Origin of the sequence: Lactobacillus kullabergensis, from assembly GCF_003151025.1 — a bacterium.
Lineage (GTDB): Bacteria > Bacillota > Bacilli > Lactobacillales > Lactobacillaceae > Lactobacillus > Lactobacillus kullabergensis.
Genome location: NZ_CP029477.1, coordinates 1422672 through 1478347, shown reverse-complemented (window position 1 = coordinate 1478347; position 55676 = coordinate 1422672). Strand labels below are relative to the sequence as shown.

75 protein-coding genes (2 of these 75 cut by a window edge) are annotated in these 55676 nt (G+C 36.1%); 66 read left to right on the top strand and 9 right to left on the bottom strand.

From position 1 onward, the window contains the following. Window positions 1–1630, top strand: the 3' end of a protein-coding gene (gene rpoC, locus DKL58_RS07140) for a DNA-directed RNA polymerase subunit beta' (RefSeq protein WP_109586597.1). The gene continues 2030 nt to the left of window position 1, outside the view; 1630 of the gene's 3660 nt are visible here — the last part of the coding sequence; its start codon lies off the left edge, out of view; its stop codon occupies window positions 1628–1630. A gap of 144 nt (window positions 1631–1774) precedes the next feature. Next, the gene (locus DKL58_RS07135; protein WP_109586596.1) at window positions 1775–2287 is read left to right on the top strand and encodes an ECF transporter S component; all 513 of its coding nucleotides are present in this window, start codon (window positions 1775–1777) and stop codon (window positions 2285–2287) included. Window positions 2288–2358: 71 nt separating this feature from the next. On the opposite strand, the gene DKL58_RS07130 is transcribed toward DKL58_RS07135, so the two are convergent. After that, window positions 2359–3048: a prepilin peptidase gene (locus DKL58_RS07130; protein ID WP_109586595.1), complete on the bottom strand. Its 690-nt coding sequence runs from the start codon at window positions 3046–3048 to the stop codon at window positions 2359–2361. Between the two features lie 187 nt (window positions 3049–3235). On the opposite strand from DKL58_RS07130, the gene rpsL reads away from it, so the two are divergent. The 43 genes from rpsL to DKL58_RS06925 all read left to right on the top strand — a co-directional run bounded on the left by rpsL (window position 3236) and on the right by DKL58_RS06925 (window position 27392). Continuing rightward, window positions 3236–3643: a 30S ribosomal protein S12 gene (gene rpsL / locus DKL58_RS07125; protein WP_034980479.1), complete on the top strand. Its 408-nt coding sequence runs from the start codon at window positions 3236–3238 to the stop codon at window positions 3641–3643. Between the two features lie 14 nt (window positions 3644–3657). Continuing rightward, a complete protein-coding gene (gene rpsG / locus DKL58_RS07120; RefSeq protein ID WP_034980476.1) occupies window positions 3658–4128 on the top strand; it encodes a 30S ribosomal protein S7 in 471 nt (156 codons plus the stop codon). 24 nt (window positions 4129–4152) lie between these two features. Next, window positions 4153–6246, top strand: coding sequence for an elongation factor G (gene fusA, locus DKL58_RS07115; protein WP_034980473.1), 2094 nt, complete (start codon window positions 4153–4155; stop codon window positions 6244–6246). A gap of 416 nt (window positions 6247–6662) precedes the next feature. Beyond that, complete coding sequence (rpsJ, locus tag DKL58_RS07110; RefSeq protein ID WP_034980470.1) at window positions 6663–6971, top strand: 30S ribosomal protein S10; 309 nt, start codon at window positions 6663–6665, stop codon at window positions 6969–6971. Between the two features lie 24 nt (window positions 6972–6995). Then, on the top strand, window positions 6996–7625 hold the full coding sequence (gene rplC, locus DKL58_RS07105; RefSeq protein WP_109586594.1) for a 50S ribosomal protein L3: 630 nt from the start codon (window positions 6996–6998) through the stop codon (window positions 7623–7625). 14 nt (window positions 7626–7639) lie between these two features. Continuing rightward, the gene (rplD, locus tag DKL58_RS07100) at window positions 7640–8272 is read left to right on the top strand and encodes a 50S ribosomal protein L4 (protein ID WP_034980465.1); all 633 of its coding nucleotides are present in this window, start codon (window positions 7640–7642) and stop codon (window positions 8270–8272) included. Then, window positions 8269–8580, top strand: a complete 312-nt coding sequence (gene rplW / locus DKL58_RS07095; protein WP_034980462.1) for a 50S ribosomal protein L23 — start codon at window positions 8269–8271, stop codon at window positions 8578–8580. Before rplD ends, rplW begins: the two co-directional genes overlap by 4 nt. Window positions 8581–8595: 15 nt before the next feature. Then, window positions 8596–9432 (top strand): 50S ribosomal protein L2, encoded by an 837-nt coding sequence (rplB, locus tag DKL58_RS07090; protein WP_045928454.1) that lies wholly within the window; start codon window positions 8596–8598, stop codon window positions 9430–9432. Between the two features lie 18 nt (window positions 9433–9450). Further along, window positions 9451–9732 carry a 30S ribosomal protein S19 gene (gene rpsS, locus DKL58_RS07085; RefSeq protein WP_034980456.1) on the top strand — a complete coding sequence of 94 codons (282 nt, stop codon included), beginning with the start codon at window positions 9451–9453 and terminating at the stop codon, window positions 9730–9732. 19 nt (window positions 9733–9751) lie between these two features. Beyond that, the gene (gene rplV / locus DKL58_RS07080) at window positions 9752–10105 is read left to right on the top strand and encodes a 50S ribosomal protein L22 (protein ID WP_034980453.1); all 354 of its coding nucleotides are present in this window, start codon (window positions 9752–9754) and stop codon (window positions 10103–10105) included. A gap of 13 nt (window positions 10106–10118) precedes the next feature. Continuing rightward, window positions 10119–10790, top strand: a complete 672-nt coding sequence (gene rpsC, locus DKL58_RS07075) for a 30S ribosomal protein S3 (RefSeq protein ID WP_034980450.1) — start codon at window positions 10119–10121, stop codon at window positions 10788–10790. Further along, window positions 10790–11230: a 50S ribosomal protein L16 gene (gene rplP / locus DKL58_RS07070; protein WP_045928453.1), complete on the top strand. Its 441-nt coding sequence runs from the start codon at window positions 10790–10792 to the stop codon at window positions 11228–11230. The genes rpsC and rplP overlap by 1 nt, the downstream gene beginning before the upstream one ends. Next, window positions 11220–11417, top strand: a complete 198-nt coding sequence (gene rpmC, locus DKL58_RS07065) for a 50S ribosomal protein L29 (protein ID WP_034980443.1) — start codon at window positions 11220–11222, stop codon at window positions 11415–11417. The genes rplP and rpmC overlap by 11 nt, the downstream gene beginning before the upstream one ends. A gap of 18 nt (window positions 11418–11435) precedes the next feature. After that, window positions 11436–11702, top strand: coding sequence for a 30S ribosomal protein S17 (rpsQ, locus tag DKL58_RS07060; protein ID WP_034980439.1), 267 nt, complete (start codon window positions 11436–11438; stop codon window positions 11700–11702). Window positions 11703–11734: 32 nt separating this feature from the next. Next, window positions 11735–12103: a 50S ribosomal protein L14 gene (gene rplN, locus DKL58_RS07055; RefSeq protein WP_109586593.1), complete on the top strand. Its 369-nt coding sequence runs from the start codon at window positions 11735–11737 to the stop codon at window positions 12101–12103. A gap of 16 nt (window positions 12104–12119) precedes the next feature. Continuing rightward, entirely contained in the window at window positions 12120–12383 is a 264-nt protein-coding gene (gene rplX / locus DKL58_RS07050; RefSeq protein ID WP_045928451.1) for a 50S ribosomal protein L24, read from the top strand. Between the two features lie 14 nt (window positions 12384–12397). After that, window positions 12398–12940: a 50S ribosomal protein L5 gene (gene rplE, locus DKL58_RS07045; protein WP_034980431.1), complete on the top strand. Its 543-nt coding sequence runs from the start codon at window positions 12398–12400 to the stop codon at window positions 12938–12940. A gap of 12 nt (window positions 12941–12952) precedes the next feature. Continuing rightward, the gene (locus DKL58_RS07040) at window positions 12953–13138 is read left to right on the top strand and encodes a type Z 30S ribosomal protein S14 (RefSeq protein WP_034980430.1); all 186 of its coding nucleotides are present in this window, start codon (window positions 12953–12955) and stop codon (window positions 13136–13138) included. A 22-nt stretch (window positions 13139–13160) separates the two neighbouring features. Further along, window positions 13161–13559 carry a 30S ribosomal protein S8 gene (gene rpsH, locus DKL58_RS07035; RefSeq protein WP_034980428.1) on the top strand — a complete coding sequence of 133 codons (399 nt, stop codon included), beginning with the start codon at window positions 13161–13163 and terminating at the stop codon, window positions 13557–13559. 24 nt (window positions 13560–13583) lie between these two features. Continuing rightward, on the top strand, window positions 13584–14114 hold the full coding sequence (gene rplF / locus DKL58_RS07030) for a 50S ribosomal protein L6 (RefSeq protein ID WP_045928449.1): 531 nt from the start codon (window positions 13584–13586) through the stop codon (window positions 14112–14114). 24 nt (window positions 14115–14138) lie between these two features. After that, window positions 14139–14498, top strand: a complete 360-nt coding sequence (rplR, locus tag DKL58_RS07025) for a 50S ribosomal protein L18 (RefSeq protein WP_034980422.1) — start codon at window positions 14139–14141, stop codon at window positions 14496–14498. 16 nt (window positions 14499–14514) lie between these two features. After that, window positions 14515–15021, top strand: a complete 507-nt coding sequence (gene rpsE / locus DKL58_RS07020) for a 30S ribosomal protein S5 (RefSeq protein ID WP_034980420.1) — start codon at window positions 14515–14517, stop codon at window positions 15019–15021. A gap of 13 nt (window positions 15022–15034) precedes the next feature. Beyond that, window positions 15035–15220 (top strand): 50S ribosomal protein L30, encoded by a 186-nt coding sequence (gene rpmD / locus DKL58_RS07015; protein WP_034980417.1) that lies wholly within the window; start codon window positions 15035–15037, stop codon window positions 15218–15220. A gap of 23 nt (window positions 15221–15243) precedes the next feature. Then, window positions 15244–15684, top strand: coding sequence for a 50S ribosomal protein L15 (rplO, locus tag DKL58_RS07010; protein WP_034980414.1), 441 nt, complete (start codon window positions 15244–15246; stop codon window positions 15682–15684). Then, window positions 15684–16979 carry a preprotein translocase subunit SecY gene (gene secY, locus DKL58_RS07005; RefSeq protein ID WP_034980412.1) on the top strand — a complete coding sequence of 432 codons (1296 nt, stop codon included), beginning with the start codon at window positions 15684–15686 and terminating at the stop codon, window positions 16977–16979. The genes rplO and secY overlap by 1 nt, the downstream gene beginning before the upstream one ends. A gap of 10 nt (window positions 16980–16989) precedes the next feature. Continuing rightward, window positions 16990–17646: an adenylate kinase gene (locus DKL58_RS07000; RefSeq protein WP_109586592.1), complete on the top strand. Its 657-nt coding sequence runs from the start codon at window positions 16990–16992 to the stop codon at window positions 17644–17646. Between the two features lie 65 nt (window positions 17647–17711). Further along, entirely contained in the window at window positions 17712–17933 is a 222-nt protein-coding gene (gene infA, locus DKL58_RS06995) for a translation initiation factor IF-1 (protein WP_034980408.1), read from the top strand. Window positions 17934–17947: 14 nt separating this feature from the next. Further along, entirely contained in the window at window positions 17948–18064 is a 117-nt protein-coding gene (rpmJ, locus tag DKL58_RS06990; RefSeq protein ID WP_006729432.1) for a 50S ribosomal protein L36, read from the top strand. Between the two features lie 20 nt (window positions 18065–18084). Then, the gene (rpsM, locus tag DKL58_RS06985; protein ID WP_034980405.1) at window positions 18085–18435 is read left to right on the top strand and encodes a 30S ribosomal protein S13; all 351 of its coding nucleotides are present in this window, start codon (window positions 18085–18087) and stop codon (window positions 18433–18435) included. Between the two features lie 22 nt (window positions 18436–18457). After that, the gene (gene rpsK, locus DKL58_RS06980) at window positions 18458–18841 is read left to right on the top strand and encodes a 30S ribosomal protein S11 (RefSeq protein ID WP_034980403.1); all 384 of its coding nucleotides are present in this window, start codon (window positions 18458–18460) and stop codon (window positions 18839–18841) included. A gap of 45 nt (window positions 18842–18886) precedes the next feature. Then, complete coding sequence (locus DKL58_RS06975; protein WP_109586591.1) at window positions 18887–19825, top strand: DNA-directed RNA polymerase subunit alpha; 939 nt, start codon at window positions 18887–18889, stop codon at window positions 19823–19825. A gap of 25 nt (window positions 19826–19850) precedes the next feature. Next, window positions 19851–20234, top strand: a complete 384-nt coding sequence (gene rplQ, locus DKL58_RS06970; protein WP_034980401.1) for a 50S ribosomal protein L17 — start codon at window positions 19851–19853, stop codon at window positions 20232–20234. Window positions 20235–20540: 306 nt separating this feature from the next. Next, window positions 20541–21392, top strand: coding sequence for an energy-coupling factor ABC transporter ATP-binding protein (locus DKL58_RS06965; protein WP_045928446.1), 852 nt, complete (start codon window positions 20541–20543; stop codon window positions 21390–21392). Next, window positions 21368–22213 (top strand): energy-coupling factor transporter ATPase, encoded by an 846-nt coding sequence (locus DKL58_RS06960; protein ID WP_109586590.1) that lies wholly within the window; start codon window positions 21368–21370, stop codon window positions 22211–22213. Before DKL58_RS06965 ends, DKL58_RS06960 begins: the two co-directional genes overlap by 25 nt. Window positions 22214–22217: 4 nt before the next feature. Next, a complete protein-coding gene (locus tag DKL58_RS06955; RefSeq protein ID WP_045928444.1) occupies window positions 22218–23015 on the top strand; it encodes an energy-coupling factor transporter transmembrane component T family protein in 798 nt (265 codons plus the stop codon). Then, window positions 23015–23800 (top strand): tRNA pseudouridine(38-40) synthase TruA, encoded by a 786-nt coding sequence (truA, locus tag DKL58_RS06950; protein WP_109586589.1) that lies wholly within the window; start codon window positions 23015–23017, stop codon window positions 23798–23800. The genes DKL58_RS06955 and truA overlap by 1 nt, the downstream gene beginning before the upstream one ends. A gap of 106 nt (window positions 23801–23906) precedes the next feature. Continuing rightward, complete coding sequence (rplM, locus tag DKL58_RS06945) at window positions 23907–24350, top strand: 50S ribosomal protein L13 (protein WP_045928442.1); 444 nt, start codon at window positions 23907–23909, stop codon at window positions 24348–24350. 11 nt (window positions 24351–24361) lie between these two features. Continuing rightward, complete coding sequence (gene rpsI / locus DKL58_RS06940; RefSeq protein WP_034980394.1) at window positions 24362–24757, top strand: 30S ribosomal protein S9; 396 nt, start codon at window positions 24362–24364, stop codon at window positions 24755–24757. 188 nt (window positions 24758–24945) lie between these two features. Then, window positions 24946–25404, top strand: coding sequence for an ATP-binding cassette domain-containing protein (locus DKL58_RS09630; RefSeq protein WP_239386366.1), 459 nt, complete (start codon window positions 24946–24948; stop codon window positions 25402–25404). Between the two features lie 57 nt (window positions 25405–25461). Then, the gene (locus DKL58_RS09625) at window positions 25462–25803 is read left to right on the top strand and encodes an ATP-binding cassette domain-containing protein (protein WP_239386364.1); all 342 of its coding nucleotides are present in this window, start codon (window positions 25462–25464) and stop codon (window positions 25801–25803) included. Beyond that, window positions 25784–26080 carry an ABC-2 transporter permease gene (locus DKL58_RS09620; RefSeq protein WP_239386362.1) on the top strand — a complete coding sequence of 99 codons (297 nt, stop codon included), beginning with the start codon at window positions 25784–25786 and terminating at the stop codon, window positions 26078–26080. Before DKL58_RS09625 ends, DKL58_RS09620 begins: the two co-directional genes overlap by 20 nt. A gap of 371 nt (window positions 26081–26451) precedes the next feature. Beyond that, window positions 26452–26616, top strand: a complete 165-nt coding sequence (locus DKL58_RS09535) for a hypothetical protein (RefSeq protein WP_162542344.1) — start codon at window positions 26452–26454, stop codon at window positions 26614–26616. A gap of 419 nt (window positions 26617–27035) precedes the next feature. Next, window positions 27036–27392 carry a DUF6176 family protein gene (locus DKL58_RS06925; protein ID WP_109586588.1) on the top strand — a complete coding sequence of 119 codons (357 nt, stop codon included), beginning with the start codon at window positions 27036–27038 and terminating at the stop codon, window positions 27390–27392. Window positions 27393–27470: 78 nt separating this feature from the next. Here the strand turns inward: DKL58_RS06925 and DKL58_RS06920 are convergent, their stop codons facing one another. The 3 genes from DKL58_RS06920 to DKL58_RS06910 all read right to left on the bottom strand — a co-directional run bounded on the left by DKL58_RS06920 (window position 27471) and on the right by DKL58_RS06910 (window position 30578). Then, window positions 27471–28736: an ABC transporter permease gene (locus DKL58_RS06920; protein WP_109586587.1), complete on the bottom strand. Its 1266-nt coding sequence runs from the start codon at window positions 28734–28736 to the stop codon at window positions 27471–27473. After that, window positions 28733–29416 (bottom strand): ABC transporter ATP-binding protein, encoded by a 684-nt coding sequence (locus DKL58_RS06915; protein ID WP_109586586.1) that lies wholly within the window; start codon window positions 29414–29416, stop codon window positions 28733–28735. Before DKL58_RS06915 ends, DKL58_RS06920 begins: the two co-directional genes overlap by 4 nt. A gap of 88 nt (window positions 29417–29504) precedes the next feature. Then, window positions 29505–30578, bottom strand: a complete 1074-nt coding sequence (locus DKL58_RS06910) for a S66 family peptidase (protein WP_109586585.1) — start codon at window positions 30576–30578, stop codon at window positions 29505–29507. 452 nt (window positions 30579–31030) lie between these two features. On the opposite strand from DKL58_RS06910, the gene DKL58_RS09530 reads away from it, so the two are divergent. The 5 genes from DKL58_RS09530 to DKL58_RS06885 all read left to right on the top strand — a co-directional run bounded on the left by DKL58_RS09530 (window position 31031) and on the right by DKL58_RS06885 (window position 36982). Then, on the top strand, window positions 31031–31168 hold the full coding sequence (locus DKL58_RS09530; protein ID WP_162542343.1) for a hypothetical protein: 138 nt from the start codon (window positions 31031–31033) through the stop codon (window positions 31166–31168). 238 nt (window positions 31169–31406) lie between these two features. Then, complete coding sequence (locus DKL58_RS06900; RefSeq protein WP_034980382.1) at window positions 31407–31667, top strand: SemiSWEET family transporter; 261 nt, start codon at window positions 31407–31409, stop codon at window positions 31665–31667. 27 nt (window positions 31668–31694) lie between these two features. Further along, on the top strand, window positions 31695–33044 hold the full coding sequence (locus DKL58_RS06895) for a hypothetical protein (protein ID WP_109586583.1): 1350 nt from the start codon (window positions 31695–31697) through the stop codon (window positions 33042–33044). 513 nt (window positions 33045–33557) lie between these two features. After that, entirely contained in the window at window positions 33558–36161 is a 2604-nt protein-coding gene (locus tag DKL58_RS06890; protein ID WP_109586582.1) for a cation-translocating P-type ATPase, read from the top strand. A 173-nt stretch (window positions 36162–36334) separates the two neighbouring features. Then, window positions 36335–36982, top strand: coding sequence for a hypothetical protein (locus tag DKL58_RS06885; RefSeq protein ID WP_109586581.1), 648 nt, complete (start codon window positions 36335–36337; stop codon window positions 36980–36982). Window positions 36983–37087: 105 nt separating this feature from the next. Here the strand turns inward: DKL58_RS06885 and DKL58_RS06880 are convergent, their stop codons facing one another. From DKL58_RS06880 to DKL58_RS06870, 3 genes are all read right to left on the bottom strand, one after another. Then, window positions 37088–38122: a linear amide C-N hydrolase gene (locus tag DKL58_RS06880; protein ID WP_109586580.1), complete on the bottom strand. Its 1035-nt coding sequence runs from the start codon at window positions 38120–38122 to the stop codon at window positions 37088–37090. 428 nt (window positions 38123–38550) lie between these two features. Beyond that, window positions 38551–39135: a DJ-1 family glyoxalase III gene (locus tag DKL58_RS06875; protein WP_109586579.1), complete on the bottom strand. Its 585-nt coding sequence runs from the start codon at window positions 39133–39135 to the stop codon at window positions 38551–38553. A gap of 36 nt (window positions 39136–39171) precedes the next feature. Then, window positions 39172–39828: an HAD family hydrolase gene (locus DKL58_RS06870; RefSeq protein ID WP_109587021.1), complete on the bottom strand. Its 657-nt coding sequence runs from the start codon at window positions 39826–39828 to the stop codon at window positions 39172–39174. A gap of 262 nt (window positions 39829–40090) precedes the next feature. On the opposite strand from DKL58_RS06870, the gene DKL58_RS06865 reads away from it, so the two are divergent. The 13 genes from DKL58_RS06865 (at window position 40091) to DKL58_RS06805 (ending at window position 50538) form a co-directional block, all read left to right on the top strand. Further along, window positions 40091–40369 carry an autorepressor SdpR family transcription factor gene (locus tag DKL58_RS06865; RefSeq protein WP_034980372.1) on the top strand — a complete coding sequence of 93 codons (279 nt, stop codon included), beginning with the start codon at window positions 40091–40093 and terminating at the stop codon, window positions 40367–40369. After that, a complete protein-coding gene (locus DKL58_RS06860; protein WP_162542342.1) occupies window positions 40356–40991 on the top strand; it encodes an SdpI family protein in 636 nt (211 codons plus the stop codon). The genes DKL58_RS06865 and DKL58_RS06860 overlap by 14 nt, the downstream gene beginning before the upstream one ends. 253 nt (window positions 40992–41244) lie before the next feature. Continuing rightward, window positions 41245–42006, top strand: coding sequence for a sulfite exporter TauE/SafE family protein (locus DKL58_RS06855; RefSeq protein ID WP_109586577.1), 762 nt, complete (start codon window positions 41245–41247; stop codon window positions 42004–42006). A gap of 33 nt (window positions 42007–42039) precedes the next feature. After that, the gene (locus tag DKL58_RS06850) at window positions 42040–42720 is read left to right on the top strand and encodes a histidine phosphatase family protein (RefSeq protein WP_109586576.1); all 681 of its coding nucleotides are present in this window, start codon (window positions 42040–42042) and stop codon (window positions 42718–42720) included. Between the two features lie 54 nt (window positions 42721–42774). Next, a complete protein-coding gene (locus DKL58_RS06845; RefSeq protein ID WP_045928424.1) occupies window positions 42775–43662 on the top strand; it encodes a cation diffusion facilitator family transporter in 888 nt (295 codons plus the stop codon). A gap of 8 nt (window positions 43663–43670) precedes the next feature. After that, entirely contained in the window at window positions 43671–43856 is a 186-nt protein-coding gene (locus tag DKL58_RS06840; RefSeq protein WP_109586575.1) for a hypothetical protein, read from the top strand. A gap of 1 nt (window position 43857) precedes the next feature. Next, window positions 43858–44538, top strand: a complete 681-nt coding sequence (locus tag DKL58_RS06835; RefSeq protein WP_109586574.1) for a 2,3-bisphosphoglycerate-dependent phosphoglycerate mutase — start codon at window positions 43858–43860, stop codon at window positions 44536–44538. Window positions 44539–44622: 84 nt separating this feature from the next. After that, a complete protein-coding gene (locus DKL58_RS06830) occupies window positions 44623–45558 on the top strand; it encodes an AAA family ATPase (RefSeq protein ID WP_045928421.1) in 936 nt (311 codons plus the stop codon). 141 nt (window positions 45559–45699) lie between these two features. Continuing rightward, the gene (locus DKL58_RS06825) at window positions 45700–46863 is read left to right on the top strand and encodes a galactokinase (protein ID WP_109586573.1); all 1164 of its coding nucleotides are present in this window, start codon (window positions 45700–45702) and stop codon (window positions 46861–46863) included. A 15-nt stretch (window positions 46864–46878) separates the two neighbouring features. Further along, a complete protein-coding gene (gene galT, locus DKL58_RS06820) occupies window positions 46879–48357 on the top strand; it encodes a UDP-glucose--hexose-1-phosphate uridylyltransferase (RefSeq protein WP_109586572.1) in 1479 nt (492 codons plus the stop codon). 160 nt (window positions 48358–48517) lie between these two features. Then, a complete protein-coding gene (locus tag DKL58_RS06815; RefSeq protein ID WP_109586571.1) occupies window positions 48518–49342 on the top strand; it encodes a hypothetical protein in 825 nt (274 codons plus the stop codon). A gap of 2 nt (window positions 49343–49344) precedes the next feature. Continuing rightward, a complete protein-coding gene (locus DKL58_RS06810; RefSeq protein WP_109586570.1) occupies window positions 49345–49929 on the top strand; it encodes a hypothetical protein in 585 nt (194 codons plus the stop codon). 9 nt (window positions 49930–49938) lie between these two features. After that, window positions 49939–50538, top strand: coding sequence for an ATP-binding cassette domain-containing protein (locus tag DKL58_RS06805; protein WP_109586569.1), 600 nt, complete (start codon window positions 49939–49941; stop codon window positions 50536–50538). A 99-nt stretch (window positions 50539–50637) separates the two neighbouring features. Here the strand turns inward: DKL58_RS06805 and pepC are convergent, their stop codons facing one another. After that, window positions 50638–51984 carry an aminopeptidase C gene (pepC, locus tag DKL58_RS06800; RefSeq protein WP_109586568.1) on the bottom strand — a complete coding sequence of 449 codons (1347 nt, stop codon included), beginning with the start codon at window positions 51982–51984 and terminating at the stop codon, window positions 50638–50640. A 128-nt stretch (window positions 51985–52112) separates the two neighbouring features. Then, a complete protein-coding gene (locus DKL58_RS06795) occupies window positions 52113–52427 on the bottom strand; it encodes a hypothetical protein (protein ID WP_109586567.1) in 315 nt (104 codons plus the stop codon). A 108-nt stretch (window positions 52428–52535) separates the two neighbouring features. Here DKL58_RS06795 and DKL58_RS06790 point away from each other — a divergent pair, with 108 nt between their 5' ends. From DKL58_RS06790 to gltX, 3 genes are all read left to right on the top strand, one after another. Continuing rightward, window positions 52536–53087 carry a dCTP deaminase/dUTPase family protein gene (locus DKL58_RS06790; RefSeq protein WP_109586566.1) on the top strand — a complete coding sequence of 184 codons (552 nt, stop codon included), beginning with the start codon at window positions 52536–52538 and terminating at the stop codon, window positions 53085–53087. Then, window positions 53088–54464 (top strand): DNA repair protein RadA, encoded by a 1377-nt coding sequence (gene radA / locus DKL58_RS06785; RefSeq protein ID WP_109586565.1) that lies wholly within the window; start codon window positions 53088–53090, stop codon window positions 54462–54464. Between the two features lie 74 nt (window positions 54465–54538). Further along, on the top strand, window positions 54539–55676 hold the 5' portion of the coding sequence (gltX, locus tag DKL58_RS06780) for a glutamate--tRNA ligase (RefSeq protein WP_109586564.1). Its footprint extends 362 nt past the window's final position; the window shows 1138 of its 1500 coding nt (coding positions 1–1138); its start codon is at window positions 54539–54541; its stop codon lies off the right edge, out of view.

Below are 55676 nucleotides of genomic sequence, written 5' to 3'. Positions count from 1 at the left end.
TAAAGCCCATAAACAAGTAGATATTGTGTCTAAACAGTTTAGACGTGGTTTAATCACTGAAGATGAGAGACACGACCGGGTAATTAGCATTTGGAATGATTGTAAAGATCAAGTTCAAGATGAAATTGCCCAGATTTATGACCCACGTAATCCTATTACTATCATGGCCGATTCAGGAGCTCGTGGTAACATTTCCAACTTTACACAGCTTGCCGGTATGCGTGGATTGATGGCTACACCAAACGGTGGGTTGTTCGAAATTCCAGTTACTTCTAACTTTAAGGAAGGTTTGTCAGTTCTAGAATTATTCATGTCTACTCATGGTGCTCGTAAGGGAATGACCGATACCGCCTTGAAGACTGCTCAGTCTGGCTACTTGACTCGTCGTCTAGTAGATGTTGCACAGGATGTTATTATTCGTGATGATGACTGTGGGACTGACCGTGGCATTAATGTTCATGCAATTATGGAGGGTGACGAATTAATTGAACCGCTCTATGATCGTTTACTTGGCCGCTTTACTGCCGAAACAGTGAAGGATCCAAAGACTGGTGCGACAATTGTTGGTCGCAATGTCATGATGGATGAAAACTTAGCACATCAGATTTGTGATGCTGGTGTAACTAACGTGAAGATCCGTTCGATCCTAACTTGTGATACACCACATGGTGTTTGTCGCAAGTGTTACGGTATGAACCTTGCCACTGGAGAAGAAGTCGAAGTTGGTGAAGCAGTTGGTACAGTTGCTGCTCAATCTATCGGTGAACCTGGTACTCAGCTTACTTTACGTACTTTCCACAATGGTGGTGTTGCAGGTGCTGAAGATATTACGCAAGGTCTTCCTCGTGTGCAGGAATTGTTTGAAGCTCGTAATCCTAAGGGTCGTGCGATAATTTCTGAAGTAGATGGAGTAATTGATTCAATTCAGGAAAATCCTGCTGAACATACTCGTGAAATTACTGTTAAGGGTAGGATCGATACTAGAAGTTACAGCGTGCCTTATACTGCTTCGGTAGCTGTTGCTGAGGGTGACGAAGTTCATCGCGGTGACAAGTTGACTCTTGGATCTATTGATCCGAAAGAATTAATTCAGGTTACTGATACATTAACTACTGAAGAGTATATTTTGGTCGAAGTCCAAAAAGCATACAGGATGCAAGGTGTTGATATTTCAGATAAGCACGTTGAAGTATTAACTAGACAAATGTTGCAAAAAGTTCGTGTGCTCGATCCTGGAGAAACTGATCTTTTACCTGGTGAGGTAATGGATATCAATCAGTTTAAGGAACGTAACAAGGCTGTAATTATTTCTGGTGGTATTCCTGCAACCGCACAAAGTGTAATTTTGGGTATTACTAAAGCCGCTCTTGAAACCAACAGTTTCTTGTCAGCCGCTTCCTTCCAGGAAACAACTCGTGTTCTAACTGATGCTTCTATCAGAGGAAAGAATGATCCGCTACTTGGATTAAAAGAAAATGTTATTATTGGTAAGATAATTCCAGCTGGTACTGGTCTTCCGATTTATCGTGATATGGAACCTGAGTCAGATGTAAAGAAACCTAAATCTGTTTATTCAATTGCTGATATTGAAAAAAAGATGAAGGAAGCAGACCAAGCTAAGGAATCATAATCTAATCTAATTTAATTAAAAAACTGTTCTGTTAGAAATTACTAGCGGGACAGTTTTTTGTTTGTTTGGAATTTTATGAACTATTGGTGATATTTTAATTAAAAAATGTTATAATCAGACAAAATCAAGAGGGGGATGTAGAAGTTGAGAGCAAATGATTTTTCTTTAAAAAGACTTGTATTATTGGCATTACTAACAGCGATTAATGTCGTGGTTAGTCGAATTTTTATTATTCCTATGCCCCTGACTCATGGAAATATTAATTTATGCGATGCGATTATTTATATAGTGGCGCTTTTATTCGGTCCAGTGGCCGGGGGTATAGTTGGAGGACTTTCTGGATTTTTACTTGATCTTCTTGGTGGATATGGGCAGTTTATGTTATTTTCTCTTGTTGTCCATGGTTTAGAAGGTTTTTTTGTTGGTTTAGTCTTTAAATACTGGAATTTTAAAAACCAATTAGTCAAAGGTGCTATCGCCGGAGCTATAGGAGTATTCTTTATGGTAGGTGGCTATTTTATCACTAATACAATTCTTTATACTTGGGCTGCAGGACTTGCCAGTCTTTTTACTAATACAATTCAAGGAGTAGTCGGAGTTGTTATAGCCATAGTACTGCTGCCTAGTTTTCAAAACCTGATGGCAAGATATAACTAATACTTACGTGAAAAAATTATTTTTACTAGTTTATTAAAGCTGCTATCTCATTTTATATGGATCCCAGCTTTTTATTTGCACAAAAGTTGAATGATTAATCCAATATAAATAAAAGGAATAAATGCAACAGGCTCCTTTTTGCTCATTTTACTGCCCAAAAAAACAATAAGCAGAGCTATTGAAGCAGTTAAAAAAGTTAAATTGGCGAATTTGGAGTTAAAGTAGAAAGATAAGATTAGATAGACTATTAAGTCTCCACTACCACATTTTTTTCTAACTGTCTCAAAAAGAAAAAACAAAAAAATAGGTAAAAATTCTATGAGATCAGTAGTGCTAATTCTATAAAAATTATTCATTATATGTTGAAGCGAAATAACAAGTGCAGGCAGTACCAGTGTAATATCGAATTCCTGAACCTGATAATCGCTGATAGCAGCTAGTAGAAGACTAAACAAAACAATCGCCGTACAAATATCATGTATGCTGCTAAAATCAATTTTATAAAAAGCGAAACCGCCTAAAAATTCTGTTAAAAAATATTCACAGGGGATGTGAATTTTACAATAACGGCAACGACCTTTAAGTATTAAATAGGAAATTAAAGGTATTTCATCTAACAAGCACAGCTGTTGATTACAATTAGTGCATTTTGAGCGACTGAAGATAAAGTCTTCTTTGCCGAGTCTTTCGATAATTACACATGCATGAGAAGCTAGACATGTACCAATCAAAAAATTGCTGATTCCAAAAATCCATTTCATATTGTTTACCTCGCTTAAATCAAATACGCAAAAAATATCATCTGCTTTTCAATTAATAAAAATAATTTGCTTTTTTGCGACAAGCGAGTACAATAGTCAATGTGTATTTTGATGATTATCTGGGACTTAAAAAAGAAACTCCTGGATGTGTGAACAAAATAATGAATTTTTTTAGGAGGAAAATTTAATGCCAACCATTAACCAATTGGTAAGAAAAGGCCGTCATACTAAGACGACTAAATCAAAGTCACCAGCTTTAAGCTATGGCTACAACAGTATGAAGAAAGAATTAGTAGCTAACCCAGCGCCCCAAATGCGTGGAGTCGCAACTCGTGTCGGCACTATGACACCAAAGAAGCCAAACTCAGCTTTGCGGAAGTATGCTCGTGTTCGTCTTTCTAACCTGATTGAAGTAACTGCTTATATTCCAGGTGAAGGTCATAATTTACAGGAACACTCTGTTGTGTTAATTCGTGGTGGTCGTGTAAAGGACCTTCCTGGTGTTCGTTACCATATTATTCGTGGTGCTCTTGATACTGCTGGTGTTGAAGGCAGAAAGCAAGGACGTTCCAAATACGGTGCCAAGAAAGATTAAGGAGGAGTTAAATAATGCCTAGAAAAGGACATGTAGCTAAAAGAGATATTTTAGCGGATCCAGTATATAATTCAAAGCTTGTAACTAAGTTGATCAACCACTTAATGATCGATGGTAAAAGAGCTAAGGCTTCATCCATTCTTTATGATGCTTTTGACATTGTTAAAGAAAAGACCGGCAAAGAGCCACTTGATGTTTTTGAAGAAGCTATGAATAATATTATGCCTGTTTTGGAAGTTAGAGCTCGCCGTATTGGTGGTTCAAACTATCAGATTCCAGTTGAAGTTCGTCCTGAAAGAAGAACTACTTTAGGTTTAAGATGGTTAGTTTCTTACGCTCGTTTACGTAATGAACATACTATGGATGAACGCTTGGCTAACGAAATTATTGATGCTTCAAACAATACTGGCTCAGCTGTTAAAAAGCGTGAAGATGTTCACCGTATGGCTGAAGCTAACCGTGCATTTGCACACTATCGTTTCTAATTTTTTAGGGAAAGGAAAAAATCTATGGCTAATAAGCGTGAATTTCCATTAGAAAAAACACGTAACATTGGTATTATGGCCCACATTGATGCGGGTAAGACTACCACAACAGAGCGTATTCTTTATTACACTGGTAAGATCCATAAAATTGGTGAAACCCATGAGGGTGATTCACAAATGGACTGGATGGATGAAGAAAAAGAACGTGGTATCACTATTACTTCTGCAGCTACTACTGCACAATGGAAAGATTACAGAATTAACATTATCGATACCCCTGGACACGTTGACTTCACTATCGAAGTTGAACGTTCCTTGCGTGTTCTTGATGGTGCCGTAACTGTTCTTGACGCTCAAGCTGGTGTGGAACCTCAAACTGAAAATGTTTGGCGCCAGGCTGAAACTTACGGTGTTCCTCGAATTGTTTTTGTAAACAAAATGGATAAGATTGGAGCAGACTTTGACAAATCTGTTAAGTCTTTGCACGAACGTTTAAATGCCAATGCTCTAGCTGTGCAAATGCCAATTGGTTCTGCCGAAAGCTTTGAAGGTGTTATTGACTTACTTGACATGGTAGCTGATGTTTATGATGAAGATAAGCTTGGCTCCAAATGGGATACTATTCCTGTTCCTGATGAATACAAAGAAGAAGCTGAAAAACGTCGCTCCGAATTAATTGAACAAGTAGCTGATGTTGATGATGATATCATGGAAAAATACCTTAATGGTGATGAGATTTCCGTTGATGAATTAAAAGCTGCTATTCGTAAAGCTACATTGGACTTGAAGATTTTCCCTGTATTTGCAGGCTCAGCTTTTAAGAACAAGGGTGTACAGATGATGCTTGATGGTGTTGTTGATTACTTACCATCTCCGTTAGATGTTAAGCCTTATGTTGCTCATGATCCAAAAACTGGTGAAGAAGTTGAATTAGTTGCTGGAGATGAAAAGCCATTTTCCGCTTTGGCGTTTAAGATTGCTACTGATCCATTTGTTGGTCGTTTGACATATATTCGTGTTTACACTGGTTCACTTGAATCAGGTTCATATGTTTTGAATGCTTCTAAGAATAGTCGTGAACGTGTTGGTCGTTTGTTGCAAATGCATGCTAACTCACGAAGTGAAATTTCTGAAGTATTCTCCGGTGATATTGCTGGTGCTATCGGTTTAAAGAATACTACTACCGGTGATTCATTAACTGATCCTGATCACCCATTAATTTTGGAAAGTTTGGAAGTTCCAGATCCGGTTATTCAAGTTTCAATTGAGCCAGAATCAAAAGCTGACCGTGACAAACTTGATGTTGCTTTGCAAAAATTAACTGAAGAGGATCCAACCTTTAGAGCAGAAACAAACGCTGAAACAGGTCAAACTTTGATTTCCGGAATGGGTGAATTACACCTGCAAATCATGGTTGAACGTATGAAGCGTGAATTCCACGTTGAAGCTAAGATTGGTGAACCACAAGTTGCTTACCGTGAAACCTTCACTAAGCCTGCTAAAGCACAAGGTAAATTTGTGCGTCAATCAGGTGGTAAAGGTCAATATGGTGACGTTTGGATTGAATTTACACCAAATGAAAGAGGAAAAGGTTACGAATTTGAAGACGCCATTGTTGGTGGTGTTGTTCCTCGTGAATTTATCCCTGCTGTTGATGCTGGTTTGCAAGAATCTATGAAGAACGGCATCTTGGCAGGTTACCCACTGATTGATGTAAAAGCTAAACTTTATGACGGTAGTTACCACGAAGTCGACTCTTCTGAAGCTGCCTTCAAAGTTGCTGCATCATTGGCATTGAGAAATGCTGCACCTAAGGCTGGTGCAGTTATCCTTGAACCTATTATGAAGGTTCAAGTTATCACACCTGAAGATTACTTAGGTGACGTAATGGGTTCAATTACTGCTCGTCGTGGTACAATGGATAACATGCAAGATCGTGCCGGCGCTAAAGTGTTGAATTCAATGGTTCCTCTGGCAGAAATGTTTGGTTATGCTACCACCTTACGTTCTTCAACTCAAGGCCGTGGTACATTTACGATGGTCTTTGATCATTACTCACCAACTCCTAAGTCTATTCAAGAGGATATCATCAAAAAACGTGGCGGTAACGCTGAATAATTTTCAATAATTAATAATATAAAAACAAGTTATTAACTATAAAAATCGAGCTATTGGTAAAGCCAGTGGCTCTTTTTTTATCAAAAATTTCGTTTCTGAATAAATTATTTGAGAATTTTTCTGTTTGTAGTAGACTTCTTAAACATAAAATTAAGGATTTTATTTAAAAAAGTATAAAAATTGTATTTTTCTATTCTAAAAGATGAAAAAAGTTCCTTTAATCCTTGATAATTAAGCTTAAAACGGTTATACTATTTTTTGTGTGTCTAGGGCATAGTCTGCCTTAAAGCACATTTTGTTGTAAAGCATTGATACAAAAGGTTGCGGCACACCAGGCTGCATTGCCACAGAGGTTGTGTCGGTAATTTTTGTGGAAGCTAGTCATCTTTTAAAGAAGACGTTGAGGAGGTAATTTAATGGCAAGTCAATCAATTCGTATCAGACTTAAGTCATACGAACATGGTATTCTCGATGAATCAGCTGCTAAAATTGTAGCTACTGCAAAGAGAACTGGAGCTGAAATTTCAGGTCCAGTTCCATTGCCAACAGAAAGGGTATTGTTCACTGTTTTGCGTTCACCACACATGAACAAGGACTCACGTGAACAATTTGAAATTCGTACGCATAAGCGTTTAATCGATATTTTAAATCCAACACCTAAAACTGTTGACTCTTTAATGAAGCTTGATTTACCAAGTGGTGTTGACATCGAAATTAAACTTTAATTTTAAAAAGAAAGAGGTGTAATCATGACCAAAGGAATCTTAGGAAGAAAAGTTGGTATGACCCAAATCTTCACTAAAGATGGTATCCTCGTGCCTGTAACAGTTGTTGAAGCAACGCCTAACGTAGTTATGCAAGTTAAGACAGTTGAATCAGACGGCTACGAAGCAGTTCAATTAGGATATCAAGATAAGCGTGAAGTTTTGAGCAACAAACCAGAAAAAGGTCATGCTGCAAAAGCAAAGACTTCGCCTAAGCGCTTCATACGTGAAATCCGCGGAGTTGAGCTTAAGGACTATGAAGTCGGCTCAGAAGTTACTGTGGACACATTTAAGGAAGGTGACGTAGTTGACGTCACTGGTACTACAAGAGGTCATGGATACCAAGGTAACATTAAACGTTGGGGCCAATCACGTGGACCAGAAACTCACGGTTCAAGGTACCATAGAATTCCTGGTTCAATGGGTTCAATCATTAACCGTGTGCCTAAAGGCAAACGTCTGCCAGGTCACATGGGAATGAAGAAAGTTACCATTGAAAACTTAGTAATTGAAAAAGTTGTAACAGATAAGAATGTTTTGTTAATTAAAGGCAACGTTCCTGGCGCTAAGAATTCATTGCTTACTGTTAGATCTGCTGTAAAAAATAATAAATAGGAAGGAGGACTAGAATGGCTAATTTAAAAGTTATTGATCAAAAAGGCAAAGATGCTGGTGAAGTTACTTTAAATGATGAAGTATTTGGTATTAAACCAAATGAAAGCGTAGTTTTTGACGCAATTATCAGACAAAGAGCTGGCAGACGTCAAGGAACCTCGAAGGTTAAAAATAGATCTGCTGTTCGCGGTGGTGGTAAGAAGCCTTGGAAACAAAAGGGTACTGGACGTGCTCGTCAAGGGTCTATCCGTTCACCACAATGGCGCGGCGGTGGTGTTGTTTTTGGACCAACTCCACGTTCTTATGCATACTCAATGCCAAGAAAGCAACGGCGCTTGGCTATCAAGTCTGTTCTTTCCCAAAAATTGATTGATAAAGATTTGATTGTTTTAGATCAATTGACTATGTCAGCTCCTAAAACAAAAGAGTTTAAGTCAATCTTGGACGACTTAAAGGTTGAAGGTAAAGTTTTAGTTGTTTCTGAAGATAAAAATATTCAATACTCAGCTAGGAATTTGCCAAACGTTAAGGTTATCACTGCAAATGGCTTGAATGTAGAAGATGTTGTCAACTATGACAAATTAATCTTGACAAAAGAAGCTATTGAAAAGATAGAAAAGAATGTTGAGGGGGCTTCGACGAAATGAGTGCACACGATATCATTTTAAGACCTGTCATTACTGAAAAGTCAACGAACTTAATGGATGATAAGAAATACACTTTCAACGTGCTTTTAACTGCAACCAAGACTCAAGTTCGTGATGCTGTTGAAGAAATTTTTGATGTTAAGGTCAAAAAAGTTAATATCATGAATGTTCGTGGTAAGGATAAGCGTGTTGGTCGTTATTCAGGTAAAACTGCTCGGACACGTAAAGCAATCGTCACCTTAACTGAAGATTCAAATGACATCAAAATTTTCAAAGACGATAACGATAATAAAGAAGAAAATAAGTAATAGGAGGTCAGTCAATTGGCTATTAAAATTTATAAGCCAACCACAAATGGTCGCCGTAATATGACTACTTCTGACTTTGCTGAAATTACTAAGAGCAAGCCAGAGCGTACTTTACTTGAGTCACAATCACACACTGCAGGTCGTAACTCTTATGGTCATATTACTAGCAGACACCGTGGTGGTGGACATAAGCAAAAGTACCGTATCATCGATTTTAAACGCAATAAAGATAACGCTAAAGCTGTAGTTAAAGCAATCGAATACGATCCAAACAGAACTGCTAACATTGCGCTTCTTCACTATACTGATGGTATTAAGGCTTATATCTTAGCACCTAAAGGTTTAACAGTTGGTGATGTGGTTGAATCTGGCGCTAATGCAGATATTAAGCCAGGAAACGCTTTGCCATTAAAGAATATTCCAACTGGTACATCAATTCACAATATTGAATTAAGTCCTGGTAAAGGTGGTCAGCTTGTTAGAAGTGCTGGAGCCAGTGCTCAAGTTTTGGGTAATGATGGTAAGTACACTTTAGTTAAATTACAGAGTGGTGAAGTTCGTAAAATTTTATCAGTTTGTCGTGCAACTATTGGTGTTGTTGGTAATGAACAACATTCGTTAATTCAATTAGGTAAAGCTGGCCGTAGTCGCTGGTTAGGCAGACGTCCGCAATCTCGTGGTTCTGTAATGAACCCTAACGATCACCCACATGGTGGTGGTGAAGGTAAAGCTCCTGTAGGTCGTCCACAACCAATGACTCCATGGGGCAAGAAAGCTCGTGGTATCAAGACTAGAAATAGTAAGAGAGCCAGTGAGAAGCTAATTGTTCGTCACCGTAAAGGTAGCAAATAATAGAAGGAGGGTAATTTAATGAGCCGTAGTATTAAAAAAGGGCCTTTTGCTGATGCATCCTTATTAAAGAAAGTTGATGCACAAGCAGATACAGATAAAAAACAGGTTATTAAAACTTGGTCACGTCGTTCAACTATTTTTCCTTCTTTTGTTGGTTTGACTATAGCTGTTTACGATGGTAGAAAGCATGTTCCAGTATATATTACTGAGGATATGGTTGGTCATAAGTTAGGTGAATTTGTTCCAACGAGAACTTTTCGTGGACATAAGACATCTGACGACAAGGCTACTGCAAAATAAAGAAAGGAGAAACACTTAAATGGCAGAACAAGTTAGTTCAGCTAGGGCGGAAGCAAGAACAGTTCGTATTGCTCCAAGAAAAGCACGTTTAGTTGTTGATTTGATTCGTGGCAAAGACGTTGCTGAAGCATTGGCAATCTTGCAATTCACACCTAGAGCTGCTTCCCCAATCGTTGAAAAAGTTTTACGCTCAGCAATTGCAAATGCAGAACACAATTACGATCTTGAAAGTGCCAATCTTTATGTATCTGAAGCATACGTAAATGAAGGAGCAACTTTAAAGAGATTTAGACCACGTGCCAAAGGTATGGCTTCTCCTATTAATAAGAGAACTAGTCATGTAGTTGTAGTAGTGTCAGAAAAGAACGATTAAGGGAGGTATATTAATGGGTCAGAAAATTAACCCAAATGGTTTTCGTCTCGGCGTAATTCGTGACTGGGAATCTAAATGGTATGCTGACAGAGGATATAAAGAAACCTTAAATGAAGACCTTCGCATCAGAAAATTCATTGATAAGAAGTTAAAGAATGCCTCTGTTTCTACTGTTGAAATTGAACGTGCAGCTAATAGGATCAACGTATCAATCAATACTTCTAAACCAGGTATGGTAATTGGTAAAGGTGGTTCTGAAGTTGAAGCATTGAGAAAAGAATTAAATGCTTTGACTAAGAAACAAGTCCACGTTAATATTGTTGAAATCAAGAAACCTGATCTTGATGCCAAATTAGTAGCTGAAAGTATCGCTAGTCAACTTGAAGCTCGTATCGCTTTTAGACGTGCTACTCGTCAAGCTACTCAAAGAACTATGCGTGCCGGTGCCAAGGGAATCAGAGTACAAACATCTGGTCGTTTGAACGGCGCTGACATGGCAAGAAGAGAATGGCACACAGAAGGTCGTGTTCCATTACAAACTTTAAGAGCAGATATTGATTATGCTTGGGTAAATGCCTACACTACATATGGTGAAATTGGTGTTCAAGTATGGATTAACCGGGGTGAAATCTTACCTTCTAAAAGTAAGAAGCCCGAAAAAGCTGCGAAGGGAGGAAACAAATAATGCCTCTAGTACCAAAAAGGGTAAAACACCGTCGTGAGTTTCGTGGTAAGATGCGGGGTGCTGCTAAGGGTGGTAAAACCATTGCTTTTGGTGAATATGGTTTACAAGCCCTTGAATCGCACTGGATTACTACACAACAAATCGAAGCTGCTCGTGTTGCGATGACTCGTTACATGAAACGTGGTGGTAAGGTTTGGATTAGAATTTTCCCTCAAAAGTCATACACTGCTAAAGGTGTTGGTGTACGTATGGGTTCTGGTAAAGGTGCACCTGCAGGCTGGGTAGCTGTAGTCAAGAGAGAAAAGATTATGTTTGAAATCGGTGGCGTTAATGAAGCAACAGCTCGTGAAGCACTAAGACTTGCTGCAACGAAGCTACCAATTAAATGTAAATTTGTGACTAAAAGTTCGGAAGTAGGTGGCAATTCTAATGAAGGCTAAAGATATCAGAGCATTAACCACTGATCAAATGTTAGATAAGGAAAAGCAATATAAAGAAGAACTCTTTAATTTGCGTTTTCAACAAGCAACGGGTCAATTAGAAAATACCGCTCGCCTAGGCAAAGTTCGTAAAAATATTGCTAGAATTAAAACAATTCTTAGCGAAAAAGCATTGGAAAAAGATTAGTGGAAGGGAGTTATTAACTTGAGCGAATCAATCGAAAGAAATCATCGTCACGTATATCAAGGCCAAGTAATTTCTGATAAGAATGACAAGACTATCACAGTAGTTGTTGATACTTATAAGAACCACCCTGTTTACAAAAAGCGTATTAGATATTCAAAGAAATATTACGCACAAGATGATAAAAATGAAGCTAAAGTTGGCGATACTGTTCGTATCATGGAAACTCGTCCATTATCTCGTACAAAGCGCTTTCGTTTAGTTAAAATTGTTAAAAAATCTGTTTAATTTTGCGGATTTAGTGAGGGGAGGATTATATAGTGATTCAAAATGAATCCCGTTTGAAGGTTGCTGATAACTCAGGTGCCAGAGAACTTTTAGTTATTAGAGTCTTAGGTGGATCAAGACGTAAGACTGGTAACATTGGTGATATTGTTGTTGCAACTGTTAAACAAGCAACACCAGGTGGCGTTGTCAAAAAAGGTGACGTTGTCAAGGCTGTCATTGTTAGAACAAAATCAGGCGCACGTCGTGAAGATGGATCATACATCAAATTTGATGAAAATGCTGGTGTAGTTATCAATACAGATAAGAGTCCACGCGGTACTCGTATCTTTGGGCCTGTTGCACGTGAGCTACGTGAGCACGACTTTATGAAAATCGTCTCTCTTGCTCCTGAAGTCATATAATAAGTGAGGTGCACTGATGTTTGTTAAAACTGGTGACAAAGTAAAAGTTATTACCGGAAAAGACAAAGGTAAAGAAGGTATTGTTTTATCTGTTAACGTTAAGAAAAACCGTGTAGTTGTTAAAGGCGTTAATAAGATCAAGAAGCATCAAAAACCTTCTCAGACTAATGCTAATGGTGGTGTAGTTGAATCTGAGGGTTCAATCCATGCATCAAATGTTAAGGTCATTGCTAAGTCAGAAGGCAAAACCAATGACAAAAAAGAAGAAACTAAGAAGTAGAAGGGAGGACACAAATGGCAAATTATTTAGCTCAAGAATATAAAGAAAAAATTGTTCCTGCATTGCAAGAAAAGTTTGATTACAGCTCAGTTATGCAAGTGCCAAAGATTGAAAAAATAGTTTTGAACATGGGTGTTGGAGACGCTGTTTCTAATGCTAAAAACTTAGACGAAGCTGTAGAGGAATTGACTTTGATCTCAGGGCAAAAACCACTGGTTACCAAAGCCAAAAAGTCAATTGCTAATTTCCGCTTGCGTGAGGGTATGTCTATCGGAGCTAAGGTAACACTTAGAGGAGATAGAATGTACGATTTCTTATATAAGTTAATCAGTGTTTCACTTCCTCGTGTTCGCGACTTCCGTGGTGTATCCAGCCGTTCATTTGATGGTCGTGGTAACTACACTTTAGGTATTAAGGAACAATTGATTTTCCCAGAAATTGACTTTGATAAAGTTAATAGAACTAGGGGTTTAGATGTTGTTATCGTTACTACTGCCAATACAGATGAAGAAGCTCGCGAGCTTCTAGGTCAATTTGGTATGCCGTTTGCAAAATAATGGAGGACATTAATGGCTAAGACATCACAAAAAATTAGAAATCATCGTCCTGCTAAATTTTCTTCACGTGAATATACGCGTTGCGAAAGATGTGGTCGTCCACGCTCCGTCTATCGTAAGTTTGGCTTATGCCGTATTTGCTTGAAAGATTTAGCTCACAAAGGTCAAATCCCAGGCCTGAAAAAGGCTAGTTGGTAATACGGATTGGAGGATAGCATAAATGGTCATGACAGATCCGATCGCAGACTACTTGACTAGAATTAGAAATGCCAACATGGCAAAACATAATTCTGTTGAAGTTCCTGCATCAAACATTAAAAAATCTATTTCAGAAATTTTGAAACGCGAAGGCTTCATCCGTGATTACGAAGTTACCGATGACAATAAACAGGGTATGATTAAGATTTTCTTGAAATATGGTCCTGATGGAGAACGTGTCATTTCGGGTTTAAAGAGAATTTCTAAGCCAGGTCTTAGAAATTATGTTAGCGCTGAAAACCTACCTAAAGTACTTAATGGTTTAGGTATCGCCATCGTCTCTACTTCTGCAGGTGTGATAACTGACAAAGAAGCAAGACAAAAAGATGTTGGTGGCGAAGTTATCGCCTATGTATGGTAATTCTGACAGAAAGGAGAGCAATCAATGAGCCGTATCGGTTTAAAAACAATTGAAGTCCCTGATAGTGTCACTGTTACTAAGAAAGGTGACAATATCACTGTTAAAGGACCTAAGGGTGAACTAACCAGATATTTTGATCCAAAAATCACATTTAAACAAGAAAATGGCAAAATCAACTTTTCTCGTTCAAGTGAAAGTGATAAAGCACTTCATGGAACTGAAAGAGCCAATCTTGCTTCAATGGTTGAAGGTGTAGTTGATGGTTACAAGAAAACTTTAAAATTAATTGGTGTTGGTTATCGTGCTACAGCACAAGGTAACAAATTGACTTTGAATGTCGGTTATTCTCACCCAGTTGTAATGACTGCACCAGAAGGTGTGTCAGTAAAAGCTACTTCAGCAACTGATATTGAAGTAGAAGGAATTTCTAAGCAAAATGTTGGACAATTTGCTGCTGAAATTCGCGATGTACGTCCACCAGAGCCTTATAAAGGTAAGGGTATTCGTTATACTGATGAATATGTACGTCGTAAGGAAGGTAAAACTGGTAAATAGTAAATAAATTTTTGAGGTGAAATTGTGATTTCAAAACCAGATAAGAACAAATTGCGCTTAAAGCGTCATAAACGTATTCGTAGCAAAATTTCTGGTACTGCTGAGCGCCCACGCTTAAGCGTTTTCCGTTCAAACAAAAACATCTACGCTCAATTAATTGATGACGTAGCGGGTGTAACGCTAGCAAGTGCCTCAACTTTAGACGATTCTGTATCAAAGGATCAAACTAAAGTAGAACAAGCTCAAGCTGTTGGTAAAGGTATTGCCGAAGCAGCCAAAGCTAAAAACATTACTAGCGTAGTGTTTGATAGAAGTGGTTATTTATACCACGGCCGTATTTCAGCATTGGCAGACGCCGCTCGTGAAAACGGATTAGAGTTCTAGGAAAGGAGATAAATACATGGCAAACCGCAACGATTCTCGCAATAATCGCAGAAATAAAGACGACATTGAAGATCAGTTAGTAGCAATTAATCGTGTCACCAAGGTTGTCAAAGGTGGTCAACGAATGAGATTTGCTGCTCTGGTAATTGTTGGCGACAAAAAAGGTCGTGTAGGCTTTGGTACTGGTAAAGCTCAAGAAGTTCCAGAAGCAATCCGTAAGGCCGTTGAAGCTGGTAAAAAGAATATGATCAAGGTTCCTAAGGTTGGTACTACTATTCCTCATGAAGTAATCGGTCATTATGGCTCAGGCAGTATTATGATCAAACCTGCTCCAGCTGGTTCAGGTGTTGCTGCTGGTGGTGCCGTTCGTATCGTTATGGATATGGCCGGTATTGCGGATGTTACTTCTAAATCACTTGGTTCTAATACTCCTATTAATGTTGTTCGTGCGACAATAGATGGATTGAAGAAACTTAGAACAAGTGAAGATGTTGAAAAGCTTCGTCACGCTGAACTAGATTAGGGAGACTGGATAAATGACTGAATTAAAAGTTACTTTAATTAGAAGTGCTGCACACCGTCTGCCTGACCAAAGAAAAGTTGTGAAAGCTCTTGGTTTAGGTAGGATTAATAGTACAGCTACTTTACCAGACAATGCTGCAACTCGTGGGGCATTAATGAAAATCGCCCACCTGATTTCAGTTGAAGAAATTAATAAATAGTTAATTGAGGAGGTGCCAAATTAATGAAGCTTCATGAATTACATGCTGCTGAGGGGTCACGCAATACAAGAAAACGTGTTGGTCGTGGTACTTCAAGTGGTTTTGGAAAAACTTCTGGACGTGGCCAAAAGGGACAATTGTCTCGTCAAGGCGGTCATACCCGTCTAGGTTTTGAAGGTGGTCAAATGCCATTATTCAGAACCATGCCAAAACGTGGATTTAAGAACGTTAACCGCAAAGAGTATGCAATCATTAACTTAGATGACTTGAACAAGTATGAGGAGGGCAGCGAAGTTACTGTTGCCAATCTCAAGGAAAAAGGTTTGGTAAAGAAAGAATTATCAGGCGTTAAATTGCTTGCTGAAGGTGAGTTAAAAGTTAAGTTAAACGTAAAGATTAACAAAGTTTCCGCCGCTGCTAAAAAAGCAGTAGAGGCTGCTGGCGGATCTGTTGAGGTGATCTAATGTTTTCGACCTTGAAGAACGCCTTTAAGGATAAAGAAATAAGAAATAAAATTTATTTTACACTCTTTATTCTTTTGATATACCGAATTGGAGCGAATATTACTGTTCCAGGTGTCAACGCAAAAGCGATTACTCAAGTTGCACAAACTGGTTTAGTTCCAATGCTGGATACAGTTTCTGGTGGTGGACTAGATAATTATTCAATTTTCTCATTAGGTGTTTCCCCTTATATAACCGCACAAATTGTTATTCAATTGTTGCAGATGGATATTGTACCTACGTTGGTAGAGTGGGGTAAACAAGGTGAGGTTGGACGTCGCAAAACTAATCAAGTAACCAGATGGCTTGCTTTATTTGTTGCTTTTATTCAAAGTTTGGGAATTACACTTGGTTTTAACGCATTAACTCAAATGGGTTTAGTTAAAAATCAGACTCCTCAAACATACATTGAAATTGCAATAATTATGACAGCAGGAACGATGCTTTTGACTTGGCTTGGTGATGAAATTACTGATAAAGGTTTAGGCAACGGAGTTTCAGTAATTATTTTTGCTGGTATTATAGCTCGGTTACCCCGTGGCTTGTGGCAACTTTATAAAGATGGAGTTATCAATAATAATGCTAGTGATCGTTGGCAAGGGATTTTGTTCTTCATCGCGATTATCATTGCAATACTTATCGTAACCCAATTAGTTACATGGGTAGAACAGGCAGATCGCCGGATTCCAATACAATACACAAGACGGGCAACTATTAGTGGCTCTGAAAGTTTTTTGCCATTAAAGGTTAACGTTTCTGGCGTTATTCCAGTCATTTTTGCTAGTTCATTTATTATTACACCGGCAACAATTTTGATGGCCTTTCAGAAATCTCAGGGTGACCAACAATGGTATAAAATAATGACCAACATATTTAGTATGCAAACTACACCGGGAGTCATAATCTATACAGTTTTAATCATCTTGTTTACGTTCTTCTATGCTTTTGTTCAGGTTAATCCTGAGAAGCTGGCTAAGAATTTGCAAAAACAAGGTGCGTACATTCCGAGTGTTTGGCCCGGCAAAGATACACAAGATTACGTATCAAAGGTCTTAATTAGATTATCAACTGTAGGTTCTGTATTTTTAGGACTTGTAGCATTACTGCCACAACTTGCTACTAATTTTTGGGATTTACCAAGTTCAATTGGATTAGGCGGTACCAGTCTTTTAATCGTTATTGGTGTCGTCTTGGAACTATCTCGTCAAATTAACGGATTGTTAATGAAGAGAGAATACGTTGGATTCATCAGATAGGAACGGATAAATGATTAATATATTTCTTTTAGGTTTGCCTGGTGCTGGCAAAGGTACGGTATCAGAACAAATTGTCGACAAATACCATCTAACTCATATTTCAACTGGGGATATGTTTAGAGAAGCAATGGCTAATGAGACTAAAGTTGGTCTTGAAGCCAAAAGTTACATTGATAAAGGTAATTTGGTACCAGATGAAGTTACTGCCAAGTTAGTTGAAGAACGTTTAGGCCAGCCCGATATTAATGAAGGGTATATTTTAGATGGTTTTCCTCGGACAATTGTTCAAGCGGAACTTTTCGAAGATATTGCTAAGCGCATGAATAAGCAATTAACAAATGTAATTTCACTCGAAGTTAAAGAAGAAACTTTGATAAAACGTTTATCAGCACGTTTTATGTGTAAAAACTGTGGTGCAACATATAATAAAATTACAAAGATGCCTAAAGTTAAGGATACTTGTGATCGTTGTGGTGGGCATGAATTTTACCAACGTGAAGATGACAAACCTGAAGTAGTAAAAAATCGTTTAGAAGTAAACGAAAAGATGAACACACCGCTGAAAGACTTTTACGAGAAAAAAGGTTTGTTAGCTGTTGTAAATGGTGAACAGACGCCTGAAGAAGTTTTTAAGAAAGTTGATGCGGTTTTAAGTAAAAAGCAATAATTTGTATATTTACTTTTCCGTGTTATAATTTCAAAGTATGACTGTTTAAATGCGGAGGAACGGCTTTGGCAAAAGATGATGTCATAGAAGTGAAGGGTAAGGTTGTTGATACCCTGCCTAATGCTATGTTTAAAGTTGAATTGGAAAATGGAGCTGTGATTTTAGCACATGTTTCCGGTAAGATTAGGATGCATTATATTCGAATTTTGCCTGGAGACCGTGTTACTGTTGAACTTTCTCCTTATGATTTAACTAAAGGTAGAATAACTTATCGATTTATAAAGTAATAACGGAGGGAAACATGAAGGTTAGACCATCTGTTAAACCAATGTGTGAACATTGTAAGATAATTAAAAGAAATGGTCGTGTAATGGTTATTTGCTCTGCAAATCCAAAGCACAAGCAACGTCAAGGTTAAGATAATAGGAGGTGCAATTTATGGCACGTATTGCTGGTGTTGACTTACCAAGAGATAAAAGAATAGTTGTTGCATTAACATATATTTATGGAATTGGTGAACCAACAGCACAAAAGATTTGTGCGGATGCTGGTGTTTCTGAAGACATACGTTCAAAAGATTTGACTCCAGATGACCAAGAGAAGCTTCGTGCAGAAGTTGATAAATACCGTGTTGAAGGTGACTTACGTAGAGAAGTAAGCATGAACATCAAGCGGTTAATTGATATTGGTTCTTACCGTGGTATTCGTCACCGTAGAGGACTTCCGGTTCGCGGTCAAAATACCAAGAATAATGCCCGTACACGCAAGGGTAGCAAGAAAAATAAATAAAAATTTTTAAGGAGGTTTATTGATGCCTAAAACAGCACGTAAACGCCGTGTGAAGAAGCACGTTGAAAAAGGCGTTGCTCATATTCATTCTACGTTTAACAATACTTTAGTCATGATTACTGACGTTCAAGGCAATGCAATTGCTTGGTCTTCAGCTGGTGCATTAGGCTTTAAAGGTAGTCGTAAGTCTACACCATTTGCAGCACAAATGGCAGCCGAAGCAGCAGCCAAGAGTGCAATGGATCAAGGCATGAAACATGTAGAAGTTTCTGTTAAAGGTCCTGGTGCTGGCCGTGAATCTGCTATTAGATCGCTACAAGCGACTGGACTTGAAATCACCGCTATTCGCGATGTTACTCCAGTTCCTCACAATGGTTCTAGACCACCAAAACGTCGTCGTGTTTAATTTTGTTCTTATTGAAGGACATTGCGTTTTGAAAGGGGCCTAGTAATGATTGAATTTGAAAAACCAAATATTACCGTTGTGGACCAAGAAAAGTCTTATGGTAAATTTGTTATTGAACCACTTGAACGAGGCTTTGGTACTACTTTAGGTAACTCATTACGTAGAGTTTTACTGACATCTATCCCAGGTACAGGACTTGTTTACGTTCAAATAGATGATGTCTTACACGAATTCTCAACCGTTCCGGGCGTAAGAGAAGATGTCGCTAAGATAATCCTGAACCTTAAGAAACTTGAATTAAAGTCTTTTTCAGATGAACAAAAGATTATTGAAATTGACGTAGAGGGTCCGGCTACTGTAACCGCCGATGATCTTAAAGCTGACGCAGATATTCAAATTCTGAATCCTGATCAATATATTTGTACTATTGCTGATGGTGGCCACTTGCATATGCAAATTGCTGTTAAAAATGGTCGCGGCTATGTTGCAGCAAGTGACAACAAGAGCGAGGATATGCCAATTGGTGTTATTCCTGTTGATTCCTTATTTTCTCCAATAAAGAAGGTCAATTACCAGGTTGAATCAACTCGTGTTGGTAAAAGAGACGATTTTGACAGGCTCACTTTAGAGATTTGGACAGATGGTTCAATCAAGCCTAACGATGCCCTCAGTTTCGCAGCAAAAATATTAGTTGCACACTTTAAAGTGTTTGAAACTGCTGATGCAAATACTAAATTCAATGATGTAATGGTTGAAAAAGAGGACGATACAGCTGAAAAGAAGCTTGAAATGACAATTGAAGAGCTTGATCTTTCTGTTCGTTCATACAATTGTCTTAAACGTGCCGGTATTAATACACTGCAAGAACTAACTGACAAAACAGAAGCAGATATGATGCGTGTACGTAACTTAGGACGTAAATCGTTGGAAGAAGTTAAAAATAAATTAGCTGACTTGGGACTATCATTGCGTCAAGAAGATTAATTTAAAAAATAAAGGAGGTAAACTGATGGCATACCGTAAATTGGGTCGCGACAGTGCACATAGAAAAGCAATGCTGAGAGAAATGACTACTCAATTAATCATGAAGGAACGCATTACTACTACTGAAGCTCGTGCTAAAGAAGTTCGCAAAACCGCCGAAAAGATGATTACTTTAGGCAAACGTGGAGATTTGGCTGCAAGAAGAAGAGCAGCTGCCTTTGTTCGTGATGAGGTTGCAGATATTCATGAAGAAAAAGATGCAGTTGTTGTTAAATCAGCTTTGCAAAAGCTTTTTAGCGATATTGCACCGCGTTACAAAGATAGAAATGGTGGATACACCAGAATTATGAAGCTTGCTACAGCTCGTAAGGGTGATGCAGCTCCAATGGTTATTTTAGAATTAGTTTAATTCAAATAATCCAAACTTAATAGCTATTAAGAATTATCCGTGAGAGTGAGAATAAGCGTTAAGATGATGACGAAAGTTTAGTCTAGCTTAGATAATTATATTATCCCTCCTCATGGGTGATTTTTTTTGCTCTTTTAATTTTGTTTAAGCACAAAACAGGAAGATATTTTTAAAATTGAATTCAGAACGGGTTAAAGCATATTAAATAGTGAAACTGATAATTTTGATGTGCAAAGGTGCCAATCAGTATTCAGAATTGTTGATATTTTTGGTACAATTGAATCAGACTTTTAGGACGGTGAGAGTATGGCAAACGATAATATTATTAAAATAAAAAATGTAAGTTTTTTCTATCCAGAGTCAGACGCTCCCGCTATAGATAACATTAGTTTCAACGTGAAACGGGGTTCATGGACTTCAATTATTGGTCATAATGGTAGTGGTAAATCAACAATTATCCGCCTAATTAATGGCTTGCTGGTACCTGATGAAAGCGGAAGCCCTTTAATCGAAGTAGATGGAATAAAACTAACGGACGATACAGTTTGGGAAGTTCGCAATAGAGTAGGCATTGTCTTTCAAAATCCTGATAATCAGTTCGTGGGAGCAACGGTGGCTGATGATGTTGCATTTGGTTTAGAAAATCGTGGCATTCCTCATTCAGAAATGGTTAAAATAGTTCCGGAAGCAATTAAAGCCGTCGGAATGAGTGAATATGCCAACTCTGAGCCTGCAAATTTATCCGGTGGTCAAAAGCAAAGAGTGGCTATTGCTGGTATATTAGCTATTAAACCCAAAATAATTGTGTTAGACGAAGCTACTTCAATGCTTGATCCTGAAGGAAGAAATCAAATATTATCAATTGTTCAAGATATGAAGGATAAGTATGACTTGACTGTAATTTCTATTACTCATGATATTGATGAAGCTAATATGGCTGATCAAGTTTTAGTAATGAATGATGGTAAATTAATTACACAAGGAAGTACTAAAACAGTTTTTAGTCAGGTTAGTCTTCTTAAAAGTATAGGGTTAGATGTGCCCTTCTTTGAGCAAATTAAAGAAAAATTGCAGCAAGATGCAATAAAATTACCTGATAACTTAGATTCAGAAAAAGAGTTGATTAATTATCTATGTCAATTAAATTCAAAAATGTAAGCTACATTTATTCTCCCGAAACTCCAATGGCAAAAAAGGGTTTAGATAATGTTTCATTTGAGTTAAAAGATGGTTCTTTTAATGCAATAATTGGACATACTGGGAGTGGAAAATCGACTCTTATGCAGCATTTTAATGCTCTTATTAAACCTGCAACAGGAAAAATAGAAATAGCTGGCACAACTATAACACCAGAAACTACAAATAAAAATTTAAAAGATTTAAGAAGACATGTAAGTTTGGTTTTTCAGTTTCCTGAAACGCAATTGTTTGAAAATACAGTTTTAGATGACATTGCCTTTGGTCCTAAAAATTTTGGTTATGACAATGAAAAAGCTCTTGAAAGTGCAAGATATTGGCTAAAAAAAGTTGGCTTATCTGAAGAAATTGGCAAAAGGTCACCATTTGAACTTTCTGGTGGACAAATGAGGAGAGTGGCAATAGCTGGAGTAATGGCATATGAACCAGATATTCTTTGTTTGGATGAGCCAGCAGCTGGTCTTGATCCAGAAGCGCGTAAACAAATGATGGCACTTTTTTCTGATTACCAAAAAGACGGGCATACGGTAATTTTAGTTACCCATAATATGGATGATGTGGCTAAATATGCTGACAATGTTTTAGTTATGGAACAAGGTAAACTTATTAAGCAAGACACACCTACAGAAATTTTTAAAAATCGTAAGTGGTTGCAAGAGCATCACCTTGAAGAACCTAAAGCTTCTTTGTTTGCAGCTAAATTAACTAATTATAAATTTACAAAAATGCCATTAAATATAAATAGTTTAGTAAAAGAAATAGAAGATAATTTGAAGGGGTGATTGCGTGAGTAAAATCTTAATTGGTCGTTATGTAGCTGGTGATTCGATAGTCTATAGAATGGACCCTCGAGGGAAATTACTCGCAACTATTCTCTTTATTTTGTTTGTCTTTTTGGCTAATAATCCAATTTCATATATTATAGTGACTATTTTTAGTTTAGCCGCAGTTGCTGCTACAAAGCTAAAGCCCAAAATCTTCTGGGATGGAGTAAAGCCATTAATTTGGTTGATTTTGTTTACCTCTTTTTTACAATTATTTTTTACTGTAGGAGGAACTGTATACTGGCGTTGGACGATCTTTGCCTTGTCAAGTTATGGGATCACTAACGCAATTTTTATATTTATTCGTTTCACTGTAATTATTTTAATCTCTACAGTAATGACGGTTACAACTAAGCCGCTTGAAATTGCTGATGCGATCGAATGGCTATTAAAACCGCTTAAATTGATTCGTATTCCAGTAGATAAGATAGCACTTGTAATGTCAATAGCACTTCGCTTTGTGCCCACTCTATTTGATGAAACTTTTAAAATAATGAATGCTCAGCGCTCACGTGGTGCAGATTTTAATAACGGCGGATTAGTTACTAGAGCAAAGGCAATCACACCACTTTTAGTGCCACTGTTTATTAATTCTTTGGAAACAGCAATTGATTTATCAACTGCGATGGAGTCTCGCGGATATCGCGGTGATAAGGGAAGAACAAAATTTAGAGTATTAAAATGGTCTAATGTAGACTTTATAAATTTGTTTTATTTTGTTTTATTATTAGGACTTCTATTAGTATTTAGGACACATTGATGACAACAAGATATAAAATGACAGTCGCTTATGACGGCCATCTATTTCACGGATTTCAATATCAGCCACACCAAAGAACTGTGCAAGGTACAATTGAAACAGCATTATATAAAATGACAAAAGGCAAAACCGTGATTGTCGAAGGTTCAGGCCGTACAGATGCTGGTGTTCATGCACTAGGTCAAGTAATTCATTTTGATTATCCAGGTAAACAAATTCCACCTGAAAGAATGATTTGTGCATTGAATTCAATGATGCCACTAGATATTATATTTAAAAATTGCGCAGTAGTCGATGAAAAATTTCATGTTAGATATAGTGCAAAAGGTAAGTGGTACCGGTACTGTGTTAGTCTGGATAGGTTTGTTGACCCTTTTAAACGTTTCTATACAGGACACTATCCTTATCCAGTTGATATAGAAAAAATGAAAAAAGCAGCTGCTGATTTGCTGGGTACTCATGATTTCACTAGTTTTGCTGCTAGTGGTGGCCAAATAAAAAACAAAGTGCGTACGATGTATTACGTAAATATACAAAAAGATCAAAGAAATAATGAAATTATCTTTGATTTTATTTGTTCAGGATTTCTTTATAACATGGTTCGTATTTTAGTAGCTATGTTATTAGAGATTGGCAGAGGTAAACGTCCTGTAAATGATATTCCCCGGGTAATATCTGCTAAGGATCGAGAACAGGTGAGAGAAACTGCTCCAGCAAGTGGACTATTTTTGTATCATGTTTTTTATGAAAATATACCGGAAAAGTACAGGCTTGATAGGGATTAATATTGACTTTTTAATTAAAAAGACTTATTATATTTAAGTATGTTTGTCCACGATAGGCCCCGGAATCTTATTGTTTTCAAACAACGTATAAACGGAGGAAATTAAATTGCGTACTACACAATTAGCGAAACCTAATGAAATTGAACGTAAGTGGTATGTTATTGACGCAACAGATGTATCTTTAGGTCGTCTGTCAACTGCAGTAGCAACTATTTTAAGAGGTAAGAACAAGCCTCAATATACACCAAACGTTGACACTGGTGATAACGTCATTATTATTAATGCCGCTAAACTAAAGTTAACGGGTAAGAAAGCTACTGACAAGATTTATTACCATCACTCTGATTACCGTGGTGGTATTAAAGCCACTCCAGCTGGAGACTTGCTGGCTAATAATCCAGTTAGATTAGTTGAATTGTCAGTTAAGGGTATGCTTCCTAAAAATACTCTCGGTCATCAAGAGTTTATGAAGATGCATGTTTATGCTGGTGCTGATCACAAGCATGAAGCACAAAAGCCTGAAGAATTAGACATTAACAAATTAATCTAGGAGGTTAAATAATGGCACAACAAGTTGCATATGCAGGTACCGGTCGGCGCAAGAATTCTGTTGCGCGTGTTCGTTTAGTACCAGGTAGCGGCAAGATTACTGCTAATAACAAAGATATTGATCAATACATTCCATTTCCTAACTTAGTTAAGGATTTGAAACAACCATTGACTTTGACTGAAACTGAAAATCAATACGACGTTAAGGTTAACGTAAATGGTGGTGGTTTCTCTGGGCAAGCCGGAGCTATTCGTTTAGGAATTGCACGCGCTCTTCTAGAAGTTGACCCTGATTTTCGTGGTCCTTTAAAGAAAGCGGGATTCTTGACTCGTGATCCAAGAATGGTTGAACGTAAGAAACCAGGTCTTAAGAAAGCTCGTAAAGCTTCACAATTTAGTAAACGTTAATCAGTACGATTATATCAGCGTTTGAAAGCACTTCATGGTTTATACCATGAGGTGTTTTTTTTATAATTTTCTTGCAAAATTCACACCATTACTTTAAAAATCAATATGCACTACTGACTTTGATAATCCTAATTTGAAGTAGTTTAATGGTTGTATATATGATGTTGCAATCATAGTGAGGTATAAAAATGGACACAAAACCAGTAATAGATGTGCTAAATTTAAGTAAGCGGTACGCAGATTTTCAACTACAAATTAACAATTTAAAAATAAATGAAGGTAGTATTGTTGGTTTAATTGGTGAAAATGGGTCAGGTAAGTCAACTTTTTTGAATTTGCTATCAAATCAAATAAAAAGTGAAACAAGCAGTGTAAAAATTTTTGGTTTGGATTATGCTAAAGATGAATACCAGATAAAACTTAACTTAGGTGTAATTTTGGAGCAAAATTATTTTCCAAACTCTTTTTCTGTTAAACAAATTGAGAAAATGCTAGAAAAAATTTATCCCAGGTGGGATAAAAAACTCTATCACAATTTAATTGATGAGTTTGATTTACCTACCAATAAGCCTATTAGTAATTTTTCAAGAGGAATGCTTGTTAAATTAAATTTTGCTGCCACTCTTTCTCATCATCCTAGACTCTAAATTGCTGATGAAGCAACCAGTGGGCTTGACCCCATTGTAAGGAAAGAAATCTTATCTATGTTAAAAGAATATGTAAATAATAATCAAATGACGGTATTATTGTCTTCACATATCTTAAGTGATTTAGAACAAGTTGCTAACTATTTTATTTTTATGGAAAATGGCAATATTTTATTAAAGGGTAGTCAAGGTGAGTTGCTTAATCATTATGCAATTAAAACAGAAATAACTCACCTTCCATTGAAGAACATCAAATATAAACTATACCAAGATAACATGGCTCAATATCTAGTTGATGTATCACAAGAAAGTGTTGATTATATAGATTATGCTTCATTAGAGGAAATATTCCTATTTTTAGTAAAAGGAGTAAAGATAGATGAGAGGACTTCTTTATAAGGATTTTCAACTTATACTAAATAAGGTAAGTGTAAAAAGTAGATTGCTAATCATATTAGTACTACTTTTGGTGACAATTTTTGGTAGAGAGTCTGGAACGATTTTTCTCTCAATAATGGGACCGATTGGTTTAGCATCAATCCCCACTGATCTATTGGTTGCTGACCAAGTAAGTGGATGGAACAGATTTGTAGGTGTTTTTCCTATTCCCAAAAGAAATATAGTTTTAGCCAGATATATTTTTTGTATTTCTTTAATTGTATTTATTACTTTATAACTTTAATTTTAAGCATTGCCACTGCTCTAATTTTCCAACAATTTAGCCTGCAAATTCATATAATGATATCGATAGTTGACTTATTGATTGGTATCATGTATGTAGTACTCTTACTCCCAGCAGTTTACGCTTCAGGCACGTTTGGAAGCACAATTGTGAATATACTGGTTTTAGTCCTTATTATGGGAGGGGGTTATATTTTGCAGAAAACGACTTGGGGTCTATCGTTCATCGCTTGGATTGGTAATACTAATTCTTTCCTGCTAGTAATCACAAGCTGTTTCTTAATAGCAGTAATATCAATCGTTTCAATGATAATTTCAACAAAAGTATATTCCAATACATTTGAGTAGTTAGGAGTTTGAACTATTATGAGTAAAAAATCATATCATCAAATAGCTGTTGCTTTAGCAATAGTTTCAATTGTACTCGCAGTCGGGATACTGATCTGGGGAGAAAGAGGGACTGCTTTTATTGCAATTATCCCCGCCTTAATTGCTGATTTAATAGAACGTAAGGGAAAGAAAGCAAAATAAGTAAGCGTAAATCTATTGATTGTTGAAAATATGCTTTTTGTTCTTAACTTTTGAATATTAGAAAGACACTAGCTGAGTATAAAAGTGCCTTTCTAATTTATGTTCTATTGAAATAATTAACTGGGAGTATTCTACAAAAGTTTACCAAAGTAAGTTATTGAGTAGTGTGAATTTTTAGTATTTATCAGCTCAATTCATATATTTTAGAAGTGAAACTCATACCATTTAGATGAAGTTAGTTGAAACTTATTGAAGCACTAGTTTCAGAAAAGCAAGAAGACACCTGATATTAAAGTCTTTTGAAATATAGTTAAACCAGATCTTAAGAAGGTTCGTAACGCTTCACGATTTAGTAAGCGCTACTTACTTATTCTTAGTGTATTGCATTATTTATTATAATAATTATCAAAGGTAGGATTATGACAAAAATTGAATTAACACGTTTTCGTATTAAAAAAGGTAAAGAATTAAGAGCACAGGAATGGATGGACTTTTTAAATGAACATCATCAAGATACTGTAGCAACAATGGCGGGAGAAAGAATGTATATTGAGACTGTATTTAAAGAGGAGTATGCAGATGGTTACACATACTTTTATTGGTATTCTATGCAAGGAGAAGGAGGAAATGCAGTCGAAGATTCGGATAGTTATATTGATCAAAAACACTTAGAATATTGGGACGAGTGTATAGATATTGCATATAGGCCAGTGGATATGAAAGTGATGGAAAAACTAGTAGCACCTAAAATTAACAGCATTATAGATGCTGATTAAGTGAAAATGTTAGGCTGCTTGAATAAAAGAAGAATGAAAAACGTCAGATTCTAGTCTGACGTTTTTATTATTTGATTTTTATTCATATCTTAAAGCAGTGATTGGATCTAGTTTTGCTGCTCGTTTGGCTGGTAACGTACCTGCTAAAAAGGTAATTAGACAGATAATGCCAATAATTAGTAAACTGCTTGACCAGTTGAATTGAATTAAAGTAAAGCCATCTAGACCTTTTAAGAATGATTTAGCAGCAAAATTGTTTAAGGCATTGCCTAAACCCATTGCTAGTAGTAATCCCAATGAAGAGCCAAGCAAACCAATTAAGATTGCTTCACAGCTAAAAATGGAAAATACTTTACCCTTGCTGAGCCCTAATGCCTTCATAAGACCAATTTCTTTTGTACGATCTCTCACTGACATGTACAGAGTATTGATTACTCCAAAGCTGGCAGCTACCAATGCGATAGCTCCAAAAACGATTAAAACCCCAGTGACCGCGTTGAATGTTAGAAAAAGTTCATTGACTGCTTCCTTAAGAGTCATACCCGAATATCCTTTTTTAGTTAGATTATCCTCAATTTTTTTAATACTGCTAGCACTCTTGTTAATAGGGGTAGCCATAACACTGGTATACTTATCTTTTAATGCTTGCGGAAGTCCTTTTTGGTTGGCTGAAACTATTTTTTGTCCTAAGCCATTACTGTAGATAGCAAAACCTTTTGATACTATACTATCATTTCTTATTCCAACAACCGTAGCAGATATTTTTGCTCTTTTCTTAGTAAGGGGTGATTTTGTGACTAAAGTTACTTTTTTACCAAGAGCATCTTGAGCATTTTTGAAGCCGTAGGATTTAACCATTGGTTTAGTGATTAGAATCTGAGATTTTTTTCCGCTAGTAGCAACTTGGTGACCAACTTTTAAGTCGTAGTTGATCCCTTCGGTTATTTGCGCAATTATAAGATATTTAGTTTTATTAGGCCCTTGGACATAGTCAACATCACAGTCCTTTAACGCTTTAAAATCTTTTAAGCCTTTAACTGATTTGATTTTTTTAACGTCGCTTTTGTCCATCATACCATCAGCGTTTTGACTGCTCTTCTTGGTATTATATTTTTGAGGTTCATTCGTATCTTGACTGGAACTCCCAGGCAAAATAGACATTTGCTCAGTTTTACCTACATTGCCGACCTGCTTTTTCAAATAATCATTAACACCATTATTAATACCCATAGTAAAGGCAATAGTTAAGGAGCCAATGAAAACAGCTATTATGGTTAGGAATGTCCTCCCCTTATTGTGCCATAAGTTTGTAGCCGCAGAATTTAGAATATCATGGAAGCTCATTGCTGTGTTCCTCCCATTATTTGACCATCTTTAATCTGAACCTGACGCGCACATTTTTTTGCTAAATCAGGATCGTGAGTAACAATTATTAAGGTAATATTTTTTTCTTGATGTAGTTTAAATAAAATATTTTCAATATTTTCGCTAGTAGCTGAATCCAAGTTTCCTGTCGGCTCATCTGCAAAAATGATTTGGGGATCATTGACTAAGGCCCGCGCAATACAAACACGCTGCTTTTGACCCCCTGACAAGTCACTTGCTTTATTTTTAACTTTACTTTCAAGGCCAACTGCTTTGATGGCTGCCAATGCCTTTGATCTGCGTTCTTTTCCTGTGATTCCACCTATTTTTAAAGGAAGCATCACGTTTTCTAAAACACTATCTTGAGCATTTAAGAAAAATTGTTGAAAAACAAAGCCAAAGGTTTGATTGCGCAATTTATTTAATGCTTTGTTTTTAATTTTACTTGTGGGCTCATTATTTAGCCATACGCTACCAGTAGTAGGGCGGTCGAGGAGTGCCAAGATGTGCATTAAAGTAGACTTGCCTGAACCACTTTTGCCAATGATAGCAACAGAATCACCTTTGTCAATCTGTAAATTAATTCCTCGTAAGGCTTCAAATTTGGTTGCTCCCATGCCATAGGTGCGGGTTACCTCACGGGTTTCAAGTAAACTCATAGATTCTCCTTCTTTCTTGTATTACTGTAATACATATATAATACACCATGATTAAAAAAAGGCAAATATTTTTTAAAAATTTTTCAGACTAAGCAAACCATGATTCCATAATTTTTATCTCTGGTTTTTCAAAGTTAATTTGTGTAAGTGTACCATAAGGTAGAGCGGTCCTTGGATAAGCGTGACCAATATTTACATTATATAAAATTGGTGTATTAAATTTAGCAGTCTCTTCCAGCAAGATTTGTTTATATTCTCCAAAGTACTTTTTATCTTGTGGTTTGCCTACTAAAATTGCGCGAACATTTCCTAAAATACCAACTTCTTCTAATTTAGCTAATTCTTGACGATAAAGTTGAGGAGCTGGTTTTTCTTCACATGTTTCTATAAAAAGTATTTTATCTTTGGCTTCTTCCGGTGTGAGTATAAGCTGATACTGGTTAATAACTGATGGTTCGTCTGGATAACGATCAGGGACTAAGTCATCATAAAGGCTATCAATGCAGCCACCCCATAGTCTACCTTGAACTTTTCCATGGCCACGTAAAACTTCATAACCGGTGTCTTTATGACTTATTCTTTCCTTACCAACTTGCTTAATTGAGAAATCAGTTCTTTCTTCATACCAATTTTGACTTGCAGGAATCAGAGTAACAGGTGGATTTTCAAAGTAATGTACTAAAGTTTTTTTAGTATAAGGCAAAAGTTCATTAGCCAGTTCTGCAAAATCAGTTAAAAAGCTTGGACCATAAAATGTTTGCAATCCCATTTTGTAAAACATTAGATGATTATTCGTAGTATCAGAGAAACCACTAAATAACTTGGGATGATCACAGACAGTTTTTTTAAATTCTTGATCTGCCATTAAATAGGGCAAAGTTCTGTAGGTGTCATCTCCGCCAATAGAGGCAAAAATACCTTTAATTTCTGGATCTAGAAATGCTGCTTTTAAATCGGCGGCACGTTCGGCTGGATGACTTTTAACATAAGTGCTACCTGAAAGAGCATGTGGCATAAATACAGGATTTAAGCCAAGTTGTTTCATGTGCTTGATTCCTTGTTTTAGTTCATGGGAAGCAAAACTCTCACCTAGAGTACCAGCTGATAAACTAACAATTGCTACTTTATCACCTACTTGTAATTGCTTGGGTTTTATTAGCATAGATTGCTCATCTTCTTTCTTAATGAACTTCAATTTTATTAATAATACAATAAAAATTTACTCTTAAAAACCTTTTTAACGAGATCAAAATATTAAAGTGGAATAGATGAGCTTGATTAACATAATTTAAATAAAAACTTTTAGTAATGACCTGAAAGCTTTCCGGTTAAGCTCTCCAAATTTTAAAAAATATAATATTGGAGATAGGACGAAATAATTATAGTAATGGCAATTCCAAGTCGCCTACTAGATGGAGTAGTCTTAACTTTTATCAAGAAAAATATTCTCTATAGCCGTAATATAACTGACCAATTTAAAATAGATTTTTTTGTATTTCCGAGTCCGCTATTTATCTTCTTCTAAGAAGATTGAAGAATAACAGATTTTTATCAAGTTATGCTAAATCCTTTCAAGGAAGAACTAAATTAAAACTAATTAAAAAAGCATCTAATTTGAGTTATCAATTGACTGCAGATGGTAAAGCAATTAAGTACAAAGGTTTAAAGCCTTATGAAAACTTTATCAAAAATAATTCCAAGAAAAATTTTCTTCTGGCAGATTCAACTGAAGGAATTATTACTATTAAATAAAATTTATACCCGTTGTCTGTTATATGCAAATTGAGTCCTAAACGCCAAATAGCTTTCAGGGCTATTTTTTATATCTATATATTTCATATAGGAAATGATACAAGTTACACAAAGATTTACAAAACGGGTGGATTGTGCTTTTTTTAATAATTAAATATAAAAATATGTCTCCTCTATGTACATGTATACTGGAGAGAGCGATTACATGATGCTAAGATGATTAATAGGAGATGAAATTATGAAATTAGAAAAAGCTATGACAGTTCTTGGATGGATTGCTTCTATAACGGCTATCATAATGTATGTGTCTTATATACCGCAAATTATTAACAATTTACATGGTGTTAAGGGTAGTCCTATTCAGCCATTAGCAACGGCAATTAATACATTTTTATGGGTAATTTATGCCTTGTTTAAAAAAGATCGTGATATTCCTTTAGCTGCTTGCAACGCTGCAGGGGTTGTTTTTGGATTAATCACATTTTTTACTGCACTATAATTTTGTTAAGGTTTGAGAGGTAAGAAAATGGTAAAAATTAAGATTACTAATCCACAAGAAAAGATTAAAATTCCAGTTCCAGTTAAATTTTCGGTCCCTGATGATATAACAGGGAATTATTGGGTTGTTAAAAATAATTCTGGAAAGACTTGTGTAGCACAGAGGCTACATAATGATCCAGATCATAATTTTGTTGCTATTGTCAATTTCTCTGGCTCTGAAGAAGAATTATCTTTTGATCACGAAATTGAGGAGGATAAAGTTAAAGGTATTAAAGAGATGCCTACAGCTAAAGAAAATGATGCTTATGTACATTTAAATACTGGTAAGTTTGATTTTGAACTTTGTCGTGGTACTGCTCAAGGTGAAGGTTCATCTAAATGGGGCTTACGACATTTCATGGCCCTGGATGAAAAACGAGATTTGTTGCCATCAGGAAATAATGCCATGGGTGGCTTTTATGGCCCCTTCTTCACTCCCGATAATGGTTTGATCAATCCGGCTGAACATATAATCGTAGATATCGAACCAGTTGAAGATGGTCCTGTTATGAAAGAGTATCGTTTATCAGGCAGAATACCAGACGGTTTAAAACCAGAATTACATGGAAAGCGTTTTGCTTTGGACTGGTCTTTTTATTATGATGTCCCTTTCTTTTCGCGCGTTTACCATGTAGATCATTTTCAAACCACAGTTAATCAACGATCTATTGTCGACAAAATCACTGTAGGTGATGAATTTGAAAGTGGAATTGGACAATTAGTATTTGATCGCTTTGCCACGTATGACGGTGTATGGTATCGAGAAGGAGATCCATATTCTGGTCAATTAGCAAATAAGGTACAAGAGTTAGTTCATGATGGTCAAAAACGGAGTGATCGTTTTGAAGATTTTAGGAAACAACTTACAAGCAATATGGCTAATGCACATTGGGACCTGTATTGGCGCTTATTCTCTGTTTGGGAAAATGCATTATCTCAAGATGAGATAGAGACTAATTTGCATGATGTGCGTCAGAAAGCTTTTGTATTAGCTGAGTTGAATGATCGTCCGTGGTTATTTAGTGCTGACCCTGTTAATGTTAGTGAAGTAAACGATCAGACAGTCTTTGCTGGTCCCGCAACTAAGAGTGCTGAAATTAATACTCAAACCGGTCAGGCCATGGTTTGGCAAACTGAACATGCTTCGAATGCTTTTCAAATTGTTCAGAGGCCGCAATCAGGCTGGCAAAATTGGGGAACTAATGCAGAAAATGAGTGTCCCTCACTACCAGTTGGTAGTTTGATTCATACTGCGTATGGACCTTACCAGAATAATTGGCGTGAGGTAGCAGATAGTTTAGAAGCCTTAGCCGATGTAAAAGTAGAAGTAGAGTAAAACAGGTTTAAAATTTATGAGCCAAAAAATTCAAGAAATCCTGCTATTTAAGCTAGATTTCTTGGCTTTTTTATAATTTAAATGTGCTCTAAACATATTTAAAAGATATTTGGCAAAATCTAAATTTTAAATAACACTTTGCAAAAGAAAAGAAGCTATTTAAAACATATAGTGCAAACACTATAAGCATAAAAATAGCCAAAAATTGCCAGTTCCTGTATACTAATGTTAAGCTTTTATGGGGAAGAGGATGTTTAGTTTAGAAATAAAATTTTTAAACTAAAGACAATTTTTTAAAAAACGTTGTTAATTAACAACTAATTTTTAATAATCATGTAAGCAGAAAACTTCGGATAAATATCAGAGGCTTTCTGTTTTTTTAAAATAAACTAATTATTGTCTTTAATGCATGAATCAAGTTTAGCTTTTTATAAATGGCTCAATTACGATAAATATGGCTTTTCTATTCAAACAGCTTAATTGTAAATTTAATCGAATAATGGAGGAGATAGCATGTCCCAAAAATCAGAACTACTATTCAAATTAACCCCCGAGTCCGGTTTAACTGATGCTGAGATAGAAAAAAAGCGCAGTGAATTTGGCCCTAATGAATTGCTTGAAAAACAAGCTGTTCCACTATATAAAAAAATATGGCATCATCTAAAAGATATTTCGTCCTTAGTCCTTTTATTGGCGATAGTATTAGCGACGTATTTGGCTGTTTTTCAAAACGGTGGCTGGACCAAGACAATTGTAATTAGCCTGATTTTAATAATTAATGTTGTAATTGGCTTGTATCAGGAAGCTTCAGCCGAAAAATCACTGGCGGCTTTGAAGGCAATGAGTTTGCCAACGGCTAATGGTAGAAGAAATAATCATGATATTACAGTAGCTGCATCCGAATTAGTGCCAGGTGATTTAATCTATTTAAACACCGGTGATCAGGTACCAGCGGATGCTGTAGTATTAAAAGAAACTAACTTAACTGTTGATGAAGCAATTTTAACTGGTGAAAGTTTGCCCGTTTCGAAAACATGTTATCGTCTCAAAGGCCATTTATCTGACGATGAACGCGTTTATTCTGGCACAGCTGTTGTTGGTGGTAGAGCCTTGGTTCAAGTTTCAGCAATCGGAATGGCAACAGAGCTTGGCAAAATTGCCAACCTTTTGAATAAAACTCAAAAAAGAGCAACTCCTTTGCAGGGCAAACTGGATCATTTATCAAAATGGATGACAGCTTTCGCTGGTCTAGGTGGTCTGATAATTTTTGTTTTAAGCATGGGTATGCAGAATAAGACTTTAGCAGACAGCTTAATGATTGGACTTTCCTTAGCAGTTGCGGCTGTTCCCGAAACCTTGCCAATTATTGTGACAATCAGTTTATCTCGCGGTGTCAAAAAAATGGCTGATCGTAATGCTATTATTAGACACATTGGTGCTGTGGAGACTATCGGTAACGTGGATGTTATTGCTACTGACAAAACTGGCACTTTAACTCAAAATAAAATGACCATTACTAAATATTGGACACCTGAAACGGGTATTAAGAAAGCGACTGATTTACCTAAAGGCGGACAAAATTTATTGAAAATGCTAGGGTTAGCTAACAATGCCAAAATTATGGAAAAAGATGGCTCGGAAGAAGTTGTTGGCGATGCTACCGAAGTTGCGATTGTAAACTGGTTACACCAACAGGGCAGCTCGCGGCAAGAGCTGGAAAATGAAGCACCTCGTATAGCAGAAGATCCCTTTGATTCTAATAAAAAAATGATGACGACGGTTCATCGCTTAACTGATGGACGTCAATTAGTAATCGTTAAAGGTGCCTGGGACAGGCTGCACTTAGATGAAAAAGAACCAGTTAAATCTGGCCAAAAAGCTCATGATGATTTTGCTAAAAATGCGTTAAGAGTATTGGCAGTTGGGTATAAGGTAATAGCTGCTAACGCAGACCCAACCAACTGGATTGAAAATAATTTTAATTTAAAACTTGCTGGTATGATTGGTTTAATTGATCCACCCCGTCCTGAAGTATCCAGAGCTGTTACTAAAGCAAAACAAGCTGGCATTAAGACTGTAATGATTACTGGGGATCATCTTGTAACTGCCAAAGCAATAGCTAGAGAAATAGGAATTTTAGACTCTAACCAAAAAGCAATCACAGGGTCAGAATTACAAAAAATGACGGATTCTGAACTGAAAGATTGTATTAAAGATATAAGAGTTTTTGCTCGTGTTTCTCCCAGTGACAAAATCAGAATAGTTCAAGCTTGGCAAGATCTTGATAAAACAGTTGCAATGACAGGCGATGGCGTAAACGATGCACCGGCTCTTAAAGCAGCGGATGTTGGAATTGCGATGGGCATGACAGGTACAGAAGTGGCAAAAGAAGCTGCTGACATGATTTTGACTGACGATAATTTTGCTACAATTATTAAAGCTGTGACTGAGGGCAGAACGGTTTATCAAAATATTATTAAGGCGGTTGAATTCTTAATTGGTGTCAATTTCGCCCAAATTTTCTTAATGGTTATTAGTACAATTATAGGTTGGGGTGCACCACTTTTAGCAGAACAATTGTTAATTATTAATGTACTTGCCGATGGAATACCTGGATTTTTTATCAGTAAAGAGCCTGGTGAACCAAACATAATGGATCAAAATCCGATAGGTAATGATGAAAGCATTCTTGGGCGTGGATTAATGCAAAGGATGATTATCCGTGCGGTTACTTTTACGATTTTAACATTGAGCGTTTATGCCTATGGCAGATTTATTCTTTCAACTAACAATCCACAAGTTGGGATGACACTGGTCTTTCTAGTATTAGCACTAGGATCTATGATTGATATCTACGCTATTAAAGATTCTCAACCAATCACTGTGCAAACATTTAAATCCAATAAAATGCTTAATTGGGGACTATTACTAAGCATGATACTAGTTTTATCACTGACACTCTTACCTCGTTTACGACAATTTTTGCACTTTGCCTTGCTACCCGTTCAGGGCTGGCTGATCGTTTTGATTGGTAGTTTAATTCCTGTTTTTGTTTTGGAAATGAATAAACGTTTGACTAACAACATTAAAATGGAAGTAGAAAAAAATAGTTGCTAAAGAATTGATTTCAAAATAAGCCTTGAAAGCTGTCTAACTTTCAAGGCTTATTTTTTTCATTATTGATAAAAATTTTTTTATAGTTAAAAAATTAATTATTGTTGACATATAATTGTAATAAAGTTACAATTTTGTTACAAATTATTATTATAGTTTATTTTTGAGGTTAAAAAATGAAACACAAGTATTTTAGAACAGTTTTATGTTCTGCAGCCATCCTTTTTTCTTTTACACCATTGACCACTTTAACCGTGACCAAAGCAGAAAGTACTGATACTGCTAAGCCAACAGCAGTTAGTCCTACAACCGACCCAGGTATGACCGTTACGGCTGCTAAACGGTTTTCTAAAGAAGGTTACGTATTTAAATTAGCTAGGAATGCTACTGTTTATCACGAAGTTAATGATTTCATTAGTCATACTTCTAAGCCGTTTGGCAAAAGCTGGGTTAAGAAAATGGCAGATAAAAATATAAAATTTAAGATTACTGAATTTGGTACCGGTAGGGTTGAATTGGTCGCTCACATAGTTGATCAAAGTGGCAAAAATCAAGGTTGGGTTAACTTCTTTAACGGCGATCTTTATAACATAAATGTTAAGAAAAAAGCCTTACAGCCACTGATCAAAGCCGAGTTAAAAGTCATGGATTCACAGTTTGAGGGCAAAAAGCCATCACTAATTCAAACTAAAAATGAGGCTAAAAAGCTACACGGTCAAAACAAAAAAATTGCCAATAAATCAATAAAGGAAATAAAAGACTGGTTTGATTATAAAGGTGATTTATCGTTTACACAATATCCGTCACTATTAGTTGGTAAATAGTTGTTGTATATAAAAATGCGTTTAAAAGTATTAAACTTTTAAACGCATTTTGTTTCAAATAGAACAATTAAAAGACTAATAACTCAAATCAACTGGTAATAATTTTTAAACTAAAGTTTTTTGTCTTTTGGTTTCCAAAACTTTAAAGTCATGTTGAATAGGCTGGGTAATTTTAGTTGTTGTATCAGGATCCAGAACAAATTTTGTCATTGTTGGACAATCCTCTGGTTGAATATATAAACTTCTGCTTGAAACATCATATCCTGCCCAGTAACCTGAATAATCACATTTGTCCTCACCTTCGTGAAGATGCTCTAATCCCCGTGGAATCATGACCGATTTGAATACATTATATAGTTGAGGAATTCCTTGATCTGAATGGAATGGTGCTAAAAATTTAGAAATAAATGTTCCACGAACAAAACGTGATGGAGCAGTATAGTCACCGGGTAAACCTAATAATCCAGAACCACTTTCAATTTGTTTAATGTCTAGCTGATCGCTTATTTGGTGATGACCCAAATTGTGATTGGTTAAATGTAAGTAATTCCGCAAATTGTCGAGGTGCCAAGGATATTCTGGACTATTGGTCATAACGCCAATACCATCATATATTTTAAAGGCACCATTGTTAACTGGTTCCAAAATAACGCTTTTGCCACTTGGATCACAGAAAGTGTAATGCATTGGAATTGGAGTAGGGATGCCTGTGTCTGCATTTTCCCAATCAGGATAATTCGTTTTCTCTTGACCAAGATGCTTAAAAGCTTCTTTTATTTCAGCAATACTGCCAAAATTACTTAAAACATATGCGACAACTTCTTCGCCAATTATAGGTTTTAATCCGCGCTTTTTAAGACTTTCTACTGTATCCCAAGAAGCCTCTTCCAAGAATTGTGCATCACCAACTATACCTGCACTATTTATACCATCATTAAAGAAAAGTGAATTATTGACGTTGATACCCATAAACGGATATTTGGTCGTCCAGCTTTGGTGCAAACCCTTTAATTCATAGTTTGCAGGAAAAGTAGTCATTTTGCTATCCGCACTAGGTTTAAAGGGATCAAATGTAAAGTCCATTGTCCGTCCCCAAAATACGTCACCACTATCAGATTTAATTGCAATAGTTGTACACATGCTTAATACCTCCCGTTATTTGTTTTGCCCTTTTAAGGGTAATTTAATTTTATCATATTTTTAAAATACCTCTTAAAAAAATATTTCTGTAAATAAGAAGTACTAGTTCATAGGTGTTTAGCAGTAAAAAAATAAATTAATGCCAATTTCCTGCTACAAAAAATTGTTATCTTAATGTTAATTACTGTCACTTAATAAATATTCGAAAGAATAAAATGACTAAGACTAATGTTAAATTTACTTATTTTATTGTTATAGTCAATTTTTTAACTCAAATTTTGCGGGACAAGCTAACGCAACTCATTTTTGATAGGTGGTTCAGGAATTATTTTACTTTTGATGTTATCTAAAGTTATGAATAAGTTAATAATCTATCGTAATAAAAAAAGTGAAGTTTAAAACTTCACCTTTTCGTATCAGAGAAAAATTTACAAACTATCTTGAATATTGTCGGCTAGGTAATTGTATAACATGCCCGCCTTTAGGTTCTTAGTGTCAATTCCCAGCGCTTCTGCAATTGCATATGCAAACGCCCAAGCAGTTGCTGGACCGCGACTAGTAATGACTTTATGTTCGTCATCAGTTACAGTAATATCTTCCTTGAAGTGACCACTTGGTGCATCCTTTTTGGTTTGTTTTTCAAACCCGGGATAACATGTGTAGTCAGCGCCAGCTATAACGCCATAACGGGCAAGAGCAATTGGGGCAGCACACATTGCGGCATCCCACTTGCCAGCGTTATGCCGTTTTATCATCAGATCTGCCAGTTTTTTATTATCACGTAAATTTTCTGCTCCGGTTGTTCCACCTGGAAGAGCTACTACGTCATAATCCAATAGACTATCAGCAACAGTTTTATCACAGGTAAGTTTGATATTGTGTGCACCATTTACAGTTGTACTAGTAAGCCCAACCATATCAGCTTGAATACCTAAGCGTCGTAATACATCAATAACGCTTAAACCTTCAACTTCTTCACAACCATCGGCAAAAATCACAGCTACTTTTTTCATTTGTTTTACCTCACAATTCTTATACTTTATTATAAACTAGCTTAATTCTAGGTAAAATAATAAATCACTTAATTTATTTAAATGTAAAGTTGGACGTGGACTAATTGGCATTTTTACTTTCTTGGGCGCTAGCCAAAGAGAATCCAGGTTAGCATTTTCGGCACCCTGAATTTCATCGACTAAGTTTGTCCCAATTACAAGACAAGTAGCTGGCGTCAGATTTTGCTGCTGCAAGATTGTTGTCAAAACCTTCTTATTTGGAAACTTACATGCAAAATCATCTTTAAAATAAACTTCGGAAAAATAATTTATTAGTTCTGTATTTTGCATGCGGTATGAAGCCACATCTTTTTTCTCTTTTGTCAGCAAAACCAAGTTAACTTTGTTTTTCACCTCATCTAAAAAGGGCACTACATCTTTATTTAACTGATCTTGTTTTTGCAACTGGTTATAAAAAGTGCCTTTCGCAGAAATCCAGTCATTTCTAAAGAATTCCTGCAAAGTTAATTTAATGCGCTCATCAAATCCTAGTAATTTAATCTTTTCTTGTAATGAATTATATTGTATGCGCTCAGCTGGACCATATTCTCTGCCAGTTAATTTCAAAGTTTGCCTAAGTGCATTTTGTTCTGCAACTTTTTCGTTTAATAAGCTTCCTTCAAGAATAAAAATTAAAGTTTCATATTTTGCCAAGTTTACTTTTCCTTTCATTAACCAACCCTCTGCATTATAACGATTAGCTAACCCAAATTAAAGACAAATATTCATGAACACGTTTTTACTCATAATTTTCTGAGTTCTCACAAAGCCACCTACGTTGTTTTATTATTTTTACTATAGTTCAAGAAATTGTAATTAATATGTTAAAAATTATTGTGTTTTACGAAAATTGTGATACTATTTAGACAAATATCTAATTAGATATTTATCTAAATAGAAAGGAAAAGAAACTAATGTGAGTTTTGAGTCTAGTTTTAAGGCCTTGTCAGATCCAGTGCGCCGCAAAATATTGCAGCTTTTAAAAAATGGACCAATGTCGGCAGGAGATATTGCTAATCATTTTAATATGACTAAAGCTACTATTTCATACCATCTTAATATGCTGAAAAAGGCTGATTTAATTGAAGAGGAACACGAAAAAAACTTTATTTATTATTCGCTAAATACTTCTATTATAGAAGAAATTATGGGTTGGCTGGTTGATCTGAAAGGAGATCATGATGAAAAAGAATAGTATTCGTCAAACAGAATTAATCTCGCTTCTGCTAATCTTATTTCCAATTTTGACCGGAGCATTTTTATATAATCGTTTGCCGCAAAAAATGGCCACACACTTTGGGATGACTGATATGCCAAATGCTTTTAGCAATAAATTATGGGTTATTATTGGTCTGCCTTTTTTGGGAATTATGCTTCAAGTAATGGTTTTTTTTATATTACACAATCAAAAAGAAACCAAAAATCTTGATTTTAAGATAGTTAATATTACCCTTTGGCTTGTTCCTGTTATTATTAATATCGTAAATCTGTCGCTTTATGCCTATGCACTGGGTCATAAAGTAAAAGGTTCCTTCATACTTAGTGCTTTTTTGGGACTGTTTTTTATTATTTTTGGTAATTATCTGCCTAAAGTTAGTCCCAATCATGTCGTTGGCATTAAATTACCATGGACTTTGAATAATACGGAAAATTGGCGTAAAACACACAGATTTGCCGGATGGATCTTTTTTATCAGCGGCATTGTTCTGCTTCTAACTTCTTATTGGGAAATGTATTGGTCGATTATATCCGTCACTATTATAGTTATTTTGATTCCAACTTGTTACTCGTATCTGTTGAGTAAGAAAGGATATTAAGTAACTTAAGAAACTGAGAGATGAATTTAAAACAAAATATTTATTTTAGAGAAGAATTGGCTTTATTATCGACTAAAGTTAATTCTTTTTTTGTGCAAAAACTATAATGTTTCAGTATTTATTATTTAGAGACTAATTTGTTAAATCAAACTTCATTATTAAATAGACAATGGGTCAGAATTAAAATACCTGCTTAAATTATTTTTCAAGAGCATTATAATAGAAATTAACTTTTAAAAGGGAGTTAATTTGAATGGCATCTATTTTTTCACTGATTTTTATATTAATAGGGGGCGTAGCCAGCGGTTTGTTGTCGTCAGTGGCTTCAATGGCTTCTCTTGCTTCATATCCGGTATTACTAGCAGTTGGTATTCCACCGGTTTATGCCAATGTCACAAATGATGCCGCCTTGATTTGGACTAGTATTGGCTCGACTATTTCTTCAACAAAGGAGCTTAAGGGACATTGGCATCAAGTGGCCTTTTACTCCATATTTACTGTTGTAGGTTCTTTAATTGGATGTCGTTTATTGTTAGCTTTTCCATCGAGTGTTTTTGAAAAAGTTGTACCAATTTTTATTGCTGGTTCGGGTGTTATGGTAATTGTTTCAGGTAAGCATCATAGTCTAGAACCGCATAAAAGACCACTTTGGCAGGAAATTTTTTATATTGCTGCATTATTAGGGATGGGTGTTTACACCGGCTATTTTGGAGCCGCCGGTGGTGTAATTGTGCTAGTTTTATTAACTTATATTACTGATGAAAAGTTTATAGTTGTCAATGCAATTAAAAATGTCATCTGTGGACTGGCGAATCTTGTTGCTCTAATAGTTTTTATTTTTACTTCGCGAATATACTGGATGCAGGCAATTCCTCTTGCTATTGGGATGTTTATTGGCGGTTATTTAGGAATGGATATTTTGCGTAAAATTCCAGCCAAATATGTTCGTATCTTTATTGCAGCACTAGCATTTATTCAAGCTGGGTATTTCTTTTATGAGGCATATATGTTATAGTTTAAAGCACGTTAAATGAAAGGAGAATGCAAATTGGCAACAGAAATTTATATTGTCCGTCATGGCGAAACAATGTTTAACCAGTTAAACAAAGTTCAGGGATGGTGTGATTCTCCGCTGACAGTCAAGGGTATTAATGATCTAAAGGTAACTGCAAATGCCCTGAGTCAAGTTCATTTTGACAACATGTATTCTTCCGATTTGAAGCGTGCAATTGATACGGTTCACTTAATGAAGGACGCTAATCAGGTTTCAGAAATAGGCAAGATTAAAAAATTGCCAGAATTTCGGGAAGTATTTTTTGGTTCTTTCGAAGGTGATGATATAGAGGAAACCTGGAAGGAAGTTGCACTGGCAGCTGGAGTTGGTCCGCAAACAGATGTAACCAAAATTATCAATCAGGTTGGAATTTATGAATTTCGTGAGGCTACAAAAAAGGCTGATCCGCGTCATTTGGCAGAGAACAAAAAAGAGCTGGATGAACGAATGGTAAGGGCGATTAACGTTCTCCATGAGCTGACTAAAAATGAAAAAAGAATTTTAATAGTTTCTCATGGCGATTTTATCAAAACTTTAGCGATTAAGTATTGGAACCAAAGTGATGGTCTCCATGATATTGTTTTTCCTAATAACGGTAGTGTTACTCGGGGAATTCTTCGTGATAATGGTAATTTTGAAATTGTAGATTATAATGTAAATGCTGAAGATATGTAAAGTCCTGCTTAAAAGTAGGGCTTTTTTTATCTTTAGTGCTTGAAAGGAAAAAACATGAAAGATCATACTACAAAAAAATTTGCCTATGTAACTGCACTTAATGTTGTTATTACAGTTGCAGAATTTATTGGTGGTTTCGTATCAGGTTCTTTATCTTTATTATCTGATGCGGTACACAATCTGAGCGATGTCGGTGCAATAATTATTTCGTTTGTGGCACATATCATTAGCAATAGACGCAGTAATAAGCGAAAAACTTTTGGCTATGACAGGGCTGAAACTTTGGCTGCCTTTACCAACGGTATTATTCTAATTTTAATTAGTATTGTTTTATTTGTGGAAGCTATTGAAAGATTTTGGAAACCAACAAAAATCAGTGGCGGCATAATGCTAGTTGTTGCAATTATTGGTTTGATTTCAAATGTAGTTTCAATGTTGGTAATGCATCAAGGTGGACAGCAAAATCTCAATGTGCGATCCACTTTTATGCATATGCTAAGTGATGCTCTTTCCAGTGTAGCAGTTGTAATTGGTGCCATTTTTATTTATTATTGGAACATTAGCTGGATTGATCCGGTGATGACTTTATTAGTGTCGGTCTTCGTTTTTCACGAAGCTTGTGAAATAACAGAAAAGGCAGCAAATGTGCTAATGGAATCTAATCCTGACATCGATCTGGATGAAGTTAATAAGATAGTTTTATCTTTTCCTGAAATAAAAAATATTCATCATGTACATGTGTGGCGTTATAGCGATCGTTATGTCATGCTTGATGCACACGTCAATGTTGATGCTGATTTAACAGCTGGTAAATTTGAATTTTTAACGCAACAAATTAGTGCAAAATTACAAAAATTAGGAATTAACCATATCAATTTTCAAGCAGAATGTGAACGAGGAAAAAATGATAAAATGATTGTAACTGATCGTAGTCAAGAGTAACCAGGAGAATGAAGAATTTGAAAGTAAGTATTTTTACTGCCGTTATTGTTTTGATAGTAGGCTTATATGATATTGCTTATGCTTACAACAGACGTTACCGCAACCATAATCACGGAGTAACTCCTTTTATGATATTGGGCGTGATTTTTACAATTAGCGGCTTAGCTTTAATAATTATGCACTGGGTGAGATAAAATGGTCAAATTAGTGCTTGTAAGACACGGTGAAAGTACTGCTAATAAAGCCAATGTTTACACGGGCTGGAATGATGTTGCTCTAACTGAGAAGGGTCGAAAGCAAGCTAAAATGGCCGGCAATTTGATTAAGAGTATTACCGATTTTCACCCTACTCATATTCACACATCAGTGTTAATGAGGGCAATCATTACAGCAAATATAGTTGCAGATATTTGTAATTTTTTATATTTGCCGATTACCAAAACTTGGCGTTTGAATGAAAGGCACTATGGCAATTTACGAGGCATTAATAAAGACGAATCACGTAAAATTTTTGGTAAAGAACAGGTACTAGAATGGCGGCGAGGTTTTTATGCGATTCCACCTGAAGGTAAAAAAGTAACATCCAGGCGCTATGCTAATTTCGATCCGCACTTTTTGCCGCAAGCTGAAAGTCTTTACCAAACACAACAGCGTGTTATGCCTTATTACTATGACAATGTTGCTAGCAGATTAAAAAAGGCTGAAGATCAATTAATCGTCGCTCACGGTTCGAGTTTACGAGCGCTAATTAAAAAGTTGGAAAATATTGATGATCAAGAGATTATTAATCTTGAAGTTCCAAATGCACAGCCAATAGTTTATACATTTGATCCGCAAATGAAAATTGTTGACAAAAAGATTTTACGTTGCTTTTAGTTCATAGTAAGGATTTCTACAAATGTATGTTAAAATTTATTACGATATCATTTAAAATTTACATTCTTAGTTTGGAGTAGAGGCATGCGTAAAATATTTTTATTACGAGGCGCACCCGGCTCCGGTAAATCTTCATTTATTGCTCGTCATCACTTACAGCCATATGCAATTAGTCGTGATCAAATTAGATTGTTGTTGGCGAATTTAACCTATTATTATGAAGAAGATACCGATTGCTTACATCAAGTAATTCCGCGTTATGCAAATGAGCAAACGGAAAAAGTGGTGGATTACCTCGTAGAAGAAAAAATGAAACGTGGCGAAACGGTTATTGTAGATAGTACGCATATCTTTGCGGAGAATATTGAGCATTATCAACCCTGGGTCGAACGTTATCGTTATGAGTTGTTTGTTGTTGATTTAATGTATCACAAGAGCTTGCGTAGTTTATTAAATCGCAACGAAGTTCGCAGGCAATATGATTGGGTAAAGCCTGATGTGATTAGGGAAATGTTTTTATCTTACCAGGATAATCTGGATGTGCCTGAATGGGCTCACGTTATAAATCCCAATCAATTGGGCAGAGCACTTTCACAAAAAGAGAGCAATCTGGATCATTTTGCTCATGTGATTGCAGTTCCTGATCAAGTGACTGAAGACAATTTTCCCCATGTACACATTTCGAATTTCTATTTTTCGTTTAACGATTTGTTTACCGAAAAGTATGGCACCTACCGCAATGTGGTTACGATTGGGAAAACTAAAGAAGAGGTAGTCAATGACTTTCGATTGCCATTTTTTGTTTTTAAGTTTCATCACAAACATTTTTTAATTTCGGCTTTTCCGATTCGAAATGAAATGCTTGATCCGATTAAAAAAGTTAAAAGTGTGTGGTCGTACTCTACTGGTCTGGCTAATCCAGCGGATTTCTTGGAATCATTTCCGCAAAGCCGTCCGCAGCATGTGCACCAATTTAATTTATGCAAGTTGCATCCCGATAGACTGCTACATATTTGGTAATAAACTTAAGAAGAGTTTCATGTTGATGTGAAACTCTTTTAGTTTGTTTTTGCTTTTTGGACAGGCATTGCTGGTAATAAAAAAAGAAGTATAATAAGTTTATTGACTTTTGATAGCGCTTTTAAAAAGGAACAGATAAAAATGAAAATTAAAGAACTCAAGCAAGAATTTAGTAATATTTATCATCAAGAACCAACCGGCTGTTATTTTTCGCCTGGTAGAATTAACTTAATTGGTGAACATACTGACTATAATGGTGGTCATGTGTTTCCTTGCGCAATATCTTTAGGAATCTATGGTGCAGCTAGTCCCCGTGATGACGCGAGATTTTGCTTTTATTCTGCAAATTTTGCCGATATGGGAGTAGTAGAAACTGATATGCACCGGTTACAGTTTGCCAAAGAAGATTCCTGGGCAAATTATGCTAAGGGAATGCTTCATTTTATGCTCGAAAATGGGGCAAAAATTGAGCATGGACTTAACATTTACATTAATGGCAATATTCCTGATGGTGCTGGGTTATCTTCGTCTGCAGCCCTAGAAATGTTAATTGGTATTTTATTGCAGGACCAGTTTAAACTAACTTTTTCTAAGTTAGAAATTGTTAAAATGGGAGTCAAAACCGAAAACGACTTTATTGGAGTCAATTCTGGCATTATGGATCAATATGCAGTTGCTATGAGTAAAAAGGATCATGCCATTTTGCTTGATACTGAAAAAGTGGAGTCTGAGCTGGTACCACTTGACTTGAAAGATAATGTTATCGTTATTATGAACACTAACAAGAAGCGAACCTTAGCGGACTCAAAATATAATGAGCGCAGAGCTGAATGCGAAAAGGGTCTGCACTTTTTGCAGGAGAAACTGTCAATTCAATCGCTTGGTGAATTGGATAATTTAACTTTTGATGAGCATAGCTATCTTTTGCCAACAGAAAACCTGCTGAAACGCTGCCGCCACGCAGTCTGGGAAAATGAACGTACATTAAATGCCGAAAAAGCACTGCAAAAGGGTGATTTAAATGAGTTTGGTCACTTAATGAATGCCTCACACGTCTCTTTAGAATATGACTATGAAGTGACGGGGAAAGAACTTGATACATTGGTTCATACTGCCTGGAAGCAACCTGGAATTTTGGGTGCAAGAATGACTGGTGCCGGCTTTGGCGGCTGTGCAATAGCTTTGGTTGCCAAGAACGAAGTTGAAGCTTTTGAAAAAAATGTCGCTGATATTTATCAAGAAAAGATTGGCTATTTGCCCTCATTTTATATTGCAGAAACAGCTGATGGTACAAAAGTTTTATGATGTTGGAAAGTTGAGATGGATAAAACGAATCTGATTGAGAATTTCATTACGCAAGTTATTGCCCACAGCGATTTTACAGAACTTGATCGTATTTATTTGAGAAATAGAATTTTGGCCCTTGTTGGTGATGAGGCAAGAAAAGCAACGACCAGTAAGGAAGGCCTACTGGATCTTAAAGGAGAGCTGATTCAAGTTGCTCAAATAACAGGTAAATGTGCTAAAGCTAATTCAGCGGAAGACATTTTAGGTGCACAGCTGTTAAATTTCATTGTGCCTAGACCTAGTGTAGTGAACCAGAAATTTTGGAGTACTTATAAAGAATCACCCCAAAAAGCGATAGCTGATTTTTACCAAATGGGTAAAGATAGTAATTATATTAAAACTAGAGCTATTGCAAAAAATATTTATTTTACAGCCGCAAGTAAATATGGCGATCTTGAAATTACAATTAATCTTTCCAAACCGGAAAAAGATCCTAAGGAAATCGCGGCAGCCAAAAATGCTGAAGTAAAGTCATACCCAAAGTGTCAGTTGTGTATGGAGAATGAAGGTTACCTAGGTCATGTAAATTATCCCGCGCGTACCAATCACCGTATCATTCGCTTTCAGTTAGGAAATGAAACCTGGGGTTTTCAATATTCTCCTTATGCGTATTTTAATGAGCACTGTATTTTCTTAGCGCCAAAGCATGAGCCAATGGTAATCAATAAACAAACTTTTGCTAATTTACTGGAAATTGTGGCTAAATTTCCGGGCTATTTTGTTGGTAGCAATGCGGATTTGCCGATTGTTGGTGGTTCAATCTTGTCTCACGAACATTATCAGGGAGGCAAGCATCGCTTTCCGATGGAGAAAGCACCAATTGTTAAAGAACTTAACTTTAAGGGATTTGATGATGTCAAAGCAGGTATTGTCAAGTGGCCTATGTCTGTGATCCGTTTACGCGGTCTGAATAAAAATAGCTTAATCAAATTAGCAAATAAAATTTTAATAAACTGGCACAATTATAGTGATGAGAAAGTAACAGTTCGGGCATTTACAGACAATACCCCTCACCATACTATTACCCCAATTGCTCGTTTACATGGACAAACTTATGAACTTGATTTAGTTCTCAGAGACAATCAGACTTCAGATAAATATCCTGATGGAATTTTCCATCCCCATGCTGATGTACAACACATTAAAAAGGAAAATATCGGCTTAATTGAAGTAATGGGATTAGCGGTTTTTCCGCCGCGCTTGAAGCCAGAGTTGCTTGAGGTTAAAAAATTTTTGCTTGACCAGCCTAACAGAATTGCACCGATCCACCTTGACTGGGCTAATAAAATTAAAAGCAAGTATGAAATAACTAGTGAAAATGCAGATCAGATTTTGCAAAAAGAATTGGGTTTCATTTTTGCTCGTGTCTTAGAAGATGCAGGAGTTTTCAAGCAAACCGCTGATGGTAAAGCAGCCTTTATGCGTTTTGTTAAGGAGGTCGGGCTAAATTAAATTTTGGCTTTTGTTTAAAAGATCCATATGAGCAAAATAAAACAATTTCCTATAAAAAATAGGTAAATTTTTTGTAACTTTTTTGGCACACCATTTATTTGATAATTAATGTTATATCTGATATAGTATTCAAAGATATATTATTATGAGGATGGTGCAAATGCTAAGCCGAACCAAAAAATTTGTTCTGATTATTTTAATTATTTATCTTCTTTTGATTACCTGGCAATTTGTAACGGCTGCTAAAGATGGGGCAGGATTAATTCCAGCAAACGGCAAAGCAGTTGACATTTCTGTAATGCTTTTCTTTTCCATTCAGCCGAATGGCTGGAATGAAAATATCATAAGTTTAGTTATGATGTTGGCATTCGTTCCCACTTTTGGAACAGGTCTCATAATCTATTTTAAAAATAATAATATGTTCGGCGCTGTTCAGCAAAGAATTGGCTATCATGGTTTTATCAAAGCAGGGATTATTCGCTCGTTTATTATTGGTGTAGTATTTTCTTTAATAACTAATCTTTACCAGTTAGCATTAATTAACTTATTTTATTATCCCTTTTTCTTTAAAACCAGACCTATCAAATTATACATTGGTGCCAGACCAGGATATTTTTCCACTAACCAACTAATTGACTTATGTTCGTATGTTATATTATCTGCTATTGGCTGGGGTATTTTTGCTGTTTTAATTTTCAGTATTGGTCTGTTTGTATCAAAAAATAGTATTTATCTAGTTTTGGGTCCGTGTGTAGGGCTGGGTTTAACCTTATTGTCATTCATAATATCACTGGGCAATGAATTTTTGCTCTTTCTCTCGTATTTGTGGTTTCCATTTGCTGTACTTGCACCGGGACAGTTTGCGTTAGGATCTCGCTTGCCACCGATTAATTCATATTTGCTTTTTGTTTTGGTTGCATTGCTTTATCTGTTACTTGCTGCTTACTTAATCAAACTGTGGCAGCAGAAAAGAAAGCTGGGCTAATTATGCGCTTAAAGCGAATACAACGCAAGCTTGTTTTAAATGGTTTTATCGTATTTTTGATAGGACTAATGGGAAGCATTATTCTGATAAAAACAGGTTCACCGGAAACCATGGAATTGCCAAACGAATACCTCAATTTTCACATGGTATCACTGTATTTGCAGCCAGCGGTCTTCTTGCTATTTTATAAGCAGGTACTTACTTTTCGTAACATCAACGTGTTTGTATCGGTGAGAAGAAAGAATAAGTGGATGATGTTTCACTTAATGGTACTGGCTACAATTTATTGTTTAATTTTTGTATTAGGTCTTTTTGTTCCGTATTTTTTTACTGATTACCCTTTATTTAAATTTGGTAACCCAATTGTAGGCATTGAACTCATACTACTACATGTTCTGGCTTTTTTGCTTTTACTTTGGTTGCTAGTCGGAGGCTACAACTGGCATAGGCCTTATTTATTATTGCTAATGGCGATAATCATAGATTTAATTTATCACTACTATATAGAAAAAAATATTTTAATAAATTATAGTCCCGTGTATGACGAGTTATATCGGGCTATCCATGAAATTTATGGTGGCTTTTAAGGAGAAATAATGTTAGAGCTTAGGCATATAAAAAAGTCTTTCGGTCAGAAGCTGGTTTTAAAAAACGTATCTTTGCTAGCTAAGCCAGGAGAGCTGGTTCATATCTCTGGTATTAATGGTTCTGGAAAGTCCACTATTTTTAAAATTATTACCGGTTTATTAGAGGCAGACAGCGGTGAAATTAGGCTGGGTGAAAATGATGTTGTAGGCGCGTTAATAGAAAATCCTGATTTTTTAGAATATGAATCGGCCATGTCCAATCTTCATTTTCTGGCTAATCTTAATAAACGGTTTAATGAGAAAATAGTTAGGGATTTACTAAGGCATTTTATGCTTGATCCTGATGATCCAGAACCCATAGCTAAGTATTCTGTCGGTATGAGACAAAAGGTAGGTATTATTCAAGCTGTGATGGAAAACCAAAATGTCATTTTGTTTGATGAGCCAACTCGTGGAATTGATCAAGAGAGCGTTAGCTTATTTGTGGCCCTGCTAAAAAAATTAAAACAGCAAAATAAAATTGTAGTAGTTGCCAGCCACGATCAAATTAATGAGCTTAAATATGATCGTCTCTTTATATTGCGACAAGGAATACTGCAAGAAAAATAAAAGCAGTATAAAATACTTGCTCAAAGCATATAAAAACAGCATTGAAAAATTTTCTCAATGCTGTTTTATATTTTAACTAATTTTATATAACTAATAATTTTACTTAAATGCTAATGCGCCCATTGGATCCCAAGGTAATAATTGAATTGGGTCTTTAGCACCTTCATCAAAAGCTTTCTTTAAGTCATCAGGTAAGAATTTCTTGTTGATAACTGCTTGGTAAACAAAACTGTCAAACCAGGAATCGCTCATGACAAAGTAACCTTTAAAGCCAGGCTTTTCTCCCCAAGAGTTTTCAATCTTCCATTTAGTAGGCTTGTCATCAACTAAGTCAACGCCAGTGATAACCATAGCGTGATCCATCATACTTTCACTGGAATCAAGCATGTCTGCCTTTGACATTGAAAAATCAACGTCAAATAACTCATCGCGCTTGTAAATATCTGTATCTAGCAAACCAAGTTGTCTTTCTGAATCTTTACCAACATTTGAACCAAACCAAACAACTTCGCCAGCTTTAAGTTGCTTTATAATCAAATCTTTCATTTCAGAAATTTTGACGTTAAGGTGGCGAACTTGCCGACCGCCAACAACATTACCCAAGTACTCAACGGAAAAAACTTTATGATATGGTTTATCTTCTGTAGGTGAATTAATGATTGAAACGTGATCTTCCAAGTTCATGCCTACGAATTTATCAAAGAACTCCTTAGGTGTAATTCCTGCTTCACGGTGATAATTACCATCATCATCTTTATATTCAAAGTCAAATTTCTTTGGCGGAACTCCTAATGAAATAGCCAAAATGCGGAAGACTTCGTTTAAAAAGTCATTCTTGAGTTGCTCAACTTCATCTTCTGACTTGCCAGCGTTAACTAAATTGCGTAATTCTAAGCCATCTTTACGCAAAAGGGTATTCAAAGTATCGTTTAAAGCACTTGAATTATTGGAATTGGCTGTTTCTGGATAAACTGACTTAGGTACGATTCCGTATTTCTCTACTAGTCCACAAAGCATATCCCATTGACCACCGTCTTGTTGTGGTGTTGCAAACAAGAAGCTAACTTTACGGTCACCGAGTGGTTTCTTGGCTGAAGCAATCACATTTTCAAAGAAAAAGTTTGATTTTTCAAATTTATCCCAGAAATTAGTGTAATTTTGTGATAATTCAAAATCCTTAATCTTATATTCCTTTTGGATTGGGTGGCGCATAGTATTCAATGCAGAGAACATCCAGCAACGACCTGACTGCTTTTGATCAGCAGGCTTGCCAGTATCAATTTCTACTGAAAAGGTTGGTGTTAAATCAATCTTAGATTGCAGGTTTTGACTAGCCTTATAGATGCCATTTTCTTGGGCAGCATGACTGGCAATATTAATACCAGAGTGATTCGCTAAATCTTTTGTGAAATCATCAATGGCTGCACTTGTAATTTCTTTTGTCATATTAAATAGATCCTCCTTAAACAAATTAATACTATTTTAGCTTATCCGGCTGAAGTAGTCTATCTCTGAAAATTTAATTATTGTTAAAAAAGTATTTGTTTTTACTTTATCTATTTAATCTTTCAATACTAGAGAGAACCGTTTTTTGGACTTGGTTTGTGATACCAAATTGATTCAAAATCTGGATGCTCATTAAAGTAGTTAATAACTAAAGGATCAAGCGGCCAAACAGGCAGATGAGATTTTTGAGCAATAAACATTACTATTTTCATTTGATCGTGTAAAATCTTTTTACTATCTTTTTGGGGATTAATAAAAAGATGATTCATGACCCAAACTGTAGCATCTTTACGCTCAATTTTATCCATTGTCCAGCTATAAACCATTTCCCCATTATCATCGTCTTCGCGAAAAAATTGGTGAGGATCATCTACATTAAACATTTATTCTCCCTTCAAAAGTAAAAATTTTACGTACCTAATTATATAAGATTTCAGATAATATCTGCAATTTAATGTAAAATAGTGTTTAAAAGTTTTAAAGGAGATAACATGGAAAAGATTCGGGGCTTTGAAATTGTATCTAAATATAAAAATAAAAATGTTACTTTACCAAGAAGACAAACGATTGCCAGTGCAGGCTATGATTTAGCTGCAGCAAAAGATGTATTAATTCCCAGTATTTGGCGGCTTAATTTTGTCCGTATTTTTAGGTTGATTCGTAATGGTCACCAACTATACGAACAAGATTATGAAATGGCTGAACATGTCCTCAAACCTTTTTTAATTCCCACAGGAGTGAAAGCATATATGCCTGAGGACGAGGTATTATTGCTGGCAAATCGGTCATCAAATACTTTTAAAAGAAACCTTGCATTGCCAAATGGGGTTGGTGTCATTGATTCCGATTATTATAATAATGATGCCAATGAAGGCGAGATCTTTGTTCAATTAATTAACTATGGGGTAAGACCTATTCAGATTCATCAAGGTGACCGAATCGGTCAGGGAATTTTTGTTCATTATTTAAAAACTGATAATGATGTGCCTATTGACAGACAAAGAATAAATGGCTTTGGTTCCACAAACAAGAAGGGAAGCTAAATGGCAAAACTAAAAACAAAGTATAAATGTCGTTCTTGTGGTTACATTTCTGCTAGTTATTTAGGGCGCTGTCCCAATTGCGGCGCTTGGAATCAGTTTGAAAAAGAAACTGAAGCAGTGCAAAACCGTTCAACTAAAGGCAGTCCCAGCAGGCTTATCAAGAAAACTGGAATTAGTGAACCGGTTAAATTGGAAAATGTTAAGGCAGAAAAAGAAGAACGTGTACAAACCAGTATGGAAGAGCTCAACAGAGTTTTAGGCGGAGGTATTGTTCCAGGTTCATTAGTTTTGATTGGCGGCGACCCTGGCATTGGCAAGTCAACTTTAATGTTGCAAATTATGAGCGAACTTGCAAATCAATATAAAGTGCTGTATGTTTCGGGGGAAGAATCAGCCAATCAGATTAAGCTACGGGCTGACCGTTTAGGACTGACAGCTAATGATATGATGCTTTATCCTGAAACAGACATGGAAGACATTCGCCAACAAATTTCCGAGCTAGAGCCCGATTTTGTTGTCATTGACTCAATTCAGACAATGAATGAACCAAGCTTAGATTCAATGACGGGATCAGCTTCACAGGTAAGAGAAGTTACTAGTGAACTAATGAAGATTGCCAAAATGGATGCTATTACCATTTTTGTTATTGGCCATGTTACAAAAGAAGGCGCGATTGCCGGTCCTAAAATCCTAGAGCACATGGTAGATACCGTTCTTTATTTTGAGGGTGATGAACACCATGCCTACCGTATTTTACATTCTGTGAAAAACAGATTTGGTGCTGCTAATGAAATAGGCATGTTTGAAATGGTTGATAAAGGTTTAAAAGAAGTTACTAATCCTTCAGCTGTATTTTTAGATGAACGTTTACCAAAATCTACCGGTTCTGCAATTGTGGTTTCTTTAGAAGGAACGCGTCCTATTTTGGCGGAAATACAGGCATTAGTCACACCAACAGCATTTGGCTATGCTAAGAGAACCACGGCAGGTATAGATTATAATCGAGCTGGACTTCTTTTAGCAGTTTTAGAAAAACGGGGCAACTTGATGTTGCAAAATCAGGATGTATATTTAACTGCTACTGGTGGAATTCGCTTGAACGAACCGGCAGTTGACTTAGCCGTCGTCATGGCTATCGCATCAAGTTATAAAAATCAGGAAATTTTGCCAACTGATTGTTTTGTTGGTGAAGTTGGTTTAACCGGTGAGGTCAGACGCGTCAACCAAATAGATGCGCGAATTAAAGAAGCTGCTAAAACTGGGTTTAAGCGTATTTTTATCCCGAAACACAATATGCGCGCAAGTCTAAAGAACGCTGGAATTGAAGTTGTCCCCGTTTCAAGTATTCCGCAAACCTTAAAACTAGTTTTAGGCTAACGAACATTGAACTTTTTTTCTATTACGGGTAAACTTAAATTGTTTATATTTACTTTTTGAAAGAGGCATGAATTTTGGCTAAACAAAAAATTCGGGTAAGATATGCCCCAAGTCCAACAGGGCACTTACATATTGGAAATGCACGAACTGCGCTTTTTAATTATTTATTTGCGCGTCATAATAAAGGAACTTTTGTCTTAAGAATTGAGGATACTGATCAGAAGCGTAATGTTGAAGGCGGTTCAGAGTCGCAAATGGAAAACTTGCTCTGGCTTGGTATTGATTGGGATGAAGGTCCTGACAAGGGTGGCGACTATGGTCCATATCGTCAATCTGAACGAAAAGACATCTATAATAAATACATTAAGCAGCTGGTTGATGAGGGTAAAGCTTATTACTCTTATAAAACTGAAGAAGAATTAGAAGAACAACGTGAAGAACAACGTGCAATGGGCATTGCACCTCACTACACGTATGAATATGAGGGAATGACAGCAGATGAAATTGCTAAAAAGCAAGAGCAGGCAAAGGCAAAGGGCTTAAAACCGGTTGTTCGTATTCATATTCCTGAAATGGAAACATATTCTTGGGATGATATTGTTAAGGGTCATCTTAGTTTTGAGTCTGATACCATCGGTGGCGATTTTGTCATTCAAAAACGCGATGGCATGCCTACTTACAATTTTGCAGTGGTAATTGATGATCACCTGATGAAAATTACTCACGTTTTGCGTGGAGATGATCACGTTTCAAACACGCCTAAGCAATTAGCAGTTTATGAGGCTCTAGGCTGGGAGCCGCCAAAATTTGGTCACATGACTTTAATTATTAATTCGGAAACTGGTAAAAAACTTTCAAAGCGTGATGAATCTGTTTTACAATTCATTGAGCAATACAGAGATCTTGGTTATCTACCTGATGCAATGTTTAACTTTATTACATTATTAGGCTGGTCTCCAGTTGGTGAAAGCGAGATTTTCAGCCAACGTGAGTTAATTAAACAATTTGATCCGGCAAGATTATCTAATTCTCCTGCTGCTTTTGATCAGAAGAAATTGGAGTGGATTAACAACCAGTATATTAAAAAGGCTGATCGTGATACTCTTTTAGACTTGGCACTTAATAATTTGCAAGAAGCAGGTTTGGTTGAAAAAGATCCAAATCCGGAAAAAATGGAGTGGGTCAGACAGTTAGTTAACATCTATTCTGTTC

Coding starts and splice junctions, on each gene's coding strand:
- DKL58_RS07130 (WP_109586595.1), bottom strand. CDS start 3,048: ATGAAATGGATTTTTGGAATCAGCAATTTTTTGATTGGTACATGTCTA.
- rpsL (WP_034980479.1), top strand. CDS start 3,236: ATGCCAACCATTAACCAATTGGTAAGAAAAGGCCGTCATACTAAGACG.
- rpsG (WP_034980476.1), top strand. CDS start 3,658: ATGCCTAGAAAAGGACATGTAGCTAAAAGAGATATTTTAGCGGATCCA.
- fusA (WP_034980473.1), top strand. CDS start 4,153: ATGGCTAATAAGCGTGAATTTCCATTAGAAAAAACACGTAACATTGGT.
- rpsJ (WP_034980470.1), top strand. CDS start 6,663: ATGGCAAGTCAATCAATTCGTATCAGACTTAAGTCATACGAACATGGT.
- rplC (WP_109586594.1), top strand. CDS start 6,996: ATGACCAAAGGAATCTTAGGAAGAAAAGTTGGTATGACCCAAATCTTC.
- rplD (WP_034980465.1), top strand. CDS start 7,640: ATGGCTAATTTAAAAGTTATTGATCAAAAAGGCAAAGATGCTGGTGAA.
- rplW (WP_034980462.1), top strand. CDS start 8,269: ATGAGTGCACACGATATCATTTTAAGACCTGTCATTACTGAAAAGTCA.
- rpsS (WP_034980456.1), top strand. CDS start 9,451: ATGAGCCGTAGTATTAAAAAAGGGCCTTTTGCTGATGCATCCTTATTA.
- rplV (WP_034980453.1), top strand. CDS start 9,752: ATGGCAGAACAAGTTAGTTCAGCTAGGGCGGAAGCAAGAACAGTTCGT.
- rpsC (WP_034980450.1), top strand. CDS start 10,119: ATGGGTCAGAAAATTAACCCAAATGGTTTTCGTCTCGGCGTAATTCGT.
- rplP (WP_045928453.1), top strand. CDS start 10,790: ATGCCTCTAGTACCAAAAAGGGTAAAACACCGTCGTGAGTTTCGTGGT.
- rpmC (WP_034980443.1), top strand. CDS start 11,220: ATGAAGGCTAAAGATATCAGAGCATTAACCACTGATCAAATGTTAGAT.
- rplX (WP_045928451.1), top strand. CDS start 12,120: ATGTTTGTTAAAACTGGTGACAAAGTAAAAGTTATTACCGGAAAAGAC.
- rplE (WP_034980431.1), top strand. CDS start 12,398: ATGGCAAATTATTTAGCTCAAGAATATAAAGAAAAAATTGTTCCTGCA.
- DKL58_RS07040 (WP_034980430.1), top strand. CDS start 12,953: ATGGCTAAGACATCACAAAAAATTAGAAATCATCGTCCTGCTAAATTT.
- rpsH (WP_034980428.1), top strand. CDS start 13,161: ATGGTCATGACAGATCCGATCGCAGACTACTTGACTAGAATTAGAAAT.
- rplF (WP_045928449.1), top strand. CDS start 13,584: ATGAGCCGTATCGGTTTAAAAACAATTGAAGTCCCTGATAGTGTCACT.
- rpsE (WP_034980420.1), top strand. CDS start 14,515: ATGGCAAACCGCAACGATTCTCGCAATAATCGCAGAAATAAAGACGAC.
- rpmD (WP_034980417.1), top strand. CDS start 15,035: ATGACTGAATTAAAAGTTACTTTAATTAGAAGTGCTGCACACCGTCTG.
- rplO (WP_034980414.1), top strand. CDS start 15,244: ATGAAGCTTCATGAATTACATGCTGCTGAGGGGTCACGCAATACAAGA.
- secY (WP_034980412.1), top strand. CDS start 15,684: ATGTTTTCGACCTTGAAGAACGCCTTTAAGGATAAAGAAATAAGAAAT.
- DKL58_RS07000 (WP_109586592.1), top strand. CDS start 16,990: ATGATTAATATATTTCTTTTAGGTTTGCCTGGTGCTGGCAAAGGTACG.
- rpmJ (WP_006729432.1), top strand. CDS start 17,948: ATGAAGGTTAGACCATCTGTTAAACCAATGTGTGAACATTGTAAGATA.
- rpsM (WP_034980405.1), top strand. CDS start 18,085: ATGGCACGTATTGCTGGTGTTGACTTACCAAGAGATAAAAGAATAGTT.
- rpsK (WP_034980403.1), top strand. CDS start 18,458: ATGCCTAAAACAGCACGTAAACGCCGTGTGAAGAAGCACGTTGAAAAA.
- DKL58_RS06975 (WP_109586591.1), top strand. CDS start 18,887: ATGATTGAATTTGAAAAACCAAATATTACCGTTGTGGACCAAGAAAAG.
- rplQ (WP_034980401.1), top strand. CDS start 19,851: ATGGCATACCGTAAATTGGGTCGCGACAGTGCACATAGAAAAGCAATG.
- DKL58_RS06965 (WP_045928446.1), top strand. CDS start 20,541: ATGGCAAACGATAATATTATTAAAATAAAAAATGTAAGTTTTTTCTAT.
- DKL58_RS06960 (WP_109586590.1), top strand. CDS start 21,368: ATGTCAATTAAATTCAAAAATGTAAGCTACATTTATTCTCCCGAAACT.
- truA (WP_109586589.1), top strand. CDS start 23,015: ATGACAACAAGATATAAAATGACAGTCGCTTATGACGGCCATCTATTT.
- rpsI (WP_034980394.1), top strand. CDS start 24,362: ATGGCACAACAAGTTGCATATGCAGGTACCGGTCGGCGCAAGAATTCT.
- DKL58_RS09630 (WP_239386366.1), top strand. CDS start 24,946: ATGGACACAAAACCAGTAATAGATGTGCTAAATTTAAGTAAGCGGTAC.
- DKL58_RS09625 (WP_239386364.1), top strand. CDS start 25,462: ATGTTAAAAGAATATGTAAATAATAATCAAATGACGGTATTATTGTCT.
- DKL58_RS09620 (WP_239386362.1), top strand. CDS start 25,784: ATGAGAGGACTTCTTTATAAGGATTTTCAACTTATACTAAATAAGGTA.
- DKL58_RS09535 (WP_162542344.1), top strand. CDS start 26,452: ATGAGTAAAAAATCATATCATCAAATAGCTGTTGCTTTAGCAATAGTT.
- DKL58_RS06925 (WP_109586588.1), top strand. CDS start 27,036: ATGACAAAAATTGAATTAACACGTTTTCGTATTAAAAAAGGTAAAGAA.
- DKL58_RS06920 (WP_109586587.1), bottom strand. CDS start 28,736: ATGAGCTTCCATGATATTCTAAATTCTGCGGCTACAAACTTATGGCAC.
- DKL58_RS06915 (WP_109586586.1), bottom strand. CDS start 29,416: ATGAGTTTACTTGAAACCCGTGAGGTAACCCGCACCTATGGCATGGGA.
- DKL58_RS06910 (WP_109586585.1), bottom strand. CDS start 30,578: ATGCTAATAAAACCCAAGCAATTACAAGTAGGTGATAAAGTAGCAATT.
- DKL58_RS06900 (WP_034980382.1), top strand. CDS start 31,407: ATGAAATTAGAAAAAGCTATGACAGTTCTTGGATGGATTGCTTCTATA.
- DKL58_RS06895 (WP_109586583.1), top strand. CDS start 31,695: ATGGTAAAAATTAAGATTACTAATCCACAAGAAAAGATTAAAATTCCA.
- DKL58_RS06890 (WP_109586582.1), top strand. CDS start 33,558: ATGTCCCAAAAATCAGAACTACTATTCAAATTAACCCCCGAGTCCGGT.
- DKL58_RS06885 (WP_109586581.1), top strand. CDS start 36,335: ATGAAACACAAGTATTTTAGAACAGTTTTATGTTCTGCAGCCATCCTT.
- DKL58_RS06880 (WP_109586580.1), bottom strand. CDS start 38,122: ATGTGTACAACTATTGCAATTAAATCTGATAGTGGTGACGTATTTTGG.
- DKL58_RS06875 (WP_109586579.1), bottom strand. CDS start 39,135: ATGAAAAAAGTAGCTGTGATTTTTGCCGATGGTTGTGAAGAAGTTGAA.
- DKL58_RS06860 (WP_162542342.1), top strand. CDS start 40,356: ATGAAAAAGAATAGTATTCGTCAAACAGAATTAATCTCGCTTCTGCTA.
- DKL58_RS06855 (WP_109586577.1), top strand. CDS start 41,245: ATGGCATCTATTTTTTCACTGATTTTTATATTAATAGGGGGCGTAGCC.
- DKL58_RS06845 (WP_045928424.1), top strand. CDS start 42,775: ATGAAAGATCATACTACAAAAAAATTTGCCTATGTAACTGCACTTAAT.
- DKL58_RS06840 (WP_109586575.1), top strand. CDS start 43,671: ATGAAGAATTTGAAAGTAAGTATTTTTACTGCCGTTATTGTTTTGATA.
- DKL58_RS06835 (WP_109586574.1), top strand. CDS start 43,858: ATGGTCAAATTAGTGCTTGTAAGACACGGTGAAAGTACTGCTAATAAA.
- DKL58_RS06830 (WP_045928421.1), top strand. CDS start 44,623: ATGCGTAAAATATTTTTATTACGAGGCGCACCCGGCTCCGGTAAATCT.
- DKL58_RS06825 (WP_109586573.1), top strand. CDS start 45,700: ATGAAAATTAAAGAACTCAAGCAAGAATTTAGTAATATTTATCATCAA.
- galT (WP_109586572.1), top strand. CDS start 46,879: ATGGATAAAACGAATCTGATTGAGAATTTCATTACGCAAGTTATTGCC.
- DKL58_RS06815 (WP_109586571.1), top strand. CDS start 48,518: ATGCTAAGCCGAACCAAAAAATTTGTTCTGATTATTTTAATTATTTAT.
- DKL58_RS06810 (WP_109586570.1), top strand. CDS start 49,345: ATGCGCTTAAAGCGAATACAACGCAAGCTTGTTTTAAATGGTTTTATC.
- DKL58_RS06805 (WP_109586569.1), top strand. CDS start 49,939: ATGTTAGAGCTTAGGCATATAAAAAAGTCTTTCGGTCAGAAGCTGGTT.
- pepC (WP_109586568.1), bottom strand. CDS start 51,984: ATGACAAAAGAAATTACAAGTGCAGCCATTGATGATTTCACAAAAGAT.
- DKL58_RS06795 (WP_109586567.1), bottom strand. CDS start 52,427: ATGTTTAATGTAGATGATCCTCACCAATTTTTTCGCGAAGACGATGAT.
- DKL58_RS06790 (WP_109586566.1), top strand. CDS start 52,536: ATGGAAAAGATTCGGGGCTTTGAAATTGTATCTAAATATAAAAATAAA.
- radA (WP_109586565.1), top strand. CDS start 53,088: ATGGCAAAACTAAAAACAAAGTATAAATGTCGTTCTTGTGGTTACATT.